Source organism: Pseudalkalibacillus sp. NRS-1564 (assembly GCF_050467905.1).
Lineage (GTDB): Bacteria > Bacillota > Bacilli > Bacillales > Guptibacillaceae > Guptibacillus > Guptibacillus hwajinpoensis_B.
On the sequence record NZ_JBITPM010000022.1, the window covers coordinates 1 to 56,862 of the forward strand.

Annotated in this window: 68 protein-coding genes, 1 pseudogene and 1 riboswitch (1 of these 70 only partly in view); of the genes and pseudogenes, 19 read left to right on the forward strand and 50 right to left on the reverse strand. The window is 40.5% G+C overall.

Annotation, left to right across the window (positions count from 1 at the left end):
* Both ACIFPW_RS11885 and ACIFPW_RS11890 read right to left on the reverse strand, forming a co-directional pair.
* Window positions 1–216: pseudogene (locus ACIFPW_RS11885) on the reverse strand (hypothetical protein); the annotation flags it as partial.
* Window positions 217–583: 367 nt separating this feature from the next.
* Complete coding sequence (locus ACIFPW_RS11890; RefSeq protein WP_430244417.1) at window positions 584–2,407, reverse strand: solute:sodium symporter family transporter; 1,824 nt, start codon at window positions 2,405–2,407, stop codon at window positions 584–586.
* A gap of 356 nt (window positions 2,408–2,763) precedes the next feature.
* Between ACIFPW_RS11890 and ACIFPW_RS11895 the strand changes: the two genes are divergently transcribed.
* Window positions 2,764–2,955, forward strand: coding sequence for a hypothetical protein (locus tag ACIFPW_RS11895; RefSeq protein WP_430244419.1), 192 nt, complete (start codon window positions 2,764–2,766; stop codon window positions 2,953–2,955).
* Between the two features lie 127 nt (window positions 2,956–3,082).
* On the opposite strand, the gene ACIFPW_RS11900 is transcribed toward ACIFPW_RS11895, so the two are convergent.
* Window positions 3,083–4,261: a hypothetical protein gene (locus tag ACIFPW_RS11900; RefSeq protein WP_430244422.1), complete on the reverse strand. Its 1,179-nt coding sequence runs from the start codon at window positions 4,259–4,261 to the stop codon at window positions 3,083–3,085.
* A gap of 178 nt (window positions 4,262–4,439) precedes the next feature.
* Here ACIFPW_RS11900 and ACIFPW_RS11905 point away from each other — a divergent pair, with 178 nt between their 5' ends.
* The 4 genes from ACIFPW_RS11905 to ACIFPW_RS11920 all read left to right on the forward strand — a co-directional run bounded on the left by ACIFPW_RS11905 (window position 4,440) and on the right by ACIFPW_RS11920 (window position 8,278).
* Window positions 4,440–4,742, forward strand: a complete 303-nt coding sequence (locus ACIFPW_RS11905) for a hypothetical protein (RefSeq protein ID WP_226616584.1) — start codon at window positions 4,440–4,442, stop codon at window positions 4,740–4,742.
* A 214-nt stretch (window positions 4,743–4,956) separates the two neighbouring features.
* Complete coding sequence (locus ACIFPW_RS11910) at window positions 4,957–5,496, forward strand: 2'-5' RNA ligase family protein (protein ID WP_430244425.1); 540 nt, start codon at window positions 4,957–4,959, stop codon at window positions 5,494–5,496.
* Between the two features lie 155 nt (window positions 5,497–5,651).
* Entirely contained in the window at window positions 5,652–7,187 is a 1,536-nt protein-coding gene (locus ACIFPW_RS11915) for a multicopper oxidase family protein (protein ID WP_430244427.1), read from the forward strand.
* Between the two features lie 98 nt (window positions 7,188–7,285).
* Complete coding sequence (locus ACIFPW_RS11920) at window positions 7,286–8,278, forward strand: Gfo/Idh/MocA family protein (RefSeq protein WP_430244428.1); 993 nt, start codon at window positions 7,286–7,288, stop codon at window positions 8,276–8,278.
* Between the two features lie 347 nt (window positions 8,279–8,625).
* Here the strand turns inward: ACIFPW_RS11920 and ACIFPW_RS11925 are convergent, their stop codons facing one another.
* From ACIFPW_RS11925 to ACIFPW_RS11945, 5 genes are all read right to left on the reverse strand, one after another.
* Window positions 8,626–8,895, reverse strand: a complete 270-nt coding sequence (locus ACIFPW_RS11925; RefSeq protein ID WP_430244665.1) for a hypothetical protein — start codon at window positions 8,893–8,895, stop codon at window positions 8,626–8,628.
* 34 nt (window positions 8,896–8,929) lie between these two features.
* Window positions 8,930–9,190 carry a hypothetical protein gene (locus ACIFPW_RS11930; protein ID WP_430244430.1) on the reverse strand — a complete coding sequence of 87 codons (261 nt, stop codon included), beginning with the start codon at window positions 9,188–9,190 and terminating at the stop codon, window positions 8,930–8,932.
* Window positions 9,191–9,224: 34 nt separating this feature from the next.
* Window positions 9,225–9,950, reverse strand: coding sequence for a tubby C-terminal domain-like protein (locus ACIFPW_RS11935; protein WP_430244433.1), 726 nt, complete (start codon window positions 9,948–9,950; stop codon window positions 9,225–9,227).
* A 129-nt stretch (window positions 9,951–10,079) separates the two neighbouring features.
* A complete protein-coding gene (locus ACIFPW_RS11940) occupies window positions 10,080–10,457 on the reverse strand; it encodes an iron chaperone (protein WP_430244435.1) in 378 nt (125 codons plus the stop codon).
* Between the two features lie 97 nt (window positions 10,458–10,554).
* A complete protein-coding gene (locus ACIFPW_RS11945; RefSeq protein ID WP_430244667.1) occupies window positions 10,555–10,698 on the reverse strand; it encodes a DUF3953 domain-containing protein in 144 nt (47 codons plus the stop codon).
* Between the two features lie 718 nt (window positions 10,699–11,416).
* On the opposite strand from ACIFPW_RS11945, the gene ACIFPW_RS11950 reads away from it, so the two are divergent.
* On the forward strand, window positions 11,417–11,980 hold the full coding sequence (locus ACIFPW_RS11950) for a hypothetical protein (RefSeq protein WP_430244437.1): 564 nt from the start codon (window positions 11,417–11,419) through the stop codon (window positions 11,978–11,980).
* 56 nt (window positions 11,981–12,036) lie between these two features.
* Here ACIFPW_RS11950 and ACIFPW_RS11955 read toward each other — a convergent pair whose 3' ends face one another.
* Window positions 12,037–13,644, reverse strand: coding sequence for a M4 family metallopeptidase (locus tag ACIFPW_RS11955; protein ID WP_430244439.1), 1,608 nt, complete (start codon window positions 13,642–13,644; stop codon window positions 12,037–12,039).
* A 529-nt stretch (window positions 13,645–14,173) separates the two neighbouring features.
* Here ACIFPW_RS11955 and ACIFPW_RS11960 point away from each other — a divergent pair.
* The gene (locus ACIFPW_RS11960) at window positions 14,174–14,749 is read left to right on the forward strand and encodes a metalloregulator ArsR/SmtB family transcription factor (protein WP_430244442.1); all 576 of its coding nucleotides are present in this window, start codon (window positions 14,174–14,176) and stop codon (window positions 14,747–14,749) included.
* A 92-nt stretch (window positions 14,750–14,841) separates the two neighbouring features.
* Here the strand turns inward: ACIFPW_RS11960 and ACIFPW_RS11965 are convergent, their stop codons facing one another.
* Entirely contained in the window at window positions 14,842–15,609 is a 768-nt protein-coding gene (locus ACIFPW_RS11965) for an SDR family NAD(P)-dependent oxidoreductase (protein WP_430244445.1), read from the reverse strand.
* A 221-nt stretch (window positions 15,610–15,830) separates the two neighbouring features.
* On the opposite strand from ACIFPW_RS11965, the gene ACIFPW_RS11970 reads away from it, so the two are divergent.
* From ACIFPW_RS11970 to ACIFPW_RS11985, 4 genes are all read left to right on the forward strand, one after another.
* On the forward strand, window positions 15,831–16,409 hold the full coding sequence (locus ACIFPW_RS11970) for a DNA-3-methyladenine glycosylase (protein WP_430244447.1): 579 nt from the start codon (window positions 15,831–15,833) through the stop codon (window positions 16,407–16,409).
* 114 nt (window positions 16,410–16,523) lie between these two features.
* Complete coding sequence (locus ACIFPW_RS11975) at window positions 16,524–17,273, forward strand: SDR family NAD(P)-dependent oxidoreductase (protein WP_430244449.1); 750 nt, start codon at window positions 16,524–16,526, stop codon at window positions 17,271–17,273.
* Between the two features lie 222 nt (window positions 17,274–17,495).
* A complete protein-coding gene (locus tag ACIFPW_RS11980) occupies window positions 17,496–18,422 on the forward strand; it encodes a DMT family transporter (protein ID WP_430244451.1) in 927 nt (308 codons plus the stop codon).
* The gene (locus ACIFPW_RS11985; protein WP_430244453.1) at window positions 18,415–18,987 is read left to right on the forward strand and encodes a TetR/AcrR family transcriptional regulator; all 573 of its coding nucleotides are present in this window, start codon (window positions 18,415–18,417) and stop codon (window positions 18,985–18,987) included. The genes ACIFPW_RS11980 and ACIFPW_RS11985 overlap by 8 nt, the downstream gene beginning before the upstream one ends.
* Window positions 18,988–19,044: 57 nt before the next feature.
* On the opposite strand, the gene ACIFPW_RS11990 is transcribed toward ACIFPW_RS11985, so the two are convergent.
* The 6 genes from ACIFPW_RS11990 to ACIFPW_RS12015 form a co-directional block, all read right to left on the reverse strand.
* Entirely contained in the window at window positions 19,045–19,917 is an 873-nt protein-coding gene (locus tag ACIFPW_RS11990; protein ID WP_430244456.1) for a DMT family transporter, read from the reverse strand.
* A 235-nt stretch (window positions 19,918–20,152) separates the two neighbouring features.
* Entirely contained in the window at window positions 20,153–21,064 is a 912-nt protein-coding gene (locus tag ACIFPW_RS11995) for a glycine betaine ABC transporter substrate-binding protein (protein WP_430244458.1), read from the reverse strand.
* Between the two features lie 17 nt (window positions 21,065–21,081).
* The gene (locus tag ACIFPW_RS12000) at window positions 21,082–21,819 is read right to left on the reverse strand and encodes an ABC transporter permease (RefSeq protein ID WP_430244460.1); all 738 of its coding nucleotides are present in this window, start codon (window positions 21,817–21,819) and stop codon (window positions 21,082–21,084) included.
* 4 nt (window positions 21,820–21,823) lie between these two features.
* Entirely contained in the window at window positions 21,824–22,816 is a 993-nt protein-coding gene (locus ACIFPW_RS12005; RefSeq protein WP_303529872.1) for an ABC transporter ATP-binding protein, read from the reverse strand.
* Between the two features lie 16 nt (window positions 22,817–22,832).
* The gene (locus ACIFPW_RS12010; protein ID WP_430244462.1) at window positions 22,833–23,486 is read right to left on the reverse strand and encodes an ABC transporter permease; all 654 of its coding nucleotides are present in this window, start codon (window positions 23,484–23,486) and stop codon (window positions 22,833–22,835) included.
* A gap of 510 nt (window positions 23,487–23,996) precedes the next feature.
* Window positions 23,997–24,590 (reverse strand): superoxide dismutase family protein, encoded by a 594-nt coding sequence (locus ACIFPW_RS12015; RefSeq protein WP_430244464.1) that lies wholly within the window; start codon window positions 24,588–24,590, stop codon window positions 23,997–23,999.
* A 276-nt stretch (window positions 24,591–24,866) separates the two neighbouring features.
* Here ACIFPW_RS12015 and ACIFPW_RS12020 point away from each other — a divergent pair, with 276 nt between their 5' ends.
* Window positions 24,867–25,397 (forward strand): YceI family protein, encoded by a 531-nt coding sequence (locus ACIFPW_RS12020; RefSeq protein WP_283152717.1) that lies wholly within the window; start codon window positions 24,867–24,869, stop codon window positions 25,395–25,397.
* Between the two features lie 61 nt (window positions 25,398–25,458).
* On the opposite strand, the gene ACIFPW_RS12025 is transcribed toward ACIFPW_RS12020, so the two are convergent.
* Window positions 25,459–25,875, reverse strand: a complete 417-nt coding sequence (locus ACIFPW_RS12025; protein WP_430244466.1) for a VOC family protein — start codon at window positions 25,873–25,875, stop codon at window positions 25,459–25,461.
* Window positions 25,876–26,088: 213 nt separating this feature from the next.
* On the opposite strand from ACIFPW_RS12025, the gene ACIFPW_RS12030 reads away from it, so the two are divergent.
* Window positions 26,089–26,652 (forward strand): CBO0543 family protein, encoded by a 564-nt coding sequence (locus tag ACIFPW_RS12030; RefSeq protein WP_430244469.1) that lies wholly within the window; start codon window positions 26,089–26,091, stop codon window positions 26,650–26,652.
* Between the two features lie 122 nt (window positions 26,653–26,774).
* Here the strand turns inward: ACIFPW_RS12030 and ACIFPW_RS12035 are convergent, their stop codons facing one another.
* Window positions 26,775–28,211 (reverse strand): FAD-dependent oxidoreductase, encoded by a 1,437-nt coding sequence (locus ACIFPW_RS12035; protein WP_430244471.1) that lies wholly within the window; start codon window positions 28,209–28,211, stop codon window positions 26,775–26,777.
* A 135-nt stretch (window positions 28,212–28,346) separates the two neighbouring features.
* Window positions 28,347–28,430, forward strand: a riboswitch (cyclic di-GMP riboswitch).
* Between the two features lie 11 nt (window positions 28,431–28,441).
* On the opposite strand from ACIFPW_RS12035, the gene ACIFPW_RS12040 reads away from it, so the two are divergent.
* The 3 genes from ACIFPW_RS12040 to ACIFPW_RS12050 all read left to right on the forward strand — a co-directional run bounded on the left by ACIFPW_RS12040 (window position 28,442) and on the right by ACIFPW_RS12050 (window position 30,357).
* Window positions 28,442–29,083, forward strand: coding sequence for an HD-GYP domain-containing protein (locus ACIFPW_RS12040; RefSeq protein WP_430244473.1), 642 nt, complete (start codon window positions 28,442–28,444; stop codon window positions 29,081–29,083).
* A gap of 58 nt (window positions 29,084–29,141) precedes the next feature.
* Window positions 29,142–29,309 (forward strand): sporulation histidine kinase inhibitor Sda, encoded by a 168-nt coding sequence (gene sda, locus ACIFPW_RS12045; RefSeq protein WP_430244475.1) that lies wholly within the window; start codon window positions 29,142–29,144, stop codon window positions 29,307–29,309.
* A gap of 205 nt (window positions 29,310–29,514) precedes the next feature.
* Window positions 29,515–30,357, forward strand: coding sequence for an aldo/keto reductase (locus tag ACIFPW_RS12050; protein WP_194220660.1), 843 nt, complete (start codon window positions 29,515–29,517; stop codon window positions 30,355–30,357).
* Window positions 30,358–30,962: 605 nt separating this feature from the next.
* Here the strand turns inward: ACIFPW_RS12050 and ACIFPW_RS12055 are convergent.
* Together ACIFPW_RS12055 and ACIFPW_RS12060 are read right to left on the reverse strand one after the other, a co-directional pair.
* On the reverse strand, window positions 30,963–31,787 hold the full coding sequence (locus ACIFPW_RS12055; RefSeq protein ID WP_430244478.1) for an STAS domain-containing protein: 825 nt from the start codon (window positions 31,785–31,787) through the stop codon (window positions 30,963–30,965).
* A gap of 280 nt (window positions 31,788–32,067) precedes the next feature.
* Window positions 32,068–32,559: a DUF2798 domain-containing protein gene (locus ACIFPW_RS12060; RefSeq protein ID WP_430244480.1), complete on the reverse strand. Its 492-nt coding sequence runs from the start codon at window positions 32,557–32,559 to the stop codon at window positions 32,068–32,070.
* A gap of 223 nt (window positions 32,560–32,782) precedes the next feature.
* On the opposite strand from ACIFPW_RS12060, the gene ACIFPW_RS12065 reads away from it, so the two are divergent.
* Complete coding sequence (locus ACIFPW_RS12065) at window positions 32,783–33,856, forward strand: AbrB family transcriptional regulator (RefSeq protein WP_430244482.1); 1,074 nt, start codon at window positions 32,783–32,785, stop codon at window positions 33,854–33,856.
* 64 nt (window positions 33,857–33,920) lie between these two features.
* Here ACIFPW_RS12065 and ACIFPW_RS12070 read toward each other — a convergent pair whose 3' ends face one another.
* From ACIFPW_RS12070 to ACIFPW_RS12135, 14 genes are all read right to left on the reverse strand, one after another.
* A complete protein-coding gene (locus tag ACIFPW_RS12070; protein WP_430244484.1) occupies window positions 33,921–34,469 on the reverse strand; it encodes a 2'-5' RNA ligase family protein in 549 nt (182 codons plus the stop codon).
* A gap of 60 nt (window positions 34,470–34,529) precedes the next feature.
* Window positions 34,530–35,162: a VC0807 family protein gene (locus ACIFPW_RS12075; protein ID WP_430244486.1), complete on the reverse strand. Its 633-nt coding sequence runs from the start codon at window positions 35,160–35,162 to the stop codon at window positions 34,530–34,532.
* Window positions 35,163–35,275: 113 nt separating this feature from the next.
* Entirely contained in the window at window positions 35,276–35,830 is a 555-nt protein-coding gene (locus ACIFPW_RS12080) for a hypothetical protein (protein ID WP_430244489.1), read from the reverse strand.
* A 40-nt stretch (window positions 35,831–35,870) separates the two neighbouring features.
* On the reverse strand, window positions 35,871–36,395 hold the full coding sequence (locus tag ACIFPW_RS12085) for a GNAT family N-acetyltransferase (protein WP_430244492.1): 525 nt from the start codon (window positions 36,393–36,395) through the stop codon (window positions 35,871–35,873).
* A gap of 108 nt (window positions 36,396–36,503) precedes the next feature.
* Complete coding sequence (locus tag ACIFPW_RS12090) at window positions 36,504–36,932, reverse strand: HIT family protein (protein ID WP_430244494.1); 429 nt, start codon at window positions 36,930–36,932, stop codon at window positions 36,504–36,506.
* 65 nt (window positions 36,933–36,997) lie between these two features.
* The gene (locus tag ACIFPW_RS12095) at window positions 36,998–37,468 is read right to left on the reverse strand and encodes a hypothetical protein (protein WP_430244496.1); all 471 of its coding nucleotides are present in this window, start codon (window positions 37,466–37,468) and stop codon (window positions 36,998–37,000) included.
* Window positions 37,469–37,770: 302 nt separating this feature from the next.
* Window positions 37,771–37,974: a hypothetical protein gene (locus ACIFPW_RS12100; RefSeq protein ID WP_430244498.1), complete on the reverse strand. Its 204-nt coding sequence runs from the start codon at window positions 37,972–37,974 to the stop codon at window positions 37,771–37,773.
* Between the two features lie 79 nt (window positions 37,975–38,053).
* Window positions 38,054–38,242 carry a hypothetical protein gene (locus ACIFPW_RS12105; protein ID WP_430244500.1) on the reverse strand — a complete coding sequence of 63 codons (189 nt, stop codon included), beginning with the start codon at window positions 38,240–38,242 and terminating at the stop codon, window positions 38,054–38,056.
* A 391-nt stretch (window positions 38,243–38,633) separates the two neighbouring features.
* Window positions 38,634–39,044 (reverse strand): hypothetical protein, encoded by a 411-nt coding sequence (locus ACIFPW_RS12110; RefSeq protein WP_430244502.1) that lies wholly within the window; start codon window positions 39,042–39,044, stop codon window positions 38,634–38,636.
* A gap of 48 nt (window positions 39,045–39,092) precedes the next feature.
* On the reverse strand, window positions 39,093–39,485 hold the full coding sequence (locus ACIFPW_RS12115; protein WP_430244669.1) for a DUF4181 domain-containing protein: 393 nt from the start codon (window positions 39,483–39,485) through the stop codon (window positions 39,093–39,095).
* A 41-nt stretch (window positions 39,486–39,526) separates the two neighbouring features.
* On the reverse strand, window positions 39,527–40,096 hold the full coding sequence (locus ACIFPW_RS12120) for a GNAT family N-acetyltransferase (RefSeq protein WP_430244505.1): 570 nt from the start codon (window positions 40,094–40,096) through the stop codon (window positions 39,527–39,529).
* A 554-nt stretch (window positions 40,097–40,650) separates the two neighbouring features.
* Window positions 40,651–41,385, reverse strand: coding sequence for a YqcI/YcgG family protein (locus ACIFPW_RS12125; RefSeq protein WP_430244507.1), 735 nt, complete (start codon window positions 41,383–41,385; stop codon window positions 40,651–40,653).
* A 60-nt stretch (window positions 41,386–41,445) separates the two neighbouring features.
* Window positions 41,446–42,297: a dimethylarginine dimethylaminohydrolase family protein gene (locus ACIFPW_RS12130; protein WP_430244510.1), complete on the reverse strand. Its 852-nt coding sequence runs from the start codon at window positions 42,295–42,297 to the stop codon at window positions 41,446–41,448.
* A 191-nt stretch (window positions 42,298–42,488) separates the two neighbouring features.
* Window positions 42,489–45,680, reverse strand: a complete 3,192-nt coding sequence (locus ACIFPW_RS12135; protein ID WP_430244513.1) for an SNF2 helicase associated domain-containing protein — start codon at window positions 45,678–45,680, stop codon at window positions 42,489–42,491.
* Between the two features lie 423 nt (window positions 45,681–46,103).
* Between ACIFPW_RS12135 and ACIFPW_RS12140 the strand changes: the two genes are divergently transcribed.
* Window positions 46,104–46,484 carry a carbonic anhydrase gene (locus ACIFPW_RS12140; RefSeq protein ID WP_430244515.1) on the forward strand — a complete coding sequence of 127 codons (381 nt, stop codon included), beginning with the start codon at window positions 46,104–46,106 and terminating at the stop codon, window positions 46,482–46,484.
* Between the two features lie 101 nt (window positions 46,485–46,585).
* On the opposite strand, the gene ACIFPW_RS12145 is transcribed toward ACIFPW_RS12140, so the two are convergent.
* On the reverse strand, window positions 46,586–46,933 hold the full coding sequence (locus tag ACIFPW_RS12145; RefSeq protein WP_430244516.1) for a hypothetical protein: 348 nt from the start codon (window positions 46,931–46,933) through the stop codon (window positions 46,586–46,588).
* Between the two features lie 171 nt (window positions 46,934–47,104).
* Here ACIFPW_RS12145 and ACIFPW_RS12150 point away from each other — a divergent pair, with 171 nt between their 5' ends.
* Window positions 47,105–48,280 carry a hypothetical protein gene (locus tag ACIFPW_RS12150; RefSeq protein ID WP_430244519.1) on the forward strand — a complete coding sequence of 392 codons (1,176 nt, stop codon included), beginning with the start codon at window positions 47,105–47,107 and terminating at the stop codon, window positions 48,278–48,280.
* A gap of 51 nt (window positions 48,281–48,331) precedes the next feature.
* Here ACIFPW_RS12150 and ACIFPW_RS12155 read toward each other — a convergent pair whose 3' ends face one another.
* The 15 genes from ACIFPW_RS12155 to ACIFPW_RS12225 form a co-directional block, all read right to left on the reverse strand.
* Complete coding sequence (locus ACIFPW_RS12155) at window positions 48,332–49,540, reverse strand: Bcr/CflA family efflux MFS transporter (RefSeq protein ID WP_430244522.1); 1,209 nt, start codon at window positions 49,538–49,540, stop codon at window positions 48,332–48,334.
* A 141-nt stretch (window positions 49,541–49,681) separates the two neighbouring features.
* Window positions 49,682–51,391, reverse strand: coding sequence for an ABC transporter ATP-binding protein (locus ACIFPW_RS12160; RefSeq protein WP_430244525.1), 1,710 nt, complete (start codon window positions 51,389–51,391; stop codon window positions 49,682–49,684).
* 298 nt (window positions 51,392–51,689) lie between these two features.
* Window positions 51,690–52,547, reverse strand: a complete 858-nt coding sequence (locus tag ACIFPW_RS12165) for an SDR family oxidoreductase (RefSeq protein WP_430244528.1) — start codon at window positions 52,545–52,547, stop codon at window positions 51,690–51,692.
* 140 nt (window positions 52,548–52,687) lie between these two features.
* On the reverse strand, window positions 52,688–52,978 hold the full coding sequence (locus tag ACIFPW_RS12170) for a hypothetical protein (protein WP_430244530.1): 291 nt from the start codon (window positions 52,976–52,978) through the stop codon (window positions 52,688–52,690).
* A 21-nt stretch (window positions 52,979–52,999) separates the two neighbouring features.
* Window positions 53,000–53,173 (reverse strand): hypothetical protein, encoded by a 174-nt coding sequence (locus ACIFPW_RS12175; RefSeq protein WP_194220631.1) that lies wholly within the window; start codon window positions 53,171–53,173, stop codon window positions 53,000–53,002.
* A gap of 23 nt (window positions 53,174–53,196) precedes the next feature.
* Complete coding sequence (locus ACIFPW_RS12180; RefSeq protein ID WP_430244532.1) at window positions 53,197–53,412, reverse strand: hypothetical protein; 216 nt, start codon at window positions 53,410–53,412, stop codon at window positions 53,197–53,199.
* Window positions 53,413–53,451: 39 nt separating this feature from the next.
* Window positions 53,452–53,784 (reverse strand): hypothetical protein, encoded by a 333-nt coding sequence (locus tag ACIFPW_RS12185; protein ID WP_430244535.1) that lies wholly within the window; start codon window positions 53,782–53,784, stop codon window positions 53,452–53,454.
* Window positions 53,781–54,149, reverse strand: coding sequence for a hypothetical protein (locus tag ACIFPW_RS12190; protein ID WP_430244543.1), 369 nt, complete (start codon window positions 54,147–54,149; stop codon window positions 53,781–53,783). Before ACIFPW_RS12190 ends, ACIFPW_RS12185 begins: the two co-directional genes overlap by 4 nt.
* Window positions 54,150–54,169: 20 nt before the next feature.
* Entirely contained in the window at window positions 54,170–54,337 is a 168-nt protein-coding gene (locus ACIFPW_RS12195; protein WP_430244545.1) for a hypothetical protein, read from the reverse strand.
* Window positions 54,338–54,371: 34 nt separating this feature from the next.
* Entirely contained in the window at window positions 54,372–54,596 is a 225-nt protein-coding gene (locus tag ACIFPW_RS12200) for a hypothetical protein (protein WP_430244547.1), read from the reverse strand.
* A gap of 107 nt (window positions 54,597–54,703) precedes the next feature.
* Entirely contained in the window at window positions 54,704–55,219 is a 516-nt protein-coding gene (locus ACIFPW_RS12205) for a DinB family protein (protein ID WP_430244550.1), read from the reverse strand.
* A 239-nt stretch (window positions 55,220–55,458) separates the two neighbouring features.
* The gene (locus ACIFPW_RS12210; RefSeq protein ID WP_430244553.1) at window positions 55,459–55,713 is read right to left on the reverse strand and encodes a hypothetical protein; all 255 of its coding nucleotides are present in this window, start codon (window positions 55,711–55,713) and stop codon (window positions 55,459–55,461) included.
* Between the two features lie 18 nt (window positions 55,714–55,731).
* Entirely contained in the window at window positions 55,732–55,863 is a 132-nt protein-coding gene (locus ACIFPW_RS12215; RefSeq protein WP_430244555.1) for a hypothetical protein, read from the reverse strand.
* Between the two features lie 104 nt (window positions 55,864–55,967).
* Window positions 55,968–56,174, reverse strand: coding sequence for a hypothetical protein (locus tag ACIFPW_RS12220; RefSeq protein ID WP_194220621.1), 207 nt, complete (start codon window positions 56,172–56,174; stop codon window positions 55,968–55,970).
* A gap of 119 nt (window positions 56,175–56,293) precedes the next feature.
* Window positions 56,294–56,862 carry the 3' portion of a DUF3089 domain-containing protein gene (locus ACIFPW_RS12225; protein WP_430244557.1) on the reverse strand. It continues 358 nt past the right edge of the window, so the window shows 569 of its 927 coding nt (coding positions 359–927); its start codon lies beyond the right edge, outside the window; the stop codon is at window positions 56,294–56,296.

Consider the following 56,862-nt stretch of genomic DNA (forward strand, 5'->3'; position numbering starts at 1 on the left):
CTTTTCTATTGCAAAATACACCTGTTCCTCATTTGGACCAGTAAACATATTTTCCAACACTGTTTTAATATTTTCCTGAGCTTCTTTTGATTTGTCTACTTTCGGTTCACTCCCCTCTGAACTGTTACCCGTTTCTTCGGAGTTCGCGCAACCGACAGCTATTAGAAGGATTCCCAGCATTATAAAAGGTAGAAAGTACTTCTTCATTGTTTTCATTGTTTAACTCCCTCCCATTCTTCAAATTCATAACACATTAACCCAATCCATCTATATATATCCTTTATAACTAACCCGCTTATTCAAGAAACTTGCCCTAAGACTGAACCTTCCACACCATTCGCCCATCCTTATTTTACCATAAAATAGATCTATCAAATTTATAAGCCCTGTTACAACTCACAGGTCTTTTCATGCACCAGTTTTAAAGAAGCACTTCAAAGTAGCATTATTCACCAAACTTCAGAAGATGTTTAAGGAAAGGAAAACAGTCTCTAGTCATGTTCCCATATAAGCAAATTAAAAGGAGCCCGCTTCATCACCTAAGTTGAAGCGAGCCCCTTTTTAATTCAATGGACATCATTTATTAAAAATCTTTTTCAGAAAGATAGTTCATCTGAGGACTTTGCTTTTGGTCCCCTACTTCTTTTCCTGTTTCTTTCACAGCTTCCTTCGCACGTCGAACAGCATGACCGTATTTACGCTCCCAACTCTTCGTTGCAATAGCGAATGCAATAAGCGTTACAACTGAAAGAGCTCCAGTCGCTGGTAGGAATGAAGGCGAGATCACCCCATCTGCATAAGCTACACCAATTGGTGAGAAAAGGATGTACGTTTCGCAAATGCTTGCGATTAATAAAATACCAGCTGGCGCGCTGTATTTCCACGGTGTCATGTTGACCTTTGAAGCCTTCGGGAAAACATAAGCTTTTTTCTGTGGCTTAACGTAAGCAATCCCAAACATGATCGCCACTTCAGCGACAAATAGAATACCGTAAATATGAATAAAGTGAATGTCGAGCGGAAGACCAAAGAGCTGTTCTGTTCCCCACACCATCATGTAGTAAGCGACCACATGGAAAACAATCGCTACCTTCGCCGCTAATGCCGGCACCTTCTTCGAGATAATTCCGATCAATACAACAGCCACAATAGGGATGTTGAAAAAGCCTGTGAATTTTCGAATCAGGTCCCATAGTCCGTTCGGTGCGTACATCAACATCGGTGACACGAAAAACGTCACGAGTGCAATAATGGAGCCAAACCACTTACTAGATTTAATCAGCTGTTCGTCTGAGGCATCCTTTTTAAACGCAGGCTTATAAATATCAAGTGCAAACATCGTTGAAGCACTATTCAATAGGGAGTTGTACGAACTTAAGACGGCCCCAAGCAATACAGCTAAGAAAAAGCCAGATAAGTAAGGTGGCAGCACATTGGTTACGAGCGTAGGATACGCCAGGTCAACGGACTTAAGATTCCCACCGTAAAGGTGAAAAGCGATAACACCCGGAATCATCATGAAAATCGGAATGAGAAGCTTAAAGAATCCGGAAAAAATAACGCCTTTCTGGCCTTCCTTTAAGTTCTGTGCACCGAGCGTGCGCTGAATGACGTATTGATTTGTTGCCCAGTAAAACATGTTAGCGATAATCAGACCGGTGAAAATTGTACCGAATGGAACCGAATCATCCGCTCCGCCAATCGCATTCAGTTTTTCGGGATTTGTCGTTGTGATGGTTTTTACACCGTTTAGAAAGGCGCCATCTCCAAGTGCGACAAGTCCGAGAATCGGAACGAGCGCTCCGATAATGAGTAGACCGACTCCATTGATTGTATCGGAAACGGCAACGGCTTTTAACCCGCCGAAGATCGCATACACCGCACCGATGATGCCGATCCCCCAAATTACAACCCAGATCGACTGGGTGTATGTAATGCCTAAAATCGATGGTACATCAAACAATTTCAGAACGGCTAGAGCCCCAGAGTAGAGCATCGAAGGAATCGTGACGAGTACGTACCCAACCATAAATAAAACGACAGTATAGCGACGCACCCCTTCATCAAACCGTTTACTAAGAAATTCAGGAAGGGTTGTAATTGACATGTTCAAATATTTTGGTAGCAAATAAAGTCCCATAAGAACAACCGCTACCCCTGCCGTTACTTCCCAGGCCATGTTCGATAAATTCGTCCGAAACGCCTGACCATTTAATCCAACTAACTGCTCAGCAGAAAGGTTCGTTAGCAAAAGCGATCCAGCAATAAACCCACCGCTCAATCCTCTTCCTGCCAGAAAATAACCTTCTGACCCATTCGTTGTTCCTCTTGTTTTGCGATAAGCTATGTATCCAACAAGCACCATGAATGCTATACACGTAAGCAATGTAAACCATAGTGACTGCATCTTGACTCCTCCTCTACCCCAAGAAAAAAATTTTCTCGTATGATTGTAGTAGATGGAATATCCTTTTTATTATATTAGTAAACATTTATTTGAAATTCGGGGTAGAAAACAGGTGAAAGTTAGTAAAAAAGGAGTGGAATTCGGAAGATAATCTCTCATATAAAAAAGAGCATATAGTTCTTTCTAGTAAATCAGGAGGTTTTCTAACATAATTAATAGACAAAAGTGAATGTTGCGAAATTATCCCTCTCCCTATACACTTACTCAACAAAATACTATACCTTTACTCTCTATAACAGAAATAGAAAATTCCTAACAGAACGAATCTCTCTATCACAATGAAAAGAGGTGAGTGCATGTATTCTACTGGTATGAGCACATTTGAATTTGTGATCTACTTCGCATTTATCATGCTATGTTTTGGGATTAGGATCTATCGCGAACGTGTTAAAGAGCAAAAAATGGAAATCCATCAGTTGAAAGAGGAAAATGAAAAGCTGAAAGAAGCCGTGCGTTATTATCATGAACAGCGGAGGAGTATGGGTTGAAAACGGAATAAAGATAAGGAATTTAATCACAAGCAAACCATTATTCTAAAATATAAAAGACACATCCAAGCTGCATTCTGGATGTGTCTTTTGGATATTTATGATAAATCGCACTTTCATTGATTACTTATTCAAAGCCCACCCACGTAATCTCTCTCACTTTTTCATTAAATGAAAATTTCATTAAATGAGGTGCGTCACCATATGGATTTTCCACCTCTACTTCCCATGTGGACTCGTACTGTTGGATGTTGGTTTTTGGGGTTTCTTTTCGTACGCGTATGTATTCCTCTTCAGTAACGACCTTCTCTTCACCATTCTTCTTTAGAATGTACTTTCGATCTTTCTCATAGCCAATGTTATCCCCCGTATGACTCTCTAACCAATTTTCTACTTCGGTAGAGTTTTGTTGAGCGATATCCAGGATATTGGCTTCCGTGATTTGCGGCTTTTTCTCTAAGAGATCAAAAAGAAAGTACTCACGATAATCGCAATCCGCATCACAAACATCGACCACAAGCGCATCAGCTGGTAATTCACTACTTTCTACCTTTTCCTTACCGGCAGTACTAATTCTGTAGGATTCGTCATCCGTCTGAGGGTGATTTGTTCGTTGACCGCTCGCACTTAAATAGAAAGCATCCACATCCTTTTCTTTAAGCATAGGCTTCTTTATAAGGTCGATTTGTTTCAAGAAAAAATCCGCTTCCGTCAGCGTTTGACCCGCAAAATGTATTCCCTCACTTCCAACCTTCGTTCGTTCTACTATAAATTCCTCATCATTAGCTGCAAGTTCAATATTGTAGTGAACCTTCTCGGGAGAAGCGTTCTCTTCCACAACCATATTGAAATCGTTAATTGTTCCTTCATCACTGATTTCCATATCAAAATCGATTACTTTTGAAGAATCATTTTCATTTCCGAGCTTATTATGTATGTTCTTCCATTCTTCCGCTAAACTTCCACTATAGAAATTAGTATGAAGAAGAGCGACTTCCTGTGGTTGTTCATATAAAAAAGTTTGAACCCAAGGAACAATTGATGAGGTTACGAAGATAAATAAACCTACATAAACAGCACGCTTCTTAGCCTTCACATTTACTTTAGTTTTAGTGAAAAACAAGAAGTATACGAGGGCGCCGAGTGGAAGCCGCCAATCATTGAGTTGCAACGAAAATCCTCCAAGAAACGTATAGCCGATCAGCTTTAAGAACAAATAGTGTTCAGAATCAGCCGCTTTCCGAAAAATAATAATGAGAACTATTAGGATGAGAACGTAATATAACAACCAAATCAAGTTTTCCATGTTTCACCTCCTATCTAAACCGTATCATAGTGATGGTGCCTGTCACCACCCGTTTTCACTCGAACATTGTCGAAACGGTCCACTCCACCTAATCGTCACTCTAAGGCGGTTTGTGATCTCCTTTTAACTCCACTATAATGGAGGGTAAGCTACTTAACAGGCTAGAAAGGAGTACGACATGTTTACGACATATCGCTCTAAAATGACAACCTGGAGAACGGTTTTCTTCATCTTCATCAGCGCGCTTACAACGCTTGCCATGTTTTTGATTGATCCGGTATCTTCTAGCTCCGGCGAATCTGCCGCTCTATATATCATGATTTTTATTTTAGTTGGGTGTGCGCTCTCGATATTAATGGCATTCGTTGTATATCGAACAAGCGATGAGAAAAAAGGATGGGCTACGATCGGATTGCTGCTTACACTTTTCAACATCGCTGTAATCGCTTACTTTATCTATGTGGGTCTTCGGCTAGCATAAGCTGATTGAATATAAACCAAAAACGTCACTCATAAAAATCACTAAACAAAACAAGCGTCTTCCCTTTTACGGATGGGAAGACGCTTGTTTATGGACAGCTTCCATATGCTAACATCCCTTAAGCCTATTCTCTTTCTAACAAAAGAACATCCTAACCAAGCATGCTTCGTGATAAAATACAATAAAAGGAAATTCACTAAAAGGACTGAATCCAATGCCAAATCAATACTTTATTGGTATCACACCACCACCCGACTATCTTGCCAAAGTTGAACATTTCCAAAGAAAATGGATCAACTTCCTAGGAGTAGAACCACATATTACTCTGAAGGCGCAGGGCGGATTAACTCCCGACAAGAAGTGGATCGAAAAAGTGGAGAACGTGTGTAAAAAGATACAGCCTTTCATACTAACATTAGCGAAACCTAACTACTTCGGTGACAATATCCTCTATCTAAGTGTCATTTCCGATTCGTTATTTTCGCTCCATGAAGCCATTGTAAAGGCGATTTCTCCACCCGAAGAGCTCATCAAGCAATACTTTGAATTAGATGACTACGTTGGGCATCTAACTCTCGGCAAAGAACAGTACGGTATATCGAAATCTGATTTAAAGGATATGGAGCTTTTAGCAGAACAGGAACTCACGCCCTATCCAACGTTCACAGTAGAATCCATTCGTATTTATGAATTAAAGCCTAGCAGCAAGCGGTACGAACCTTATGTAGATCTTCCGCTAGGAGCAAATCTATAACTTATTTGAACCCCTCCGTTTCTTCGAGACGTAGGGGTTCTTCTATCTTCTTAATCTCACAAGATCCTGAGCTTCCATAATAGAAAAAGAAATGAAAGATCCTCTCTTCATAACATATGATGAACAAATGCATCGTTTCGGAAGGAGTGGCACAGATGCTCGAAAAATTCGTAGATCGCCTCCCTATCATGCCAATCATTCAACCCGTTAAAATAAATCACGGGATTCCCGTTTATGAAGTAGCTATGAAGGAAAGTTTTCAAAAGCTTCATCGCGATTTGCCTGCAACACGCGTTTGGGGATATAACGGGCAATACCCTGGACCTACGTTTCAAGTTCACCGAAATCACCCGATTCGTGTTCTTTGGAAAAACGAGCTACCTGAAAATCATTTTCTCCCAATTGACCACACCGTTCATGGGGCTGGCACAAACGTTCCTGACGTTCGTACTGTTGTGCATCTTCACGGTGGGGTAACACCTGATACGAGCGATGGTTATCCTGAGGCGTGGTTCACTCGAGGATTTCAACAGGGAGGACCCTATTTCACCGATCCCATTTATGAATATCCAAATCATCAAGCAGCTACGACCCTCTGGTATCACGACCATGCGATGGGGATTACCCGATTAAATATCTATGCGGGTCTCGCTGGAATGTATATCGTTCATGACGAAGAAGAGCGATCCCTCGGGCTACCAGAAGGTGAGTTTGATATCCCACTTCTTCTTCAAGATCGTTCTTTCCATCGTGATGGCTCTTTGTACTATCCTGCTGAGCCAGACCCTCCTGTCGAAGGCGTTACGCCATCGGTCCTTCCAGATTTCTTCGGTAAAGCCAATCTTGTTAACGGGATGGTATGGCCTTATCTGGAAGTCGAGCCGAGGAAATACAGATTTAGAATCCTAAATGGATCAAACGCAAGATTCTATCGATTCTCCCTATCCAAACAGCTCCCAATCGTTCAAATCGGCACAGATCAGGGGCTGCTAGGAAAGCCGGTGCCTGTCACCCGCGTTTTGATCGCTCCTGCTGAACGTGTCGACGTCGTTATTGATTTCAGTCGCTCGGCAGGTGAAACCCTTACCTTAATGAACGATGCCGCCTCCCCATATCCTCAAGGGAAATCTCCGAATCCAAAAACAACGGGAGTAATCATGCAGTTCCGTGTGAAGAAGAAGCTCTCTCGTCCCGATCAAAGCGTAGTTCCTCAGACATTGTCTCGGTACCAGCTCATAAACGAACAACAATCAAACAACCAACGAAACCTTCTCCTTAACATGAGACCTGATCAATACAAACGATCGATTCACCTATTAAACAATCAGCTATGGTCTGATCCAATCAGTGAAAAACCACAGTTAGGTGATGTAGAAATATGGAGTTTAGTCAATGTCACACACGCAACTCACCCGATTCATCTTCACCTCGTTCGCTTCCAAATTCTTGATCGGCAGCCTTTTGATCAGAATCTGTATGAAAAGCAAGGAAAAATCGTACCAACCGGCCCACGCATGAAGCCAGATCCCAATGAACAGGGATGGAAAGATACCGTGCGAGCAAACCCAAAAGAAATTACTCGGATCATCATGAAGTTCGTACCTTATGCAGGTTTGTTTGTATGGCACTGTCATATTCTCGAGCATGAAGATTATGAAATGATGCGACCTTATGTAGTGGTCAAAAAATAAGAGAGGGGTCAGGTACGTACCTGACCCCCTCTTTGGATTTCTTCACCTCAAAATGGTATTCTTATTCCGATAATAGCTTACATAAAAGGAGCCTACATATGACGAACCCATCTATTTGCGTGATTGGCGCAGGCTTTCATGCAACGACGAACATTTATCCCGCTCTTGTCGAAACAGGTGCAACGATTACGGCTGTCGCTACACGAAACTTAGAACGCTCAGAGCAAACACTCCTTCGTTTTGGAAGCAAAGGAACGCCGTATGATAATCACAAGAAAATGCTAGAACAAGAATCATGTGACGGCGTCATCGTTGTCGCACAGCCAACAGACCAGGCAGCCCTTGTTATGGACTGTATTCAAGCAGGAAAGAATGTATATGTCGAAAAGCCGCTCGGCATGACAACGGAAGAGTCAGAACTAGCGGCAGATGCTGCGGAGAAAGCTGGCGTAAAGCTCATGGTTGGCTTTATGAAGCGCTATGCGCCGATTTATGAGCAGCTTCACTCGCATATTACAAGTGAAGAACTAGGATCAGTTCGTTCATTCGAAGCACGATTCGCCGTTGATACAACACCCTTTTGCCAGAATGATGAAGAATTCCTAAAGTTTGCTGCCATTCACATCGTTGATTTAGTTCGCTACCTATTTGGAGAAACAGCAGCTGTAAGTGGATTTAAAAATAGCTCAAGTTCACACGTCAATCAAAGCATTAGTCTTCAATTCGAAAGCGGAACAGTCGGCACCCTTTCGTTCACCGGAATGACAGCCTGGTCTAGAGAAAGCGAGAAACTGACGGTTACGTTTGATCACGGGTTCGCCTCAGCCGATGAGATTCACACCCTAACCGTGCACAAATCTCAACCCTTTAACGAACTCCCGTGGAAAGCACCGGCTGAATCCGATTCCGTCTACAGCCCTTCCGCCTCAACGATGTCAGGCTCTATGAGAGATCTCTATCTCCGCGGCTTTGTCGGTGAAATGCAACACTTCGTCTCATGCTGTACAACAAATGAGACGCCCCGCTCAGATGGAAAAGATAACATTCGTACGATGGCGTTGATCGATCGGATTTTGAAGACGTTAGATTAACAAATCCATACTAATTCGTTCACATTTTCTAATCACAAAAAACTCCGTAGATTGCTACGGAGTTTTTCAATTACACTATAAACGATTTCTACCTTTCTACTCGCCGCTTCTTTCTCTCCATCAAAACGACGATCAAGGCACTAGCCGTGACAACCAGCATAAAAATATTAAGCCAGGTTAATTGGATGTCCCAAAAGTAACCGACCCCAGAAATAATAACATTCAATAGCATGATTACAATAAAAGCATTTTCACTTTTAGTAGATTTCCTGTTTTCAAAAAACAAGCCCATGATCATTCACCAACAATCTTATAAAATAGGGTGCATTCATTATTCAACTACTATTTCAAAGCCCGTCCACATACTCCTTCGCTTCCAACAGCGATAACCCAAATACTTCTCGCGCTTTTTTCACGGCTTCTACCGTTTTTCCTTCTTTCATGAGCTCTCGCAATTCATCGTTAATCGGATGTTCAGGCAAATCCAGATGCTGGGCCATTCGATTTAACTGATCGTGCATACTTTTCATTCGCACGCTAAGACTATTCATCTGAGCACTTACTCGAAAAACGAGATAAAAAACAGCTGCTAACAAGCCTACAAGTGCAATCTCCATCACGTCAACATTCCCCCTTCCTCATTTCAAACAGCTATAAATACAACCATACTGATAGCACACCGAAAACAACGATAAATAAACCGTGTCCCAGCCAGCGATATTTCTTATGAATACCAACCCGGCTTTCTAAATGTCTAAAGTACATGGCACAGCACAAAAGTCCTAAGAAACCGATCCAGAAGCCTTGTTGATCATTGTAAACGATGGCTAGTTTGATTATTCCTAATCCTACAAACGCCATGCCAACAGATCCTATCGCAGTATAAAAAAACAATCCTAACTGATTGTTCACAAGCTTCACCACCAAAGCACTTTTTAAAACTAGCTCACTGACTAAAATGATAGTTAAATAGCACAAATCCCATAAATAAAACGTCAGCTTCTGCCTTATATGTATCTACCATGTCTAACTCGTAAATCGAATTTCCTACTTCCGCTCTTTTCCCTTCAGCAATCTTATGGTTATCTCTACGTATCACTGTTTTAGACCCAATTCCAAATGACTGATAATGATAGGTGTGATCATAATAGTTAAGATAGAGACTTTCCTTTAACTTGGCGACATTTTTGACTGAGTAGTCCATTTGAATGCTGCCTACTTCATCGTTATTGGAGAAAATCAGCCATTCATTTGTTCCGCGAATGCTATTTTCATTTTTACCTTTTAAAACGATGTGATGACCATCTTCTGACGAAAACGCTAGATTAAGAAACCATCTTCCTGGGCTGTCCATAATATCTGCGACAACTCGCTTCCACGGCTTGTGATAAAATCGCTTGTATTCTCCAACAAGTTCCTGTCCGTCAAACACTCGCTTCGGCGCTGCTGAGACTCGATCTCCTAGGCGTGTCACCATACGTTCTTCATCCGCTTCTGGCTGAAAAGCAAGATCCTTCTTATGCTGCCACTTCATCACAAAAAGAATCAATATAGCCGCCACCGGAAAAACCATTAGCAACAAGAGCTGATCCATCTCGAATTTCCCTAGAAACAAATAGCGTAGAGCTAACCCTATAAACCCTACAACAAATAGTAAAAGTAGTTTACCCAAAATGAACTCCTTTCTCGCCAAACACAATCCAATGATTAACAAAATATCCATTTTTGTTACACTACTATTTACGAATCGATTTAATAAAAGTTTCACACCTTATCACAGGCTAGCCCTTATCCCCACCCTCTAACAAGAAAGATCCTCACCAGCTCGCCATTGATTAATCGCTTCTTTCACAAATTCCTCCACGCCGCTTCCCTGTAAATCAATTGATTTTTTAATCCGGATACATCCTTTCCCACAATCCAAACCATTCAATAATTCACTTGCTCGATCAATTTTCTTAATATCTCCTACATAAAGGCTTACATAGGACTTTTGAGCATTAAGATTAAACAACACGCTCGATTTCCCCTTATAGCTAAGCATTTTATATTGAATGCCTTCTTTAAGCTCTGGAGCATTTTCGAGTATATACTGTCGTACTGTAAGGAGCTTTTCCTTCCTCCAATCATCCTTTAGCTTTTCGAAATATTCCTCTGGTGTTTTCGCTTCATATTGCATGTTTTAGTCTCCTTCTTATTATTAAAATAAGCCACCGTACTAGCAAGAAAGACCAAATTGCTCTCGCGCCTCCACTTTCGGAAAGCGCTTAAAACCATTAACCTATTAGATAACTCTTGATAGATACATAAAAATTAAAGAGTGCGGCAACGAAAAAGAAATAACCTAAGTAGGGTGTAGCCTCTTTTTTACAATATTCTATCCCCATAACCAACATAAGACTGCCTAGAAACAGCATCATATAAGGTATTGCCGCATAATCCTCCGTTATACTCGCATATACAATTATAGAAAACGTTCCGACCGCTAAACCGATCCTAGTTCTTTTTAATATCTCATCCACCTCCTCTTCATACGTACTTCTATCATTTATAAACTAGCTTTTCCCCCTTACGTCTGCTTATTAAAACTCCTAACCCCATGAAGCCAAACCCTACAAGATTCATGAGGAAATTACCGATGTTGCCGAAGTCGTTTACTCTTAATCCTATCAAAAAACTACCTAACAAGATTAGTGGTATCACGATAAAATACCTCAAATGGGCCCCTCCCGTTTGCCATATTAATCATAAAAACCCTCAACCTAAATAATACCATCTTTCGCCAATTATTAGTTTTCATTCGAGACAATTAATGAAAGCACTATCGCACAAATATTTTCGATTAGATCTGGAACCCTCTCTTATTTTCCTTTAAGCTTGATAAAGAAATAACTGAAAGGTTGATTGTTTGAAGAAGTTACTATTCATGTTTTTATTGTGTTTATTCGTCTTCTTTCCTATAGAAGACACGCTTGCTGATTTTGTGAAAGAAGAATTATCCACTCAAAAACGAAAGCTCCGGCGGAAAACAACCGGCAATCCAATGCTAGAGAATATAGAGAGAAAACAAACACCCTTCTATTATCCACTCAAACTAGTAAAACCACATGGAATAGCGTTGAGACCTCACATAAGCTTTTGACCACACATGTACAGGCACTAGAAAACGGGAAATACCGCGTAAATGTTGTGATGGAATGGAAGAAAGTGCCCAAGAAGCGATTACATGATGTGATTAGCTTCGCTTTGCCTGAGCTTGGAGATGATTACAACATAGAGGCAAACTCGTTAACCGGAAAGCAGCTTGTCGTTGCGGAGAACATTGAAACCGGGGAGACCAGAACGATCGCTTACGAGTATACGAATACCCCGTCGGAAGAGGCAGATTTCTTTTATGTTTCTCCAGCGGAACGAGTCGTTCTAAGTCAAAACTTAAAAAATGACTGGGGCGACTACAAGGTTCGTAGCATCATCCAAACGCTTACTGGTGTGATCCAAGAGAGCGAGGAACTAAATACACATGCTCTTCACGTTAATGGGGGTTATAGTCATCAAATTCACCCTGATGAGAATTGGAGCGTACGCTTTTTCCCGTATGAATTCAGGATTGATATCAATCAGTTGGTGAACGGGGATCCTTATCAAACACCCGATTCATTTGATCGTTACCTACAAGCTGAAACGCAGCTCATTATGAAATAACTTTCACTTGCACGCAAAAAAAGAGCTCGCCATGAGCCCTTTTTTTGCGTAAATCTTTATTCAGTAACGCCTACCTGATCCCAGGCTGACGCGACACTATTGTACGTAGTAGATCCGGTGCCGTATAAATCACCTGCTGATTGTAGGAAAGCCGATCTTGCGTCACTAAAGTCACTCGTTGGAGTGAGGTATGTTGTAAGAGCACGGTAATAAATTTGCTCTGCTTTGCTATCCCCAATGCTTTCGATCGTGTAATATGCCGCTTTGTTTGGAATACCACTGTTCGTATGAACGCCACCATTATCTTGAGACGTTTGAACGTAGTCATCCATATGAGACGGCTGGTTGTATGCTTCTGGATTCGATAGACTTCTTAGCGCATCTCCAGGTGTACCAGGCGTATAGACGTCTTCCCCCATAAGATAATCTTCAGGCTCGATGAAATATCCGAACACATCTGACATTGATTCGTTCAGTGCTCCTGATTGGTTACGATACTGTAGTCCCGCTGTGCGTTCTGTTACTGCGTGCGTTATTTCATGACCAACAACATCTAGCGCTGCTGATAATGGAGCAAAAGTGGTCCCATCGCCGTCACCATAAACCATTTGCGTTCCGTCCCGGAAAGCGTTGTTATAGTTTGAGCCATAGTGAACTGTAGAACGAATTGTTGCACCGTTATCATCAAAGCTATCGCGATTATGTGTCGACTCATAATAGTCATAAACAACACCTGCATTGTAGTGCGCATCAACAGCTGCCGCTTGATCTGAAGAAACAAACTGATTGTCATCATCTGTTACGATCGCGCCAGGAAGGCTTGATCCATTATTCGCACTATACGTCTCTATGAGGCCACCTTTTGTCACGTCACGAAGAAGATAGCTACCATTTTGTGATACTGTATTTAGCGTTTTCTGATCACCCAATACGCCCGTTCCTGTTCCTGTCTCGGCGCCGTCAGCTAGTGCATTATACGCTTCTACAACGGAACCATCGCGAGCATCCACATAGATTTGCCAGTTAGCAGGATAAGGATCAATAAAGTTCAGCTGCACTTTATAAGCAAGAACATAGCGATCGCCGTCCTTATAAACGACTTTTTCTCCCTTATCCGTCATGTTTTTATTATCACGAAGACTTGTTTCAGGTTGTACATCAACATGGTTCCATGCCGTGTTAACCGCTTCTTCCTCAGATACCTTCGCATTCTTACTTCCTTCAAATTTCTTTACAGCGTCTGGATGCAAATTGCCGTTCACGGCTGCAACTTCCCCATCCTTATCTGTATGTACGATGAATGTCGCTCCATCAAGTGGTACTCCATTTACCGTTTGAACATATGTGTAATGAGTCATGCCTAGCTTATCTTTCGATTGATCGATCAGCTTAAGATCATTCTCATTCACCTGGAATAAGGCTTCATTTTCCTGTAGATATTGCTGAACATCTCCTTCACTCGCAACCTTTTGTTCTGATAGTTTACCAGATAAGAAAGATGGCACTTTCCGTTCCTTTTCCCAGCTTTCCTTTACAATCTCCATCTTTTCAAGTGCCTGCTTCTGATCCACGTTCAAATCCTTTGGTGAAGCAGCTGATGCAGTTGGTAGTGCGCCCCCAAATGCAAGTCCTGTCGCAAGTGCGACGGCGATTCCCTTTTTCAAAAAATCTCCTCCCCTTCTCGGAATGTTTTGAATTTTGAATACACTAGTAGCCTATCATAGAATTTCTGGAGGTTGTATTGGGAAATCCGTAAGACGATACGCCCCTATACTCACTATGTTGCCATAACATTTCCCAATAACTTTCTAGAGCTTTACGTGATAAGCTTGATCTAGAACATTTAATGACTGGAAAAATATTCTTTTTATAGAAATCACATGAAAATATAACCATCTATCGTCTGATCACTTGATATAATTGAGTGTAAATGGCAGTCATTTCGTACTACAAGATTGGTATCCAATCTTCTAAGAGGTATTTCCCTTTTTAATTCGCAACAAATAATACACAATACATTTCAATAATAATTATTTCAGTATTATTTCAGAGAAGACAATATAGAGGTTTCTATGTAACGAATTGGAAATCAGTTCAGGCAATATGTGAACGGTCCATTGGTTGACGAACAACTCTAGTTAGATTAGTATCTAATTAGATACTAATCTAACTTATAGGAAGGTGGGTCGTATATTGCAGTTAAACCGATTAGTTAATTTCCATAAAACACTCGGGGATCCAACTCGGATTCGCATTCTTTCGTTGCTCGCTAAAGGTCCTCTCCACGGCCAAGCCATCGCTGGCAAACTTGGATTAAAAGCACCTACGATCACTCATCATATGACGAAATTAAGAGACACCGGCATTGTTTATCCACGTAAGGATAAAAACACCATCTATTACTACATAGATGAGAAGAAATTCCGCTCTTATTCAGAAGCCCTGCCCACTATGCTTTACCAGCCTGACTACGATAAGGAGGACAATTCTGTGAAAACGCAAGCTGTTATTAATAATTTCTTAGCACCAGATGGTACGCTCAAGCACCTCCCTTCTCAACGAAAGAAAAAAATCATTATTCTTAAGCACTTAATCAACGGATTAGAACGAGGGAAAAAGTACCCTGAGAAAGAAATAAATGAGTATATCAAAAAGTTCCATCCCGACTTCGCAACCATTCGTCGAGAATTTATTATCAATCATTTTATGTACCGAGAAAATAACATTTACGAACTAAATCCAGAAGAAATGTGGGCGACGATCGATTAATCGCACGACAGCTAATTGAACTCTGTTAGAGTACAATGGACGAATTCATAAAAAAACGGATTCCCTCATAAGTGAGGAAATCCGTTTTCTTTTTACAATCCGTAATTTGTGACGCCACCATCAACGAAAATATTTTGTCCGGTAATGTAGCTTGATCCTTTAGAAGCGAAGTAAAGAACGGATGTTTTCAGTTCATCCAACTCTCCAATTCGTTTCATTGGCGTTCTCTTATTAATCATTTCTTTAAACTCTGGGTCTTCTAAGGAATCTTTAATGAAATCCGTCTTAAACATCCATGGGCTGATCGCATTCACGGTAATGTTGTTTTCAGCTAATTCGTTAGCGAGCTGCTTCGTTAAGTGAATAACGCCTGCTTTACTTGTCCCATAGACAGAGCTGAAGAAGAGACTTACATCTCCTGCAACAGAAGCGGTATTAATGATGCGACCATATTCCTGTTTCTTCATATATGGCACAACTGCCTGACTCATAAAGAAGACAGACTTCACATTAGTATCCATCACTTTATCCCAGCCATCTTCGTCGAGATTTTCGATCGTGCCAGGTGCATTCGTTCCTGCATTGTTAACGAGAATATCAATTTGTCCATACTCTTCATTGATTGCTGCGGTTACTTTCTCAATGTCCTGCTTACTTGTCACATCGCATGAATAGGCTTTAACTTCTGCACCAGTTTGATCAGCGATTTCCGCAGCTGCATTTTCAACCTTTTCTAGTGAACGTCCAAGCAGAACGACTTTTGATCCGCTTTCTGCAAGCGTTTCTGCCATAAGGCGACCGATTCCGCTACCGCCACCAGTTACGATCGAAACTTTCCCGGTGTTTTTAAATAAATCCATGATCTTCACTTCCTTTTATAATCTAGCATTTAATTCATAAGTATGTTAAATGTTTCTCAATTTGTATGTTAACCAAAAGCTTCTATGCTTCTTCATGAATCAATTCGAACCATACCCCGCTCCTCGTTTAGTCAACGTAGGCTTGTGGAAAACTAATGTGTAGAGCTTACAAGAAAGAATGAACTTCTTTCAACTATAACGACTTACGAAAGGAAACGAACATGGCTATTTTACCTAGAGAATTCTACCAAAAACCGACATTAGAAATAGCGAAGGCTCTCCTCGGCTGCGAGTTAGTGAAGGAAACGGATGAAGGCGTTGCCTCCGGATATATTGTGGAAACAGAAGCATATTTGGGTGCACAGGATCAAGCAGCTCATAGCTTCAACAACAAACGAACGAAACGCACAGAAGTGATGTTCGGGCCTGCAGGGAATGCTTATACGTACGTGATGCACACGCACTGTTTATTCAATGTGGTCAGTGCTGACACCGATGTCCCTGAAGCGATTCTCGTTCGTGCCGTTGAACCTGTTAAAGGATTAGACTTAATGGAGCAGCGAAGACCTGGACGAAAACAAAAGGAATGGACGGATGGTCCCGGAAAATTAACTAAAGCGTTAGGGATTGATCCAAGCGATTATGGGCACGCCTTAGTGCGCCCTCCCCTATATATTCAACATGGCTATACACCAGATCACATCTCTGAAGGAAAACGAATCGGAATTGATAACTCAGGAGAAGCTCGTGACTATCCGTGGAGATTCTGGGTGACTGGAAATCCGTATGTATCGAGGTAGCTCGCAATATGCTTCCCTCAAGTCGCTTTCTTTTATTTTCAAAATCTAAAGGTCTATACTAGTACTATAGCAACAAGATATCATCTTCAATCAACTAATCAGGAGGTTTTATGCATGAGTAAAGTCGCAGTTATTACAGGTGCAGGAAGTGGATTAGGACAAGCAGCTGCTGTTCGTTTAGCAGATGAAGGGATTAATATCGTTGCAGTAGACATTAACGAAGAAGGCGGTAATGAAACGGTCGACCTGGCGAAAAAAGCAGGTGTTGATGCGCTTTTCATAAAAGCTGATGTATCCAAAGCAGATGAAGTAAAGAATTACGTCGACAAAACTGTTGAAGCCTTTGGCTCAATTGATTATTTCTTTAATAACGCCGGCATCTCCGGTAGCGGTGAATATTACTTAAATACGAAAGTAGAAGAAATTGAAAAAATCGTAGGCATTAACTTGATGGGCGCCTTATATGGTGTTCGTTACGTAGCTGATGTTATGATCAAAAATGGTGGAGGTTCTATTGTGAACACAGCTTCAAGTGCCGGTGTGATTGGTCAAGATTCTGTAGTCACGTACTCTGCCACAAAGCACGGTATTATTGGACTAACGAAAAGTATCGTAGCTGAATATGCGAAGGACGGATTACGCGCAAACGCAATCGCTCCGGGACCAACGGCAACTCCAATGGTGAAGGACTTCTATGAAGCGAATCCTAAAATGAAAGAAAATGCGGAATCCGGCATTCCTCAGAAGCGTCTCGGTACGCCTGAAGAAGTAGCTGAGCTCGTAACGTTCCTCTTAACTTCAAAAGCGCAATACATCAATGGTGAAGTCATTCGCATCGATGGTGGGTTTACGAATACGAAGTAAGGGTTAAGAAAGCTTCATTTTTAAATTAAGTACAATTTATTAACAACTATGTCATGCCCCACTTCTTAAGAGGTGGGGCACCTTTTATGTCATTTTCCTCCGCTCCACTAATCTAGGAGCGATAATAAGGTTAAGGAAAGCTCACTCTTGACAGTATACCGACCGGTGTGTTTATATTATTGATACTACACCGATCAGTTTACTTTAAAAGGAGCGAAACGTATGTTTTCGAAATCACAAATTAGCGTCATAGCTGCAGTTGGATTTGTCATTATGTGGAGTTCAGGTTTTATTGGCGCAAGATTAGGAACGGCTGAGGCTAGTTCAATGACGGTATTAATGTGGAGGTTTATTGTTGCTTCCCTTATTTTAGCGAGCTGGTGGCTATGGAAGCACCGTAAAAAATTATCGATAAAAAGTGTCATTACTCAAGCACTCATCGGTCTCTTTGCTCAAGGTGTTTATTTGTATGGCGTCTTTTTATCTGTGGAAAACGGCGTGTCTGCTGGTACTTCAAATCTAATCACAACCCTTCAACCAATAGCTGCAGCCGCTTTAGCTGGTCCTCTATTAAAAGAATCGACTTCTCTGAAGCAGTGGAGCGGGTTACTGTTGGGGATCGCTGGGGTTTTGTTTGTTGTATATGGTGATTTAGGAACTTCTTCTCAAGTTCCCTTATGGGCTTATGGACTATCCTTTTTAGCAATGATGAGTCTCGTCTTTGCAACTTTATTTGAAAAAACAAGAAAAAACACTGTTTCAATTATCGACGCTCTACCGATCCAAACTCTTATTAGCGCTCTTCTTTTCTCGATTATTGCATTCTCCACGGGAAAAGCTTCCCCTCCAATCACGGTAGAATTCTGGGGAGCTGTTGCCTGGGTGGCTGTTCTGTCTACGATTGGGGGATATGGGTTTTACTGGTGGAATCTTAAGTTAGGAAGCATTACTCGAGTGAGCAGCCTGTTATACCTCACTCCACCAGTCACGATGATCTGGTCCTTTCTTATGTTTGGTGACAGAATTGGTTTGCTAACGATTATGGGAATGCTATTATGTTTACTAGGTGTATGGGTCATCAAGAAAGATGTTCCAGAAGCGGGATATCAGAGAGAATTAAATAATAAAGGGTGTGGAATAAATGGATGAGAAGATCAAAATGACACCTGCTGCCTCACGAATTCTAGATACAGCCTCCGTTTTGTTTTATTGGAAAGGAATTCATTCCATCGGGGTCGAAACCATTGCCACCGAAGCTGGCGTGACTAAAAAGACACTATACGATCGCTTTGGATCAAAAGACCAATTGATCGTAGAATATTTAAAAAAACGAGATCAACAGTGGAAAAAACACTTATTCACATATTTAGACCGTGTAGCTGATCATCAACCTTTGGAAAAGATCTTAATCATCTTCGACGCTTTGGAGAGTTGGTTAGAAACAAATAATCAGAGAGGCTGCGCTTTTGTAAATGCATTAGCTGAGTTGCCAGAAGAGTCACATCCCGGTAGAGAAGTGATTATTGAAGAGAAAAGATGGTTAATGGAGCTGTTTACAACGTATCTTAAGGAATTAGAATTTCAGAATGCAGAAGAATTAGGCGAAATACTGCTGATTCTTCATGAAGGGGTGACGGTTTCTTATTCGATGAGCCTTTCGTCGAAAGTAGCTTCAGCCAAGGAAACAGCTAAATTACTCATTCATAAAATATAAAACATATCACTTAGGAGGCAATTGCCTCCTAAGTGATATGTTAAAAAGTTCTGCTTCTTATCCCTTTTGTTTTCGACTCAATAGTGTAATCGTAATAAGAATGATCACAAGCCCTATACTTTGCGTTAAAGTCAAAACCTCTCCCAAAATAACTAATCCAAATAGGGAAGCCGTAACCGGTTCGACCATCGCGATGATCGCTGCAACGGATGCTGACGTTTTCTTCAAACCTTCTATATATAAGTAGAAAGAAATACCTGCGCCGATGATACCGAGAGTGATGAACCAAATCAGATCCTCTGAAAACAAGGCGTCGAGCGCTTCCTTATGGTCAATAAATAGTAACATAACAATGGTAAATGTCGCAAAAGCCATACTAAGGACAAAAGGCGGGCGGCCTTCTTTAGAAGCGTTCTTAAAACCAAAAATAAACAGAGCGTATGAAAGACCTGATAATAGTCCACTTGTAATTCCAAGAATATTTAAACTGCCAAGTCCCGTTTCATAAACGTTTGTTAATAAACTGATTCCCCCCATCACAATAACCATTGCAATGACCTTAAATGGGGTGACGGTCTCTATTCGAAAAAGAAATGAACTAAACAGCACGAACAGTGGTGCCGTGTACATCAAAGTTGACGCTACCGCTACACCAGATTCCGAAATACTAAGAAAGTAAAAACTGAAATTCCCAGCGACCGCTAATCCTGCTAGTACTGACCACATCATCGTCTTCGTTGAATACTTTATTTTATTTCCTTTTCGATGAAGAAGTAGCCATACAAAAATACAAACAAACCCTATCGATCCTCTATAGAATGAGATCACCAGCGGATCCCAACCTTTATCCATTAATATCCCGGCTAATCCCCCGGAAATCCCCCACAAAACGGCTGCCATGATAACATACCCTATATTATATAAATGCATTTTATACCCTCCTAAAATGAAGCCTTTATGACCTGTTTGGAGGAAATTCCCACTCTCTTAAACACTAAAACCAAAATCATGCAAACCCGTTCATATTCCATACTTTTTACTACAACGCCATAATATTTTAATAATTATACGATAACTTAGGAATTCGCCAATAATTGAGCGTATTCTCCATCATACATATAAAAGCTCATCCTGATTCTTTCTTCAGGATGAGCTTTTATTACTATTATTCATCTAGTAAACCATTCTCTACTAACCAATCATGGGCAACAACAGAGACGCTGTTTCCTTCAATATCGACTTTATAATTCAACTCACGCATAATATCACTGTTTAGTTTTTCACCTAAACGCGCTGTGATTTCTTCCACTTCTGGATACTTTTCGAATACATCCTCATTGATACTAACCGCCGCTCTATATGGCGGGAAGAAGGTTTTATCGTCCTTCAGGGTAACAAGGTCATACTCGACAATAGTAGCATCTGTTTCAAATGCGACCGAGACATCGACCTGCCCATTGTCTAAAGACCTTTGTGTTAAACCAAGATCCATTAGTTTAATTTGACTGGAATCAAATTCAAACCCGTATGTTTTCTCTACGCCAGGCAATCCATCAGGTCGATTCGCAAACTCTGCGTCTGAGGCCATCGTTAGCTCTCCTGGGTTTTCATTCACATACTTCGCTAAATCACTAATCGATTCAATCCCCAATTCTTCTGCCTGCTCTTTCTTCATAGCGAGAGCATAGGTGTTGTTAACATTAGACATGTTCATCCAATGGATATCATTATTCTTGGCATCTAACTCTTTGACCTTCTCAAATGCTTCCACTGGATCAGCAATCGGCTCTTCGCCCATATATGTAATGAGTGCCGTTCCGGTATACTCCCACATCATATCAACCTGACTATTTTCGAGCGCTTTACGAACAACGGTACTCCCCAGGTTGTTCATTTGCTTCACGTCAAACCCTTCCTCCTTTAGAAGAAAAGCGGTCATTTCGGAAAGTAGGTATTGCTCTGTAAAGTTCTTGCCACCAACCGAAATCTGTTTCCCGCCAATCCCTACGCTTGAGCACGAGGCTAGCATGGAAAGGATGGAAATGATTCCGATAATACGAAATAGTTTTCTTTTCATACAAACACCTCCTGTCGTTACGTTTCTTGTGGTGGTCTAGATCCCTTTGGTACAATCTTTCGTTCAAGTAATCGAAGAAGATAGTCTACAAAAATAGCTAGTAAGGTTACTGGAATAGCACCAGAAATTAAATAACCGTTATCAAATAACTGGATGCCGGTAAAGATCCATACGCCTAGTCCGCCACCGCCGACAACATAAGCAAGTGCAGCCGTTCCGATATTTAATACGACGGCTGTACGAATACCTGCAAGAATCGAATACGATGCATTCGGTAATTCAATTCGAAAGAGTATTTGGATTGGCTTCATGCCCATTCCTCTTGCTGCATCGATTAAATTCTCATCGATGGAATCAATTCCCGCAACCGTATTCCGATACATCGGTAACAGCGAGTAGATAAATAGGGCAAATACTGCCGTGTTAAATCCGATACCTAGAATACTAATCATCAAAGCAAGAACAGCAAGACTTGGAATCGTTTGACCAAGGTTGACCGTATTTGAAACGACCCACTCGGCTCTTCGAAAGCTTTTACGCGTGACAAGAATACCAACAGGTAGCGCTACGATGACCGCTAGGAAAGAAGAAACAAGTACAAGCTGCATATGCTGCTTCAATAAGTGAAGAAACGTACTAGTTTGACTGAAAATATAGTCAAAATAGCTGTTGCTGATGGCCCAAATAAAGAACACGGCCACTATTCCGTAGACGAGAAAGCTTACAATACGGCTCATAACTTTTTTCTTATTCATCAAATCACCCCTTCTGCACCAGGGTAGGCTTTGCCTTAATTTCAAAATGAAGATACTTTTGAACGAGATCAATCGTAATGGCGCCAAGTTTGTTACCGTCATCATCAACTACAATGACTTGATCCGCTTCTTGATTTAGAAGCATTGATAACGTATTTCGTAAATCGTGGTGAACATTAATCGTAATGGTATCCTCAATCGTTTCATCTTCATTAACAAGACCAATGATTTCTTGAATATCTTGAATAGTATGAAGACTTAAGCTCTTGATTGCACGGTCTTTCCCGAAGAATTCACGAACAAATTCATTCTTAGGACGAACAAGCATTTCAGATGGCGTATCGTATTGCATTACTTCCCCACCGCGTAATAGAACGATTTTGTCTGCCATTTTAATCGCTTCGTCAATGTCATGACTAACGAAAAGAATTGTTTTCTTTACTTCACGCTGAATTTGAAGAAATTCATCTTGAATTTTCTCACGAATAATCGGATCAAGTGCGCCAAATGGCTCATCCATTAGCATAACGGGCGGGTCAGCTGCTAATGCGCGAATAACACCAATACGCTGCTGCTGTCCTCCAGAAAGCTCATGCGGATAACGTTTACCAAATTTCTCACCGCTTAATCCGATCATTTCCATCAATTTATTAAAACGATTGCGCTTCTCTTTCTTTTTCCAACCTAAAAGGTCGGGAACAATCATCACGTTTTCTTCAATCGTCATATTCGGAAATAGACCATTGCTTTGAATGACGTAGCCAATTTTTCTTCGAAGAGCAATTTGGTCTAAAGACATAGAATCTTCACCATCAATAGTGATCTTTCCATCTGAAATCGATTCCAAACGATTCACCATTCGAAGTAGGGTTGTTTTCCCACAGCCTGACGGGCCTAATAAAACCACAATTTGTCCTTTTTCAACGGTGAAGTCTACACCATTCACAGCTGTTACGCCGCCTTCAAATGTTTTGGTTGTTTGATCAAATGTAATCATTTCTTCACCTCACTCCTTAATTCGCAATGCTTTTTGGTGTATAGCGTTTTTGAATCCATAACAAGATACCATCTGCGATCATAGCAAGAATGGCAACGGCAATTGAGCCACTAATAATTAAGTAATTGTCCCCACGTGAAATGCCCTGAGTGATAAGAACACCGAGTCCTCCTGCACCAATATAAGCAGCGATGACACCGATTCCGATGTTAAGTACAACGGCTGTTCGAATACCTGCCATTATGATGGGGAACGCATTCGGAATTTCGACGCGAAGCAGTCGCTGACTCGTTTTCATCCCTAAACCCTTTGCTGCATCTCGCATTTCAGGGTTTACGTTACGAATGGCGGTATATGTATTACGTATAATGGGGAGCTGCGAATACAGAACCAGTGCTACAAAAGCTGGAACAAAACCAATTCCCTGATTGACGATCGAGAAGACCGGAATCATAATACCGAATAAAGCAATACTCGGAATCGTAAGCATGACAGAAGCAATTTGCAGAATCGTCTCAGTTAAATAATCATTTGTTGTTAAGTAAATGCCTAGAGGGACGCCAATGATAAGTGCAACAATGATCGCTAAGCCGACGAGTATCGTGTGCTCAATCGCTAAATCAAAAATACGAGGAGCGTTTACCTCGAGAAATTTCATCCACTTGTCCAATACGATAACCTCCTTTTTCATTCAATTTCATCATTGTATCAAATTAGGTACAAATTACCAACCTACGAACGAACTTTCACCCTCTTTGATCCACTGTCTCTTTCGCTCGTATTGACAAACATTTGTTTATACGAATGAGAAAGTTTCATTTCAGCTTTCCTTTGGAAGGCAAAACAAATGTTTTCGAGTTAACTCTATCTTAATACCCTAATATCAAAGTACTAACCCTGAATTTTCTGCGAATTTATAATTTTCATGTATGAAAATCTCTCATTCTAATAAAGGAGCACTCCCCCACCACGGAATCAGTGGCTTTTGCGATGCTTATCGCTGTATATTGGCTAAAATATAATTTTATTGGCCAAATTTCATTTTTATTGTCCAAACAACAAATAAGGGCGGCTCACAAACGCCCTTCCTCCTACTTGTCCTCTGTTTTCCATAGCTTGAAATACATAAAAAAGGATCCACGGCTCAAAACCCATGAAATCCTTTTTCACCTTTTCTCACTTATTCACCTATCACACCGCACGCAATACGATCTCCGGCATCTCCTGATGGCTGTGATTCCATATCATCTGCACCGGCATGAATGACAATGGCTGTTCCACCTTCTTTTAGCAACGAATTTTCTTCTCCTGCTTTTAAGGTTACTTTATCATTCATAATATCGGTTTGTAGTGTTCCATCTTCGGCCACTTCGATATTTTCCATATCTCCTGCGTGTGGTCCATTTTCGGATTCCGTACCGTGATCCATATCACCGGGATTATAATGACCGCCTGCCGATTTGAAATCTGGCGCTTCACATGATCCAGTTTCATGAATATGAAAACCGTGCTCTCCTTCTGGTAAATTACTTACGTCAAGACTGATCATCGTTGCACCATCATGTTCCATCAACTCAGCTGTACCAATCTCTTCCTCATCCTGGTTCTTCATGCTGACAGTGATCGTTTCCATTTGCTCCTGATCGCTTTCACCAGCATTTTCCGTTGTCGTTTCAGGTTCGTTATCTGTTGTTCCTTCTTCGTTACCTCCTCCACAGGCGGCTAACACAAGTAGTACACTCATCATTAGTAAAAGAATCGTCCATCTTTTCATCGAAACAGCTCCTTTTCTCCCTTTATACTTACCATCATGACACCACTTTCCATTCAGTAAACCCGACAAATCCAAATTCCTTCCAATTAACTACCGGATTATGACTAAAAAGAGGCTTTAGTATGAGGCAAGACGTTTTAAATGTGGATAAAAAGTTTCACGGAATATTGAAAGAATATTAACAACGTCTTAACTTAAAGTATCTTGACTTCGAGATAAATTTACGTTATCTTTAATCTATACTAAAAAGCAAAAATCCTGAGGAGGAATTTTTCAATGGCTACTTTAACACTAGATAAGGTTCACAGCAGTTTAGATTTTCAAATCAAGCATATGATGGTATCAAAAGCAAAAGGTGAGTTTACTGACTTTGACGTCGATTTCAACGGCGATCTTGATAACCTGACTTCCGCAAACATTAAAGTCACTATCTCTGTAAAATCAATCGATACAGGTAACGAAGACCGTGACGGACACCTTCGCTCTGGCGATTTCTTTGAAGCGGATCAATACCCAAATATGGTCTTCCAAAGTAAGTCGATTACTAAGAAATCTGACGAAGAGTACGATGTAACAGGAGATTTCACGATTAAAGGCGTAACGAAAGAAGAAACGTTCACAGTCGAATATAACGGCAAATCCAAAAGCCCACTTGATGGCAGCACAGTAGCTGGTTTTGACGTTTCAGGTAAAGTGAACCGTGAAGCTTACGGCATGACGTATAATGCAGCGATGGAAACAGGTGGGTTCTTGCTTGGAAAAGACGTGAAATTCGAAGGTAACTTTGAGTTTGTTGTAGCTGAATAAGCGAAAGCAAATGGAAACACCTCATCCCCTAACGGATGAGGTGTTTTGGTTTATGAAGCTATTATCCCTGTTCAATTGCACTTTCATCCATATGCATCACTTCCCACAAGTGGCCATCAATGTCCTGAAAACTCCAGGCATACATGAATCCATGATCGATGGGATCATTCGAAGCTTTACCTCCAGCTGCAAGCGCACGATTCACCATTTGATCCACCTCATCATTACTTTCTGCAGATAGTGCCAAAATGACTTCCGTTGATTCTCTGGCGTTCGTAAGGTTCTTCTTCGTAAATGTCTTGAAGAACTCCTCTACAAGTAACATAACAAAAGTATTTTCATTGATCACCATGCACGTCGCGTTCTCATCTGTAAACTGTGGGTTAAATTCAAAGCCAATTTCAGAGAAAAAAGCGATGGATCTATCGAGATCCTTGACCGGTAAATTCACAAACACGTGCTTCGCCGTTTGAGCCATTCGATCACTCTCCTTAGAAAAATGAAATACCTCCTCTATTCATTTCGCTATGAAACCTCAAACTCCTTATCCATTTCCCAAAAGTTTTTATGACGCATAAGAAAAATGAATCATCACGTTCACCGTGCACAGCTTTCCATAAAGAAAATTTCTACAAAACGTAATAACAACTATTCTTGCGTAGAATACTACCCCATAAAGGTGGTGTTCATAATGGATCGACAACAGCAGTTTGATCAAATTGTCTTGTTGCGAAGAGAGCTTGAAGAGAAAGCAAGTCATTATTGGCAAAGTTATTCTGACTATACAACCTGGCAATTTTGGCTTATTTTAGCGTTCATCTTCGTGCCGCTGATTATCCTTTATTTTCGAATCGATCGACGCAAAATTTTTCTGCTTGGATTTTTTGGCTATTCCGTTCACGTCATAGCTGCTTATGTGGATGCATTAGGTGTTCGTAAATCCTGGTGGGATTATCCTTACATTGCGATTCCCCAATTACCTGCAAGCATTAGTATTGATGGAGCTCTTGTCCCGGTCTATTTTATTTTGCTTTATCAGTGGTGCTTATCACATAAGAAAAACTACTGGTTATACGGCACGCTTTCAGCAGTAGGCTTTACGTTTATTTTTAAGCCGATTTTAATTTGGCTCGACCTCTTTGAACTATACACCAATTGGTTTGTTTTATTAGCAGCCTATTTATTCGTCACATATGTAGCGAAAGTGATAACGGATATTTTTATCAAAATGTCTAAACAAAGCAGGGAGACTTAAGGAAACAAGAAACTGAATCTTGCCCTTAAGTCTCCTTGTCTAAAGATAAAATGTTGAATTTTGATACGTACTGTTTCAATCTTTCCACATTCTGTTCACTATCCGCTAAAGCTACATAACCATCAGGCCGGATCAGGTACAGCGCATTTTCCTGCAATCCTTTTTTTCGTCATTGCTTTTTCAAAGCTAAACTCATATAGAGCATATCCAGATACCCTGGCAAAATCCTTAACGGCTTCATTTGCCTGGCCGTATACGTGAAGCTGCCAATCCATTAACTTAAGTGCATCATAATTATGGCATGAATTTGTTTGAATCCATGGCAGACGATCTCCACCATGAACTTTCCCCGCTGTACCATCACTAAGTTGACTGTTGCGATAATGAATGTTGATTTGAGAAAGCCTTCTAAAGGCTGCTTTTCGAGCAATTGAAAAGGAACGAAGCGCAAATGGAGCCACGTTCGGTATAACGATTTTGCGCAGTAATCTGCTCGTCATGTGATCGCCTATAATAGAAGTAAATGCTCGATCTGTTGTATCGATTAGCGTTCTCGCAAAGCCAATGCGCTCCTTTTCAAACGTATCAAGAATAGCTTCATCCGCTTTCTGAAGCAGCACTGCGGCTAGCTTCCACGCTAAGTTCACCGCGTCCCCAATCCCGGTGTTCATGCCCTGTCCGCCAGCCAGGCTATGAATGTGTCCAGCATCTCCGGCAATAAAGGAACGTCCTTTTCTAAAGTGACTGCTAACGCGATGATGGACTTTGTACGTTTGGAACCAGTTCACATGCTGAATCGTTAAGCCTGTTCTCTGCTCGATCAGCGACTGGAAATCCTTGAACGCAACTGAGCTTTGATCGGTTAAATGGCGAGGAACTATTCCAATAATCCGCTCCATTCCCGTGCTTCTAACTGGCATGAACAGGTAAAAGGTGTCAGAATCTAAATACACATTTAAACTACTTTCAGATAACTGGCCGGTGTTCGCTTTAACATCTGCCACAAAAAACAGTTCCTCATACGTTCCACCTGGAAAATCAAAAGCAAGTTCTCTTCGAACGGTACTGTGTGCTCCATCACACCCGCATATATATGAAAACTCACTCCGCTCTTCCTTATTATCTTTTTTAATAACGGCTTGAACATGGTCCCCTTCATCCATAAATGAAACCAACTCTGTCTTCCATTCTACCTCAACGCCTTCGTCGGCTAATTTGTTAATTAGCAGCTGCTCGTGATCATCTTGCGGATAGCTTAGGGCAAATGGGAAAGGACTTAATCCTTTTCCAAGATCGTGAAAATTGATGTTGGCTTTTGCTTTCATTCCTTCTCGAAATTGGATAGACTTCACTTTAATCCCCCGGTGGATGACTTCTTCTGCGAAGCCCATTTGGTTATAAAATTCTAGGGTTCTAGCGTGTACAATTAGCGCACGCGATGCTTCTCCGGGTCCCTCATTTTTCTCGATGATCCGAAATGAAACTCCATATTTCGCTAGGTGGAGTGCTAATACAAGACCCGTAGGACCTGCGCCAACAATTAGTACGTCAGAATTCATTTCCCAATCTCCTTTCATTGGCGTTCCAAATAAAAAAACTGAAAAATCAAAGAAAACAGTTAACAAATTCACCTTTTTATGGTATTTATTATATAAGTATATCCTTATGTCAAGATACCTCAGTAAGAGAACCACAAAAAAAGAGAATGCGATGAACTATCATTCTAGCCTGGGCACTTGAGTGATAGGGAGCAAGTAGTGCAACCGGCTCCTTAAAAAGGAGAATGAACATGGAAAAGTGTACATTGTACGGGCACGCTAATTTATTTTCATCACACACACTGCGAATGATGGAACTCCTAAGACGTCACGACCCTCATAGCTTTCTCCATTCAGTACAAACTACGAGCTACTTCATTGATTTCTGTTTGCATTACAATTTCCGATCACTGTTGAAACGGCGCTTTCTTGAGTCTGTTTTGCTACATGACATCGGTAAACTACTTGTCCCAACAGAAATTCTTCAAAAAAAGAGCCCACTAACCCTTTATGAGAAAGAGTATGTCGAGCGGCATCCAGAGTTTGGAATAGAGCTACTTAATGATTTTCCAGAGATTGATATTGAGCCGTCTCTTATACTAAATCATCATGAGAATAGCGATGGTACTGGCTATCCTTATCAATTACAATATGAGCAAATTCCTCGATCTGTTTCGATTCTTCGAGTCATCGATAGCTTCATTGCGATGACGTCTGATCGAGCTTATCGTCCAAAACGTTCTGACCAATCAGCCATTCATGAAATTAACGTTCATCGGAATAACTTCTATGAGCCATCCACTACCTCCTTGTTTATCTCTTATTTGGAAAAACGGCTAAAAGGGAAAAAGGTTCTGCTTCATTATTTTGATTATGCCAAACGTCAAAATTAAGCAGCGCTATTCAATAACCGTTTAAACAAAACCAAATACAATAGGGAGGGCGAATAGATTGCGACTCTTATCAACTAAGGATTTACTAATTGCATTTTGTGATGCGTATACTCTTCAATTAGATGAAGCTTTTATTGAAATGTTAACGAGCGAAATCATCCGAAGAGGCATCAATCCTCCCCAAACACGTACGGAGTGTTACGAACAAATCGCCAATTTCACTTGATGAGACAGCCTCTCATGACGCTATATAAAAAAGCTTATCTGGTCACAACTGGCCAATAAGCTTTTTTTGATAAATTTAATTGATTTCATCTCCCTTCACAAATAAATTTACTGTTAATACGCTTACATATGTTTGCATTTTTTAGGAAGTGGTAGATTTAAAGTGAGATAAAAAAGTTAATTATTATTGAAAGGAATGATCTTTGTTGAAGGAATCAATCCCAGAACTAACGTTGAATGATGGTCTTACACTACCCGCTATCGGTTTCGGTACTTACTTGCTAAATGGAAATGAAGGCGCAACTGCAATTAATAGTGCGATTGACGTTGGCTATCGCCTCATCGATACAGCTTACAATTACGAAAACGAAGGAACCGTAGGCGAAGCCATTCGTCGAAGTACAGTTCCTAGAAATGAACTGCGCGTCACTTCTAAATTACCAGGTCGCTATCAAGAATATAAGAAAGCTGTTACAGCCATTCAAGAGTCGTTATATAGAGCCAACCTGGATTATTATGATTTGTACCTCATTCACTGGCCGAACCCTAAACAAGGTCTTTATCCAGAAGCTTGGCAAGCTTTAATTGACGCTAAGAAATGGGGACTCATTCGCTCGATTGGCGTATGTAATTTCCTTCCGGAGCATCTAGAGCAATTGGAAAAGGAAACCGGCGTAAAGCCAAGCATCAATCAAATCGAACTACACCCCTTCTTCAACCAGGAAGATCAGAGAAGATTTCATCAACAAAACAACATCAAAACACAATCCTGGAGTCCGCTAGCTCGAGTGACGGACATTTTAGAAAATGAAACGATCAGTCAAATTGCAAATCAACATAACAAATCAGTCTCTCAGGTGATTTTACGCTGGCATTATCAATTAGGATCCATCCCGATTCCTAAATCTTCTTCTCCAGAACGTCAGCTTGAGAACCTCTCTATCTTTGACTTTTCTTTAAATGAAACAGAAATGGCGATGATGGCTGAATTAACGAAACCAAATGGACGATTGAATGATCAAGATCCAGCTACTTATGAAGAATTTTAAATTTCTCCCTCTAACGAGTTAACTAACCAACTAGAAAAGGATGCCCTGCGGCCATAACAGGTTCTGTTTAGAGCTGCAAGTATACAAATATATACTGTTCTAGAGTCTGATTTGATAGCTAAATCAGACTCTTTACTTTACCTTGGTGTTGCTCTTTTGGTTGTATCTTTCAACCATTTTTAGAATATCATTTAGACATCCATTGTACGCGCCAGAATTAGTAGTTTAAAACGACTTCAATTTCGGTAGATAATGAATGGATAATATGGAAATTGTATGGTGAAATGTAAAAAGAGAGAAACTTCTATTCTTCGATTAACTCGAAGGCTAGTTAAAGGGAGCTTGGATTTTAAGCCTTATGTATGTACAAGTAGGGAGTGAAGTGTTTACCTAACGGGAATAGAGCCTTAGATGTGCAACGTTCAGCCCCCATCACCGCTATAGTAAGAACATATAAAAAAGTTAACCAGAAAAGTCTGGCTAACTTTATATTACGAACGGTTGCTTTAAAAAACAGAATAACTAGATATATAATTGGCGGATCGTTCTTTTGGGTCCGTCTTTTAATTTATTACCCTAGTATCTATAGACACAGGATAGCATCATTAAGCAATAAAATATTTCCCTAATGCCTGCTGTAACGTACCTAACGTTTTGATTTCTTCACCTAATTTAATGCCAAGCTCCGTTACTTTCCTTACAACTTCCTTCCTTAATCCGGTTATGACAGTGTTACACCCCATTAGTGAGGCGCCATCAATGATTTGAATCAATCGGTAAACCTCTTCACGCCTTATTTCTGCAACTCCGGACAAGTCCATAATCAAAGTTTGGATACGCATTTCGCTTATTACGGATAATACCTTATCCTCAAGTATTTCGGTTCGTTGAGCGTCAATTGCTCCTATTAAAGGGAGAATGCTTACCGAGTGGTTTATTGGAATAATTGGTACTGAAAGATTTTCAACTAGTTCTCTCTGAGCCTTTATAAGCGAATCTTTATATTTCGTATAACTTATGAAAAAGGAATTCAAAAAGTAGTCTACTCGGTTGTTAATTTGTTTTTCCATTTCAAAGAAATTAAAATCCTTATCATTACTTTCCTCGGTATATTTTTGAAAAAACATCCACAGTGTTCGACGTATAGCTTGTACCCACTCTAATTTAAAAGAGATAGCAAGGGAATGTGTTGCCCAGGCAATTCCTTCTTGTTCCGCAAATGCATGAAGGTCCTGATCATTTTCTTCAATGATATAAACTACGAGTGTTTGAGCATTAGTAACAAGATCGATATTGCCTACTCTTAGTATTTCATAGATCTTATCTTTAACGTTGACAGCTTCTTTTAGTAGCGTATCTGTAAAGACTTGGATGTTTGCTTCGAAAAATTCGATGAATTGGAATGAATCTTCATACGTAATCGATTGCAATTGCCTCTCCTCCTATAGTTATAAACTAGTTGCTTTTATTATAAAACAAGCTATACTTTTATGCAGTAAATCCTCCTAGGTTTTTTAAGGTACTTAATTCATTATTAGACGCAAAAAACCACCTAACGGTGATTTTTTAAGAGTTATTTTCTGTTCTAAAATAGCTTATCAATGATGATTTTCACCTTAAAACATAACCCGTTCCTCCAGAAGCGCATCCTTTTTTCTTTACGAAGTTGTTCACTTCCCCAATAAACCAAATTCACCGCTACTTATTCCATTACTGCGCTCTAGCACTCATTGTTTTATTCGTTTTTACATACTTCACGAACAACCACCGAACGAGTGGGCCCATAATAAGGAGCTGTAACGGGAAGGCTACAATGACATTCTTCATAAATAACGAAACATACTCTCTTAGGAAGGAATACTCCATAGATCCGATATTAGCATATGACATTATTAATCCGTAAAAAGACATAAAGAATACCATACCGATAACCATACAAGTTGAAAGAATTAAAATGACCTTCCATTTATAAGATTTGTTAAAAGGCAAACGAAACGTAATTTTCTTCGCAATGGGAGCTACCACAATAAATTCAAATGACAAAGCGATAATATAGCCAAGCAATAGACTCATCAGCAATTCTATAAGAGCCATTTCTCCCAATAATCCATTCGTAGATAAGTTATAGAATGTCATCACACATACCATTCCAAAACACATCATTAACCCAAAATAAAAACCTTCTTTTTTCGTTTCTGGCAAAACAACTCATCCTTTCTTTCTAGCATAGTGACAAGTATAGTCATTTCAATTCGCGCTCGTAAGTGAACATTTTGTGAACATTTAAAGCGAACCGTATCGCATGAATATGCTAATGAAGATATGCTACACTGATGAAAATCACTGTTCTCGATTCAAGAGAAAGACTGTTACGATCTGGTCTTCTCGACATACAACGATATTGTTTTTTGAAGGTGCTGTTTGAATGAAAAAAGGACTACTACTCTTCATAGCTTTTACTGTTGGGTTTCTCTTTGATCTTATCAACATTCCAGCTGGATGGTTACTAGGTGCAATGCTTGTTGGAGCCTTCTATCGACTTATGATTGATGATATGGCATATCCGAATTTATTGTTTGACCTCTCGTTAGCCGTGATCGGTGTCAGCATCAGCTTAAGTATTAAAGCGAAAATGTTTCAGGAGGTCGCAAGTTACCTACTCCCTCTAGCCGTCTCAATGATCATCTTATTAATTGCAAGCTGGGTTTTAGGAAAAATTCTAAATAACTATTCAAATCTTGATTCAAAAACAGCGCTATTCTGCTGTTTACCAGCCGGTGCATCGGTCATGATGGCTCTGAGCCGCGAATACAAGGCGAACCTAGGTATGGTTGCTGCCTTTCAAACGGTTCGCATCATGATGCTCGTCTCAACTATCCCGCTCGTCGCTGGTTTTATGTCTTCCTTTCTATCAACAGATGAAGTACAGGGTGCTGCGATGAAAGCCACATCTCAAGTGAATATGCCGATAGGACTCGCCAGTCTTTTCTACCTTTTGTTAATTGGAATCACCCTTTTCCTCGCAAAGAAATGGCGCATTCCGATCGCCCCTTTTCTATACGCCATTATCATTGGATTTCTCTTTCACACGTTTATCCAACCGCTTCCAACCATGCCGAATCTCCTTGTAGGTTTGGGGATGGCGATGCTAGGCGTCATCATCGGAGTGCGATTTGATCGCAAAGCTTTAAAGGAAATCAAAGAAATTGGGTGGACAAGTGTTTGGATTCTTCTCTCATTCTTTTTCTTAACATTTGTCGTAACGTTTGTGTTCTATCTCATGACACCGCTCGATTTCATTACAAGTCTACTCGCGATCGTTCCAGCTGGCGCACCGCAAATGTCTTCTGTTGCAGCATCTCTTGACTTAGATGCCAGCATCGTCGCTGCCATGCAGGTCATTCGCTTGCTCGTGCTTGTGTTAATTATTCCAATGCTCGTTCCTTTTCTGGTTTCCAAAGAGCAAGGTAATGAAATAAGTGGACAAGAAAACACATAAGAAAAAGCAGGTTCACATCAATTTAGTGTGACCTGCTTTTTCTTATGATTTTCATAGAAGTTCATCATTTTAACCTTTTGGAGTAAATAATCGGCGCGTTCATTCCGTCCTCATCTTCTTCAACCAATTCGATCAGTGCCACTTCTTCGATTCTGCCATAGATCGTATCATTCCGTTCAATACAGTAGTGATAGACCTTCGCTAAATCTTCATGAGAAAGATCATTAGCTAACGTACAGTGAGGAATCCACTTTCCAGGTAAATATAAAGAGTTAGCTGTTTCATTGAATTCGCCAAGGTTTTGATAATGATCCGCATGAAACGTAAGCAATTCCTGCGTCACTGTAGGCGTTAGAAAGATCGCTCCATAATCTAGGAAAGATCCGATTGTATTAAACGTAATCTCAAAACCACCTTTTTCATTATAATAATCATCCACTTCGTCTATGAACTTCTTTTTATCTAAGCTTTCATAGCTTCCTAATGTAATATGCGGTCTACCATCCTTCACTTCCTCTGCGTAGAAAGAAATGGATTGCTCACTCAGGTCATTCCATATGTCTTTCACCTGCTGTTCCGTCTTCTCATCAAATAATGCTATAAACCAGTACACTGTTTAGCCGCCTTTCTCTTCTTACCCCTTTGTTACGAAGCCTTCTCTCATACAATTTTGCTATAACGTTTGTTCCAATTCTTTGTTGCTTTTGTATTGTAGTAATTTGGCAATATGGAAAAACCCGTAGACGGAGATAAGCGTAATCCCCCAACCGACTATTTGTTTCAGAAGAATACCTTTATCAAAAGAATCTACCCCATATTGCAAGATTAGCCAAACATTAATCGACGCTACGATGATATCCTTACACGCAAAACCAAAAGTGATGAGTTTAAATATCGTTAAGATTTTCTTCTGGTAAAACTCCTGTTTTAGAATGCGACGGCTCCTTCCTTGGAGCTCCATAATATCGACTGTAAACAATAAATAAATAGGTCGATTGATCAAAATACTAATGATCATAATCAATGCGATTACATAAGAATAGACCACGTGATTCCAAAGCATTTGAATGGCAGACCCTGAAAGAACGTCTACTAACGTACTCGTTGCTAACGTCACAATGAGAAAAATCCCAAAAAAGTTTATTTTCTTCAGTAAAACAAAGCGGATAATACTATAAATAAACCCTGGAATCGTTGAAATAAGCATAGCATAGTAATCACCAATGATGTCTCGAGACAGGTGCCAAATGCCAATCGGAAATACAACATAGCAAATGAGATCCCATATGAGAATATTTCGATTCACTAACTGTTCATCCTCCTCCGTACTAACGCTTGTGATTATAAAACAAGAGCTTCTCCTCGTCCCGGAAAAGCTCCTCCTTAGAAATTTCATCGTATTAGAAATCAAACGAGTGATCAGTTCAATTCATACGTTCCATCTTCATACACTTTGTACAACCCTACCGTTCCAGAACCACCCTTTTCCTTAAGGGATTTGGAAGTAAGTTGCACAGTATAATAAGGTCCCCCGTCATCTGTTTGAATCGGTCCCATCTCTCTAAAAACGATATCTGCAAAATCAATGTTTTGTGTTTCATCAGCTTCTAATTCACGCTTCAAATAATCGACAGCCGAAGTACCAGAAGTAATAGTGACCTCGCTCGATTCTGAAGTCTCCTCCTTAGAATCACCTTCTGTATGATCATTCGTATTCTCTTCTGTACCCTCGTCACTCGGATCATCAGATGTTGCTTCGCCTTCTTCCGTTCCTTCTTCATCAGTAGAAGCTTCATCGCTCGTTTCGGTGCTTGCTTCTTCATTCATCGAAGTGTCGGATTCTTCACTCGAACTATTAACCATTTCATTCGAGCCATTCGACTCGGCTTGCTCACCGGCTGAATTATTTCCACACGCAGCTAGCATCAAACAAGTAACCACGCTCAGTGTAACCATTTTTCTACTCCATTTCATTTCGCAAGCTCCTCTATTGCGGTGATTTCAAACTATGTATCTAGCTCGCGGTGGGATTGAAGAGTCTAAACATCGATTGTTCTTCACCAAATCGCTTCAATTGGGCTTCACACGTCATACCCACTTTTCGCAAAAGCTTACATGACGCCATATTTCGCGTTTGTGTCTCAGCGACGATTTCTTGTAGCTGCCATTCACTAAATCCATGCTTGATCACACGAGTAACGACCTCGCTCGCATAACCGTTCCGCCAGTACTGTGGTAGAAACTGATATCCGATCTCTGTACGAGCACCATCATGATAAGAATCAAGAAAAACAAAACCGATAAACGCATGACTGTCATTTAGAAAGATCGCCCAGTAGCGGCCTTTCTTTGCGTGAAGCATATGTGTGAAATGATGCTTAAACCCCTCTTCCTCCACTGTTCCACCTAAATATTTTCGCACATCCTCATTCTCATAAAGCTGTTTAACAGACTCATAATCTCTCTCCGAAAATAAGCGGAGATAACATCTTTCTGTTTTCAGGAATTTCCCTCCTATCCGTAGCAATGGTTTGAACAATATTTTTCATTAATATACAATTCCAATTATTTCAAAACAAACAATAAAATTCAATCATTTCACAGGAGTGCCATTTAAGTTCTTCTAATGAAAAACCAACTTTTCACTTTACGACATCATTTCCATTTGTTTCATTAACTTCTCTTTCGTGACTCCTAAGCTAGCTTTTTCCTTACCATTCTCGCTCTCTTCTTCATGATAGAAAGCTTGTCCTTCATATCTCGGGATCACATGCATATGGTAATGACTCAAATCGTTGAAAGTCCCGCCATTTTGGCAAACTGTGATTCCATCAGGCGCGTAAAGTGCTTTGATTGCTCGGGAAATTTTCATAGAAGCAACCATGATCGCATTGGCTGTTTTCATGTCTAACTCTTCCACATCTAAAAAGTGTTTCTTAGGTACAATTAACGTATGACCTTCGTTAAACGGCTCAATATCTAAAAAGCAACAAACATCATCATCTTCGTATACAACATGTACCGATTGGATTTTGTTTGCCAATTGACAGCCTAAGCATGCTGATTTCATAGACATTCTCTTCCCCTTTGCTTAATCGCATTTATTTGTTGCAATACCTTATTTCTTTTACTAGCCAACCTTTACTTCACCTGGTAATCATTACTCGTTTTTACACCAAACCGATAAGTTGATTCTCCTAAAGACTTACCGCCTTTCCCATTCCAGAAGAAATGAAGACGATAGACTGTTTCACCATTAGTCGAAGGGCTAATGGTAATATTATTTGAATCCAATTTAATATGTTCGCCCGTCGTTTCATTTATGAGATTGATCGTAGATGGCGCTGGCTCCATCTCGTCAAAACTGATGCCTATGGATTGCTTGCCGATATCGACAATTTCGGGGTTTTTCTGTGATTCATTATTAGCTTTTGTTACCATGACACAGTCATTCCAGCACACCGTTTTTGCGCTGTGCGCTATTTCAGTTTTCGCTTGTTTATCAAGATTCCACACTTCCACTTTTGGTTTAGGCGCTTCCTCACCGTTCAACTCCCCACTGCAAGCAGTTAGTAATGCAATCAGAAGGAAGAGTAATAAACGTTTCGTCATATGCCATCCCCCTTACGTCTTATGAAAATTCACACCCTGAGTTGTTTCTCGATTTTAACTCATTTGAGAGAAACCATTCCTTCACCTATCATTCAGCTAAGTCCAAACACTTCCTTTCAACCTTAAGCCATTTTCTTAGGGCTTTATTTATGAAATAAAGTGCAAATCCAGCAACCGTCATCATTATGATGACCTTCGGGAAAAACGCTTCCACTACATCACCCTCAAATCTTAAAGTAACAAAACATGAACATAGAATTCATAACTATCTTTCAACTTTTCCCTAGCCCTCTCTTATCGGTTTATTCCTGTTGGTTCTTTCTAGAAAGAAGTGATAAGAAAAACAGCGCTAGTCCTAGAGATATGGAGGCTACGATCATCGATTGATCCTCTTTCGCACTGCCTTCAATTAGCTTTATTGCTAACAAAATAACCCCAGCGATGATAAAGAAAACACATGCTGCAAAATTGACTTTCCCTAAGCGTGTTAACGTTATAAACATCATTCCATTCGCCCCTTTTGATAGAGTTGAAACATGGTTTGGATATGTATGATTGCACTAACAAATTAATGAAGGAATACTTTCATTCGCTCGTTCTTATTTTCCGTAGTTCACTCACAATCCCACCTATACAAACAAATACTCCTACAATGCCAACTACATTTACAAAGACGCCAGTAAAATCATCGAACTTAATACCTTCTTGAATATTTGACCAGAGGATTAAAACAAACACAGCAATTTCAAAGATAAAAAAGAAGATTCGCTTCAAGTTATCACCTCAATACAGTTAATACTGCTTCCCGATCGACTTCTCAATCAGCGCTACTCCATACGTTTGGCTCAATGAATTCTCTAAGATCATGAATGGAGCCAACTATTTTTTCACAATCCATTTGATTAAAGAAAAGACGACTAAAGCGCCAAGTACGGTGAATAGAAACGCCACTACCGCAATCGACAAACCTCCCATCCCCATTCAACTCTCACATCCTTTTAGCGATCCTGTTCTTAATTCGATTGTTATCATCTTCTCCCTCTCACAAAGAAGTTCCGTATTCCCTTACTAACTATACGAAGTTCACCTTAGAATCGTTTCGCTTTTCCGTAAACAAAAAGGCTGAGTATAATGCTCAACCTTTTTTCATGTCTCTATAATGGCGTTACTTGTTCCCTTTTAAAACGAACTCTTCCATTTGACCGTCCCACTCGATGACTGTATGGATTCCCTTGTCGAGCTGAAGCTCATCACAGGGGTAGGCACAGCCTAATGTATCTTCAATCTCGATCTTAGAGTTATTCATTTCTACTTCTCCGGTTTTCTGCCAATCAACATCGTAAGCTGTTTCACCACTAAAAGCATATGTAATATTTGTAGAAGGAATTTCACCATCGCCAATATATTCTAGCATTATTCCTCTAAACTCTTCTCCATTCTCTTCACGGAGATCGTATTGAACAGTCCAATTTTCGCTCGTTCCAGCTAGAATCCCATCAGGTAGATTTGATAATGAGGATGGATTAGAGCAAGAGGCCAAGAAAATTGTTAACAGAATGAGACATTTGCCTTTCACTTTGTTCACCACTTTTCATATTTAATTTTATTATGTAGTGAGAATAGGTTATGAATATTGATCTATACACAAAATCAAAAAAGATAGAACGCTCATCAAAGAGCCTAACCAATAATGGTAATACGATTTTCCAGAGCGATTTTTAAGAAGTTCCTCGATTCCTTGATTCATATTGTGTAGAAAAAACAACGCAAAAATAGGGCTGATTTTCATCATAACAGGATAGTTTTCGCTATTAGGTCCCACATTCCAATCAAAATTACAATAAATGAATAGAACAACTAATACTAGATCAATGACCTTGGCAACTTTATTGCGATCCTTAGACATCATCCACTTCGTTTGGTCTTTAATACCAAGGCGCCTTTTAAAATAATACTCACAAACCCATATGTATACAGCAAATAGAATGACAAGACTTACAATTGTAGGGACATTCAGCTGAAATCACCTCGCCTATTAAATTAATTATTGTAGTGAATTTATTTGAGACGTTTTGCTCTTTGATTGAATTCATCCGAAAGAATCGAATACATCTTTAAGTCATGAAACTTCCCCTTCGCAAACATCGCTTTTCTCATAATGCCTTCAAACGTCATGCCCGCCTTTTCCATCACTCTAGCCGATCCTTCGTTCGCGACAAAACATCTGGCCTGAATTCGCTCTAATTCTAATACATGAAATCCATAAGCTATGATTTGCTTAGCCGCTTCAGTCATATATCCTTTACCCCAACAATCTTCAGCAAGTACATAGCCTATTTCTGCTTTTCGATGTTTACTCTCAATGGTTACAAAATCGATCGTACCGACAAGCTGACCAGAAGATTTTAGCTCCATGCCCCATAGTGCTTTGGTTTCTTGACGATAACCCTCAAGGATCATCTCAACGAAGCCTTTCGTATCCTCTATAGATTGATGCGTTTCCCAGCTTACATGCTGTGATACATTGGGATTGGAGCCGTATTGATAAATAGTTTGAAGATCACCCTCGGTGATTTTTCGTAGAATCAAGCGTTCCGTTTCTAACTGTGGTATTTTTAAAGAATTCAATAATTAGCCCCCCATTCTATGACGATGTAACGTATTTTTTCAGGAACACATTCTTTTAAAGAACATTGATTAAATCCATATTTTCGTATTCAATCGAACACCTATTCATATCTTAATGCTGTGTTTCGATTCATTACTCTGCTTACATCCATAAATATAAAAATTTCATAAAAAGCAAAGTAAATAAGATTAGTATGATGCTTTTCATTTCCGCTATCGGTGAAGGTTCTTCCTGTTTCTTCCTTATTTTTCGTCTATACTCATTCTGAATTTTAAAGAAACTCTTCTTCTCTTTCTTTTGACCCTCCATCTGAGTACCTCCCAAATGAATCTGTTAAATAGTCAATCCATTTCCAGGAGCTTTTTATTCAGTTCTTACTATGGTAACCCTTACATTACTAACATCTCTTTTCTTAAAACCGCTGGATTTGTACCATTTTAACATATTATTCCACGTGGGATTCCAAAAGAATGATAGGTTATTAATAAAACGACACATGAGCCGGCTCATGTGTCGTTAAGGTTACTTATTTCATATTCAACTAGACTTCAACTTAACTATTTTTATGAAGGAAAGGGCATTTTCCGACGATAGGCTCTATGTCATCCCCGATAAACGACTGTTTCCATTCATTATGGTTAGGATCTCCGAAGTGGCTAATATCCGGATGCTTCGGAAGGTTATCCCATTTCTCTACACGCGCACGCACTTTGTCACGCGACATGATCCCGCCTTTTTCGGTTCCTTCCAATCCTTGAAAAATCGTTCTAGGCTGAAATCCTAAGATCAGGCTGTTGCCAAGGTTACGCGTTTTGCGTTGTTTATAGGCAGGTGCGTTTCCAAAAGTAAAGATCGGCTCTCCCGCGAAGTGAAAATCCCATAAAAAGTGCTCGGGATCCTTTGGTGCTTCACTTGGCCATGGAAAACGATCCTGGTTATGTAGATACTGTAGAATGTCCCAGAAGTAAGAACGATAGTAGTCAATCGACTTTTCATTCCTTTCCGGCTCTACAAAAATAAATAATCCATGTCTTATTTTCGTAGGTTCACGAAATAAGCTAAGAAAGCTTTCCACCGCGTCTGGTAAGTTGGTCCAATCATTGTGTTCAATATAGGAATAGCGCAACTCCCCTTTAAGTTGAGCTGTTCTACCGAAAAAACAAGGAAATGTTGGATCTGTAACTAACTCACTGAACGTTTTATATTCTGTTAAGAGCCATTCTGGAAGATCTTCTCGATTCTCAATATCTTCCTTTGTTAACAGGAAACGACTTTCTGTCTTTAGCATTGGTTTCTCTCCTTTTAATAAGAAATTACCGTTTAGACCATTCCACTACTGGGCATGGTCTTATCCTCGTAGAAGTGGAAGAGTACAGCACCTAAACGAACCGCCCGATTTAATGATTTCAGAGAAATCAACAGGTAGGACGGTAAAGCCTTCAGACTCCAATACGCGATTTAAACGTGTGTTTTGCGAGAGGCTAACGACTTTACCTTGACCGATCGAAAGAACATTTGGGCCCATATAAAACTGTTCTTCTTTTGACACGTAAATCAAATGAAAACGAGCATTTAACTTCTTTAAATCCTCACTAGTAAAAGCGTGCGGATAGACGAGCGCAACCTTTTCACTAATGATGTTGAACACACAATCTAGATGAAGAATATCATCCTTTAACGTTAGCGGTTCAATTTGATAATCAGGTAGGCGCTTTTGTAGTTCTTGAATGGCTAAGTTAGACGTTCGTCCACTTTTCCCAACGTAAACGGTCGAGCCATCAATAACGACATCGCCCCCTTCCACTGAATGAGGCAATCCTTCTTGATAAGTGATCGAACGATTCTTCAGCCATGATTTCAATGTATTCGTTTCTTGCTGGCGAACTTGTTCACTCATTGAAGCGACGAATAGCTCTTGACCAATGGTAAACCCGATGTCCCGAGTAAAGACTTGCTCGGGAAGATCCGGGTTTGCCTCAAGTTCATGAACATCAACATCGTGATCTTTAAGAACGTGAACAAATTCACTGTGCTGCTGTAATGCTTTAGGAACGTTAATGTTACTTCTTTCATAATGCTTTTGCGTTTCATTTATAATTTCAGTTATTTTCATAAAGGATGGTTTTACGACTAATACCTTTTTTAGACTCGTATATTCAGTGTTACACTTTATGCTTTGTTTGATCGCTACTTCGCTCATGTCCCTTACCTCCATCTTGCATTTACGTCTTTCTTCCCTATCACAACCAACCTAAAACCTGGATAATGAAAATACAATGAATGCTTTTTTGAATTTGAACGCGTTGCCAATTGGTAGATTTTTCATTCCTCATCTTATTAAAAAAATCCCCGCATCGTACGCGAGGATTTAGCATGTTACCTTTATTTTATTTATGCATCCATCAATATTTCTCGTATATCTTCTTCCGTTAAGTTTGTATTGGCCTTTTCGTCTGAATCAATGATCTCCCCGATGAGCTCGCGTTTTTTCTCCTGAAGGTCGTTCATCTTTTCTTCTATCGTGCCGCGGGCTACTAGCTTCATGACGTTGACAACTTTCTCCTGGCCAATACGGTGCGTACGATCTGCCGCTTGCTCTTCAACGGCTGGATTCCACCAAAGATCGTAAAGCACAACCGTATCCGCTCCAGTTAGGTTCAGTCCTGTGCCACCAGCTTTTAAAGAAATCAAAAAAACATCTCGTTCGCCGTTGTTAAACCGATTGCACTTCTCCACTCTTTCCATAGATGGCGTCTCCCCATCAAGATAGAAAAAGTTTTGTCCACGAGCGGCTAGCTCCCTCCCAATGATTTGAAGCATTTTCGTAAACTGAGAGAAAATTAATATTCTCCGACCAGAACGCCTTGATTCTTCGACAATTTGAAGCAGCTGCTCGAATTTAGCAGAGCTCCCCTTATATCCATCAACGAACAAGGCGGGGTGACAACAAATTTGGCGCAGTCTTGTTAAGCCAGCTAAAATTTTGATGCGATTCTTGCTAATCGTATCTCGATCAAGGTGTTTGAGCGTATCGGTTTTTAACTTCGCAAGGAAAGCGGCGTATAGCTTCTTTTGCTCTGGTAATAAATCTGTTAACTCTAGAGATTCGAGCTTATCCGGTAGCTCTGCTAAAACATCCTCTTTCATTCTTCGAAGTAAGAACGGTCGTACTCTTCTCGCGATCGTTTTTTTCGTTAAGTTACCGTAAGCTTTTATCCCCTTGAAAAGGTCAGGGAAAACAACGTGATAAATCGACCAGAGCTCTTCAATCGCATTTTCAACAGGCGTACCCGTGAGTCCAAAGCGATGATCGGCGTTGATTTTCTTTACCGCCCGGGCGGTTTGAGTTGAAGGGTTTTTGAAAGCCTGTGCTTCATCAAAAAAGACGGTGTGGAAGGATTTCGTTTCATACCATTTCACATCGCGATGAAGTAACGGATAAGACGTGATGATAACGTCCATTCCTTCGACCGTTTGCTGAAGCTTTTCGCGTGTCGATAGATCGCCGTCCATGATCAGCGTTTGAAGCTCTGGAGCAAATTTTTTCATTTCATTGTACCAGTTATACGTAAGGGATGATGGACAGACGATAAGAACAGGCTTTTTCTGTTCACGAATGGCTGTAAGCTCAGATACGATAAAGGTGATGCTCTGCAAGGTTTTCCCAAGTCCCATATCATCTGCGAGTACCCCGCCAAATCCATAGCTCGCAAGTGTTTTCATCCACTCATATCCTTGAATTTGATAATCACGTAAAACCCCTTCTAATTGGGGCGGTACTTCAAATTCTAATTTACTCGGATGCCGCATTGAATCGAGGAATTCGCGAAACGATTGGTCTGCTTGAAAAATGTTCTTCTGCTCGATCGAATCCATCAGATTTGCGCCTTTCGTAACGGGCAACGAAAAATACGGCTCCAGTTGTTCTTGAGGGGGAACGGTCGTTAAAAAGCTGTGAATGTCCTCCATTTCTTTCGTTTCGAGCGATAAGAGTGATCCACTTCTAAGACGATAATATTTCCGCTTTTCTTCTAATGCAGCTAGGATTTCTTTAATTTGATTGTCGGATATGCCATCCATTTCAAATTTAAATTCTAACCAGTTTGTTCGTTCTCGCTTCTTCACCTTCACGTTGATTTTAGGATAAGTTGGTTTTTGAACAAGACGATTTCGAACAGCAGTCGTCGCATATAACTGAAGCAGCGATTGAAGCTTTGGAACGGTATGATAGAGAAATTCATATTCAAGCTCTTCATTTTGCATCAAATAGCCACCGTCCGTTTTTGAAAATCCGCTTTCTTCCATCATCGCAAGAATTTCTTCTTCCTTCTCAACATCGCGAATGATGGTTGAACCCGGCACATCGCGATTCTCTAACGGCTGAATCACTACTTCTTCATACTGAAATTCAAGCCCTGCTAGCAGACGATTTCTAATGCGATCTAAGTAAAGCCTCGCCTTTAACGGTGTTTTCATAAATTTTTCACGGAAGGCTCTCGAAAGTTCTACATTTCCCATTCGTTTCAAATCAGGTACAACTTTTTCAAGAAAATGATCAATCTGTGTGTAAGGAATGGGAATAAAGTTTGTCCCGGGTGACGGGAGCATCTGCTTCAATTCAACGATTCGATGAAAATCTCTCTCTTCTAATTGAAAGACCGTTCCATGATAGATGATCGATTCATACGCATTCAAAATGGTCATGCGTTCGAGTCCTTTAATCGTGACTTGGCAACTGTCCGCATCCGACTCATCTACGATAAACCGGATCGGTGGTGAGCCGTCGATCACGTTGAGACGCTCAAAGAAACGACCGTTATGCTGGAGCTTAACGTCTGGCGCCTTTGTTAACAAAGGGATCAGGCTGATCCACGAAGATGGCGAGATGATCAACGTGTCTCTCGACGCGTGATCGGTGGATGTGTATGGCGCTGATTCTAGAAAGGCCTCCTCATCACTAGCGACTCGAATAAGGTGATGAAGGATCGCATCTGCTTCAATTGAAAAACAGTGAAGATTTGTTTCATATATAAAGTGCGTTGATATTTCACTAGGCTTCCCCTGTTTCACATGAGAAAGAAAGTCGCGAATGCCAGGCACTTTTGTTTGTTCAATCGCTACTTCTATCCCAAGCACATCCTGATCGTTTAGCGAAACAGGTTTACATGTAAATACCGCATCAAGCATCTTTCTTTTTTCAAAATAGCGTTGATGGCCACTCTTTTTAGAACCATCCTTCGTAAACAGCATCATAAAGTCTTCTGTAAGCTCTCTATTATGAGTCTTGTTTTCCTCTTGTTCTTGCTGAAGCTGTTGGATCGCAATGAGGACAGCCGCAATGTGCTGACAGTCTTTTTGGAAAGTTGCAAGGGAAGGGCAGCTGCATTCCGTTTGAAGCTGGCCATCTTGATCCTTGATTACCGATACGAAAAAATCTTCTGTTCCATGAACGGTGGCCTCACATTGATCAGATTGATCACTTTGAAAGGATACTTTATTTGAACGGTAATAAGCCTCCCCTTTTTTGAAAGACAGCTCCCCACACATTTCTTTGATTCGATTTTTGTTTAGTTGAATATCCATGTTATCCCGATCCTTCATAAATAAATAACGTGATGGTCGCTTCTATCTTATCCATTCGTTTTCTAGTTCCATTTTAGCATATGTCACAGGCACTTACGGTCCAATGCCTATACGATCATATTCTTGTTCTCATACACTATCGTACAACTAATTAAGGGGGAAACGATCGTGTATCGACCATATTATCACCACGGACATGGAAGCTACTATCCTGGTTACGGGTATCATCATGGCCATGGCAGTTACAATCCCGGCTACGGCTATCATCACGGACACGGAAGTTATTATCCTGGCTATGGTTACCATCACGGGCAAACAACTTACCATCCTGGTTATGGCTTTCACCACAGCCAGAGCACCTTCCACCGCCCTTAATAATACAATTTGGCAATGAAAGAATTGCGCATGAAAGACAGGTGTAACATGGAGAAACGATTCGGAACGGCATTGAACTGCATAGATGGACGAACACAAATCCCTGTCACACAGTGGCTAAAAGCACAATATTGTCTTGATTACGTTGATCTTATTACAGAGCCAGGTATGGATCGCGTATTGTCTCATGGTCCACGATGTGACATCGAGCGCATTAGAGAAAACTCGCTTATTTCACTCACTGCTCATGCTTCTCAGGTTATTGCGGTCGTTGGTCATTGCGACTGTGCTGCCAATCCCGTAAGCAAGCGCCAACACTTTGCAGATATCGCTGCTTCCACCCAAGTTGTTAAATCATGGGGATTTCCAGTTTGGGTCATTGGTCTCTGGGTGGATGAGTATGGCCGGGTAGAGGTTGTTTGTGAATAAAATAAAGGGCCGTCTCCAGCTGTAGGAGATGGCCCAACGTATGTAGAAGCAAATTGCCTTACTAAGAACACCAACATTTATTGTTTCTCGCTTCAAATACTTTAAAACCACGTTCCTAGAAAGATCATCACACTAAAGAAAAGAAAGAAGATGATACTTCGCATTTTGCTTCTTTTCCAAACTCTAATCGTCATTAAGATCGCACCAGGGACAATAAAGACGAGCCCCATTACTTTTGCAATGAAAAACTCAAAAACATTGCCAACTGATAATAGAAACGCTCCAATTATGAGAAAGCCACCAGTGCACAAAAACTCTAGTGTGCCAAAACTTTCGCGAACTTCTCTTTTTTCTTTCGCATTCATCTTCTTATACCTGATTATGACCGCAATCATAGGAAAGCCGTATATCAGGCTTAGTGTAACAATTGAATCGACGGTACTACTCACAAGCACACTCCTCATTCCATTTATTCCCTACTATCATTTCAAATATAAGGAACCATTTCAATGATAAATGGTAAACTTACGACATTCAGTTAAGAAACAGTTTTACTCTGATAAAATAGGGAATTCATTCTTCTAGATAGTTACATAAAATTGGAGTGGGAGGAAGAAAAAGTGAGTCAAGCTAAGATGTCGGTTGGATTAGTTACCCCACCTGGATATCCAGAAAAGCTAAGTAAACAATTAAGTAGCGAATTGCCTAAGCTCCTTCGCTATTACGTAGAAGATGAGTGTGAATGGCATGTAGATTCAACCGTTGATCCTCTCACAGGAGTCACTGAAAAACCTGAAGAAGTTCTAGAAGCAGGTTATAAGAGAAAGGAAGAAGAAGATTGGGACTACATCGTTTGTTTAACAGACTTACCATTCTTTCAAGATAGAAAACCGATTTTGGCAGAAGCTTCTACAAATAAAAAAGTAGCCATTATCAGTCTTCCAGGATTAGGATCAACCCCTATGGTAAAAAGAATCAGGCAATCTATTCTACAATTAGTCAACGAAATGTACTATGGTAGCCCAGAGGAAGATCGAGAAAAAGCGCAAAGACGATTACAAGCTAAAGAAAATGAAGAATACGAATACTTGAAGGAAAAAGGGTCGAAGAGGCTCTTTAAAAAAGGGGGATTCGAACGGTTTTCTCCTATTAAACGTGTAAGGCCTGGAGAAGAAACATCTATTGATGTGAGATATATCGTAAAGTCGCGGTTAAGTGGGGCCATTCGCATCTTAACTGGAATGGTAAGAGCAAACCGACCGTGGGCGATCTTCCCCGCTTTTAAAAAGGTAATTATTTTTGCTTTTGCGACTGGCTCCTATGCTCTCGTGTTTCCTACCCTCTGGCAGTTAAGTAACAGTTACGGTTTATGGAGAATGTTTATGCTTATGATTGTCTCCTCGTTCTTAATGGTTGGCTGGCTTGTCCTAGCTCATAATCTATGGGAAAAACCTAGGCAGGATCGAGCGAAATATCTTCGAAACCTCTATAATGTAGCAACGATCCTAACACTGCTTGTGACGGTTAGTTTCTATTATATTATTCTATTTTTTATGTTCGCCGTAGCGGTAATAGCTTTCATTCCGATGGGACTGCTGGAATCGCAATTATCAGGTTCTGTTGGATACGATAATTATTTCTACATTACGTGGACAGCTACGAGCATCTCGATTATTATCGGGGCACTTGGATCCGCCCTTGAAGATGAAGAAGTAGTTCTTTCCTCAACATACGGATACCGACAGCAGCAGCGATATAAGACTGCGAATGACTCGAAGGAAGAAGAGAATACTTAAGTAGAGAAAATGAAGATACTAATTCAAAAAATGACCCTCCGAATTGGAGGGTCATTTTGCTTCTACGTTATTCTTCTTTGTTAAGGTAAAAAAGATGATCGCACCAATTGAAGACGTTGTGAACAAAATCGCTCCCATTGGAACCGCAGTTGATTCATCAATTCCAACAAGCGGTGACACCATCGAACCGAATAACAGCGGCAGCATGCCTAATACCGCACTTGCACTTCCGGCGCGGTGGCCCTGCTTTTCCATCGCAAGCGTGAAAGTACTTGTAAGTACCATTCCCATAGCTGTCATGTAAATAAAGATCGGGATGACGAGCGTTGCAAGTGGCCCTTCAATAATCGTCATGAGAAGAAGAAACGATGTAGCCGTGACTGCTGTAATAACCGCCGTACGAAGAAGACTTCTTTCATGAAAATAAGCACTTAACCTGCCAATCATGAAGCTCCCAGAAATAATCGCAAGTCCGTTAATTCCAAACAGAATACTGAAGGCTTGAGGTGAAACGTTATAAATACCTTGATAAACGAATGGAGTGCCAGATACGTATGCAAAGCTACCACCGTGAACAAATCCAATCGTTAACGCATATCCGATAAAGGAGCGGTCCTTAAGCAGACTTCCCATCGTTCGCACTGATTGCTTCACCGTGCTTGGCAGCCGTTTCTCAGGCGGTAACGTTTCTGGTAGTCGGAAACCGATAACCGTCACGATAATGAGTCCAAGAATTCCAAGGAAATAGAAGATCGTGTTCCAAGTCGCAAACGGCAATAGTAAAATCGCCCCTCCCGCAATGGGCGCGATCATTGGCGCTGTCGCATTGATAACCATAAGAAGAGCGAAGAATTTTGTTAATTCTCTCCCGCTAAAAACATCACGAACGACAGCACGTGAGAGCACAACTCCCGCTGAAGCTGTAAAGCCCTGAAGGAAACGAGCAATCACAAGCGTAATAATGTTAGGTGCGACCGCACAAAGAATTGAAAATAAGGCAAATAAGAAAATAAATATCAATAATGGCTTACGCCTTCCTTGTCCATCACTATATGGGCCAATCACAATTTGTCCAACTGCTAGTCCAATGAGACAGGTGGTTAAACTAAGCTGTACGAGCGATGCGCTCGCATTTAAATCACTCGCTATTCCTGGAAAACTCGGAAGGTACATATCAATATTTAATGGACCCATAATGCCGAGCATCCCAAGCAGTAACGCAAGACCAAACCGTTCTTTTCCTGTTGGGTTATGAAGCATGAATGTTAACACCTTTCTTGCACAATGCATCAGTTAGTAGTCCAATAGATTTTAGCAAACGAGCATATTCATTACAATTGATAAGACCCCGATTTGGAAAAGAAAAACGATCCCTACGTATCATAGGAATCGTTTCATTCATCACCCAAACTGGGCTTTATGCAGACGGCTGTATATACCGCTTGATTCGATAAGCTCCGCATGGTTTCCTTGCTCTGCAATCCCATCCTTCGTCACAACCATAATCCGATCAGCATTCTTAATTGTTGCAAGACGATGGGCAATCACAAGCGTCGTGCGCCCTTCCGTTAGTTCTTCCAGTGACTTTTGAATCGCTACTTCCGTTTCTGTGTCGAGGGCAGACGTCGCTTCATCTAAAATAAGAATCGGTGGGTTTTTCAAGAACATACGCGCGATCGCAAGCCTCTGTTTCTGCCCACCAGAAAGCTTCACACCTCTTTCACCAATCACCGTATCCAACCCGTCTGGCTGACTATATATAAACTCATCTAGCTTTGCTTTCCGCGCTGCTTCTAGAATTTCTTCATCTCCAGCTAAAAGATTTCCATAAGCGATGTTCTCGCGAAACGTTCCCGAGAACAGGAACACATCCTGCTGCACGATTCCAATCTGACTTCGAAGAGAGGAAAGCTTCAATTCTCTCACATCGATCCCATTAATCGTTATCGCACCACTCTGAATTTCATAAAAGCGAGGCAGCAAACTACAAAGCGTTGTTTTGCCAGCTCCAGACGGGCCAACAAACGCAACCGTCTCCCCAGGCTGTATAGATAAGTTGATTTTATTTAATACAGGCGCATAGCCCTCATAGCCAAACGAGACATCTTGATAGCGAATCTCTCCGCTAAGCGCTATTTCAATCGCATCTTCCGAATCCTGAATGTCTGGATCAGTATCAATGATTTCGGTATAACGCTTAAATCCGGCAATCCCTTTCGGATAGCTTTCAATAACGGCATTAATTTTCTGAATCGGCCCGATGAGAATATTTGATAATAAAATAAACGCAACGAATTCACCATACGTGAGCTCCCCTGAGATAACGAAAAAGGTACCGAACAGCAGCGTAAATAGCGTAACGACTCTCATTAACAAATAGTTCGACATAACGTTCTGCGCCATGATTTTATACGATTGAAGCTTAGTTGAACGGTAACTCTCATTGTTTTGACGGAACTTCTCCTGTTCATGGTGTTCATTCGCGAATGCCTGAACGACGCGAATCCCTCCGATGCTATCTTCTACACGGGAATTAATTTCAGCGACATCTTGAAACATGCGCCTGAACGTTTTCGTCATCTTTTTATTAAAGTAAATGGCTAGAATAATAAGAAGTGGAATAACGATAAAGGAAAGAACGGCAAGCTTCCAGTTAATCATCAGCATTAATCCAAATGAACCAAGCAGCGTCATAAGCGCCACAAATACATCCTCTGGGCCGTGATGTGCTACCTCGCCAATTTCTTCGAGATCTTTTGTAAGTCTTGAGATGCTGTGACCCGTTTTACTATTATCATAGTAACCAAATGATAGCTTTTGCATATGCGTAAACAGCTTCTGACGCATATCTGTTTCAATGTTAATCCCGAGCTTATGTCCCCAGTAGGTGACGATAAAATGCAGGCCTGTATTTATTAAGTAAATGAGGAGCAATCCTGCACACGCGAGAAGAATGATGCCCCAATTCCCCTCAGGAAGTAACCGATCGATTACCTGGTTCACCGCAAGTGGAAAAGCAAGCTCCAACACTCCGACGATGATGGCGGATACGAAATCAAGAATAAATAGCCATTTGTATGGCCGGTAATAAGAAAAGAAGCGTTTGAGCAAAGAAAAACCTCCCTATAACTTGATCGAATCAATGAAACTTTTCACAATTGAGATCCATTATCAATTATAGAGTTTTAACAGACTGAATACAATCTTTTATTCGCTTAAAAAAGCCGCATCCTCATGAATGCTGATCCATGAGTGTGCGGCTTTTCTTGGTTAAGGCGGTTTGGCCAATAAATTGTGATTTTAGCCAATATATCTCGAATTTGGCCAATATAATCTCAGTTTGGCCAATATATTTCATTTTTGGCCAATAAACGGAGCTTCCGGCCTAACGCCGGGCCGTCTACACGCATTAGGAAGACATATAGTCCCCACCGTTTACGTGAATGCACTGGCCTGTCATGTAAGAACCGTCATCAGATGCTAGTAAAACGTATGGACCGAACAGTTCAGACGGCTGACCTGGGCGTCCCATCGGATTATCCGTTCCGAATTCTGCAACGGAATCTTCGTCAAATGTAGATGGAATGAGCGGTGTCCAGATCGGCCCTGGTGCCACCATATTCACACGGATGCCTTTGTCTACAAGGCTCGCCGCCATACTGCGCGTGAACGCCACGATCGCACCTTTTGTTGACGTATAGTCAATTAACACCTTATTTCCTGTATAAGGATTAATGGAAGTCGTGTTAATAATCGAGCTTCCTTTTTGCAAGTGTGGCACTGCGTACTTCGTCATGTTAAAAACAGAATAGACATTTGTTTTAAACGTTTGATCCCACTGCTCATAGGAAATGTGTTCAATGCTTTCCGTTGGATACTGAATCGCCGCGTTATTGACGAGAATATCAAGCTTACCAAAGTGGTCGAGCGTCTTATCGATTAAATCCTTGCATTCTTTTTCTTCCGAGACATCCCCCGGAATCAACAGACATTTGACGCCTTCCTTCTCAACAAACTTCTTCGTCTCATTGGCATCGCTCTGTTCCTTCTCAAGATAGTTAATCGCAACGTTCGCGCCTTCTTTCGCATAAGCAATCGCAACCGCGCGACCGATTCCACTGTCACCGCCAGTAATGAGCGCTACTTTTTGATCCAATTTGTGACTGCCTATGTAATCATGGGGTTGATCCGGCATTGGCGTCATTTCAGATTCAATACCAGGCTGTTCAGGCTGCGTTTGTTTTGGTTGTCCATTTTGATTGTTCACGTGATCTCTCTCCTTCTCTCTTCATTAAGTGAGTTTTTATGCTGTTTTAATGAAATACCACGGAAGGAAAAAGTGTAAACTTTTGTAAGCGAATCCAAATCAAAAAGAGTAAAAATGGATTAGACAATAGTTGCTATAGTCTAAATACCGAAGAAATAAGTTATCCATGTGGCAGCGACGGCGATACCAGCAATAATAGACAAACCGATATTAAACATCGCAAGATTTTTTCGCCCATCCGCTATGTTTTTTAATCCAGTAAGAAGCAATCGAATAAACCAAAACGTTAGTAAAAAACCCCAGCCTATATAATCATTAAATGGATCTGAATCAAACAAAAATTGAATAGCTCCAATAAAAAGAGCGGCATAAATGAGTCCCATTAATATCTTGCGCAGTTTCTTCCCCTGATGATTTACCTTCATTTCCATCTCCCTTCGCTCCAAGTTCACTTATTTCATTTTCTTGATCAAATTCTTCCCCACTACTCGAGCGAGGAGTCCAGCGATTAAAGCGATGACGATACTGATAACCGTGTTATCCGTCCACTCTTGCCCAAGGGCAAATCCAATCGCTAACGCAATGCCTATGACAAGTCCCAACATCACTCCTTGCACTTGACTCATGTTCTCACCTCCAGCTGAACGCTCTATTCTTCTGAATCACCGAAGCTCTCCTCGCTACTATACCGTCGACTCGGATGGTCGAGAATCGCTCTATATTTCCACAGCCGAACTTGCCTTAGGATAAGCCCAACAAAAATACCAGCCATCGCGATGATTAATCCCGCTTTATAGCTGGTTAGAAGGGAGAATAACAATAAAAAGCAGGAAGGAATCGCAATGATGATCTGAACTCTTTTCATCGATCTCCTCCTATTGATCTTTTTCATACTGATTGCTTATTAATCAAACTGCTGAATGTAATCAAACGGAAAGTTTAATGAAAAATAGCCGAATGTTAAGGTTACAACTATGAAGAAAACAAGATTCATGACACGGATTTGCTGTGACTTACCATAACGTTTATGAATAACCAACAGGATCGCAGCGTTCGGTAGCATTAATAAAAGATAAAGTTTTACCAGCAGGCTACTCTCCACACCTTTACTATAAACCACCCCATCATTCATCAGAAACATGCCGTTAAAGAATAGGATCGGACATAGAATGAGACACATCACGCTATATAACACCAACAACAATGAAAATACTTTTAATTGAGCTATTCGGCTCACTGAAATTCTCTCTCCCTTTTTAACTTCTTCCACAGAACGACTAACTGAAGAAGTGAGATGATGACGATAGCCCAAACACCGAGATTACTAAATGAAATGCCTAAAGTCGATTCACCCCCGGCTAATTTCAAAACAGCTAGTAGAAACAGCAAATAGACGATCATAAACAGCTGAGACTGAAATAACTCTTTTACTGTATATTCTCTCAAGCGTTTGAAAAGAAATGATGCAACAACGGCCCCAAACAAAAGCAGGAGTAGAATGGATGAAGGAAAGGTTTCTTGTAAACTCATATCTGGAAAATAATCATAGATCAATAACATTGTAATAGAAAAAAGGAACAAACCCTCTATCGCTTTTGCCAAAACCATACTCCTCTCCCTTTCTATCTATCAGACTGAGATTTGTCTTTCTCAAGCAGCCGATCAACCTTATGTTCTAATCGATCAAGCTTTGAGTTTCTCTTTCTGAAACTCACAACGATGAAGACAATCCCACCCAGAACGCCAAACATGAAAAGAAATGCTACAAGTTGAAAGAGAATATCTCCCATCGGAAAACCCCACCTCTCTAGTAGTATGAAATAGCTACTTACGCATACTTTTTTTATTCATCGCAATACGAACACTAGCCACTACACTTATGATGGCAATAAACTTGAGTAACATATTCCCCACTTCGCCAAAACTCTCAAAGGATAATCCAAGTAAAATCATTCCGAATAAGCCTAAAAAGCCGGCCAACATGAATTTCATAACATCCCCCTCGATCCCCACCTTAATTTTACCATTTTTCCAATGATTCTGTTTCACTCATTTTCTCATTATTAAGGTGATTTACATTGAGAAAAATAAAAAAACGACGACTCATAGGGCTGTAGCCCTTTACGAGTCGTCGCTTCTATTATCCTTATGAGAAATCATCCTTGCTCAGGATAGTCCAAATAACGGTTGATGTCAGATGGCGTTAAGAGATCGGTGTCCGTCGGTTCGTAACCGAGAGCTCGAGCAAGTGTTACGATCTGCCCTTTGTGATGAAACTCATGCGTGATTGTATGCGTCATTAACCATAGCGGAGACAGCTCTTCTTCCTCTTCTTGCCATGATACCTTGCGACTTATTTTCTCATCAAATCGCTCGTCGTATTCTTCTAGAAAACGATAGACGAGCTGATCAACAAGCTCAAACACGGTTCTCATTTCATTTACATCCGTTACATCGCTCACTTCTACGATTGGCTCTTGCATTTCCAAAGCAAAGCGACCTAACCAGCTTTCATAGCACTCTGCGATATGAACGTGTAAATTACGAATCGAACCCCATCCGTATCCATCTACTTCTTTTAAATAATCCTCCTGATTGATTTGCTCACAGAAATGAAAGAGAACTTTACGCGTGTGTTTAACTAAATCATATTGCTCTTTTAGTACGTTCATTGCATTTCCTCCTGTTATCTTAAAGTGACTTCTGTCCGTCACTCGACCGTCTCAAACTATTGCTTCTATCTTCTACTCTTTATTCCTTTTCAACGGTGAACTAAACCTATACTTTTATAGTGAATTTGCTCTCAAATCATAGAAATTCACATGACATTTGAACTAATTACGGAGTTACATGTTGGGCAATATCTCATCTTTTTTCATTATAAAAATAGAAATAAAGCTTCCTCTCAAAATCAAGAGAGAAAGCTTACTAGTAAAAAGGCTATCCCGATCAAAATATACTTTAGTGGAAACTGTGATCCTTTTCCTTTTGATGATGATGTCCTTATGTCACCTATCACAACGATTAGAAACACAATCGCAATCACATACAGAAATACTTCACTAATTGAAAAAAGAGAATAAATTAGTCCAATTGAAAGCATCATTGCGATAATTCCGATCATGCTTAATGGAATCATAATAGGTTTAAAGGCTATGCTTTTCATTTATTTCGCCCTTTCGTTCTAGAACTTCAAATCCCCCTGCAAATCTAGCCCGATCTTTAATTCTTCTAGAATATTTTTAGACGATGAAATCATTAAGAGAAAAATGAGTGCGATGGTGATCGTAGTGGAAATGATCCAGCTTTTTTTCATTACGTAACAAACACCTTTTTGTGAGAGTAGAGAATTCATTCCATGCCTGTCCCTGGCTTGTCTAGCTGCTCATGGAAATTTCACTATGAGTCTCGTAAAATCATTTAAGCATTATTTTGCTTTCGCTTTCGATATGAGCGATACAACGAGTTACCGATAAACATAGCAAATCCATAGCAAACTGCTACGATCGTGAAAGCAATGAGATTGTCATTCAAAATTAAGAGCATACCTACAAGTATAAAAAGCATGAGACCCAGTGTATTTATCATCCAATAAGGTTCCGATAATAGATGTTTTCTAGACTCCATTTCCCCCACTCCTTTTTCGATGATCAATGACTTTCTATACTACTTGTACGATTTCATTTTCATTTGGTTTCATTTTCCATATAAACAATAATTGTATAAGTCATTTTTGAGCAACCTCCTTACTGCCTCGTTACAAAACAAATCGCCTCTTCTAACACATTGGGAAATTCATTCGGCCATTCATGCCCGATGCCTTCATTTACAATTAGTTTGCAAGGGATCTGATAAGCTTCAAAAAGTTGAGCAGCTTCCAATGCATTTTCATAGAAAGGATCTTGATCTCCTGTAATGATGCAGCCTCTTGCATGAGGGTTCAGCTGATTTTGCAAGATTTCTTTTAGTGAATGGAGATCGAAAGCTGGTGCAACAGCAATAAATAAATTAAATTCTTCCATATCATTACTTAAGCTCATTTGAGTTGTGATACTTCCTCCTTGAGATGCACCGGCTAGTATTCGTTTTTTATCTGACACATCAACCCGTTTAGTAAATTCATAATACGTCTTTTTTACATCATTATAAGCAACCGCTTCATCATCCCATGAATAACATTGGTAGCTGAAAAGTTGAGAAGATTGAGGAAATCCCATCAAGTACTTGATGACGAGTTTCTCATCAGACCACTGCTCCGCAAAGTCTTTTGCATTAGAGCCTTTCCAGTGCAAAGGGAAAATGACCGTATCCGCTT

Bases quoted from the DNA above. Each gene is read 5' to 3' on its own strand.
- ACIFPW_RS11920 (WP_430244428.1), top strand. From the start codon at position 7,286: ATGACGAACCCATCTATTTGCGTGATTGGCGCAGGCTTTCATGCAACG.
- ACIFPW_RS11990 (WP_430244456.1), bottom strand. From the start codon at position 19,917: ATGCATTTATATAATATAGGGTATGTTATCATGGCAGCCGTTTTGTGG.
- ACIFPW_RS11945 (WP_430244667.1), bottom strand. From the start codon at position 10,698: ATGATGCTGTTTCTAGGCAGTCTTATGTTGGTTATGGGGATAGAATAT.
- ACIFPW_RS12130 (WP_430244510.1), bottom strand. From the start codon at position 42,297: ATGAGCGAAGTAGCGATCAAACAAAGCATAAAGTGTAACACTGAATAT.
- ACIFPW_RS12170 (WP_430244530.1), bottom strand. From the start codon at position 52,978: ATGGAAATGAAGGTAAATCATCAGGGGAAGAAACTGCGCAAGATATTA.
- ACIFPW_RS11890 (WP_430244417.1), bottom strand. From the start codon at position 2,407: ATGCAGTCACTATGGTTTACATTGCTTACGTGTATAGCATTCATGGTG.
- ACIFPW_RS12035 (WP_430244471.1), bottom strand. From the start codon at position 28,211: ATGAATTCTGACGTACTAATTGTTGGCGCAGGTCCTACGGGTCTTGTA.
- ACIFPW_RS12005 (WP_303529872.1), bottom strand. From the start codon at position 22,816: ATGATTACATTTGATCAAACAACCAAAACATTTGAAGGCGGCGTAACA.
- ACIFPW_RS12065 (WP_430244482.1), top strand. From the start codon at position 32,783: ATGAAAAAAGGACTACTACTCTTCATAGCTTTTACTGTTGGGTTTCTC.
- ACIFPW_RS12015 (WP_430244464.1), bottom strand. From the start codon at position 24,590: ATGAAAAGATGGACGATTCTTTTACTAATGATGAGTGTACTACTTGTG.
- ACIFPW_RS12020 (WP_283152717.1), top strand. From the start codon at position 24,867: ATGGCTACTTTAACACTAGATAAGGTTCACAGCAGTTTAGATTTTCAA.
- ACIFPW_RS12215 (WP_430244555.1), bottom strand. From the start codon at position 55,863: ATGAAAAAAAGCTGGATCATTTCCACTACGATCACCATCGCACTCATT.
- ACIFPW_RS12080 (WP_430244489.1), bottom strand. From the start codon at position 35,830: ATGAAATGGAGTAGAAAAATGGTTACACTGAGCGTGGTTACTTGTTTG.
- ACIFPW_RS11925 (WP_430244665.1), bottom strand. From the start codon at position 8,895: ATGGAGATTGCACTTGTAGGCTTGTTAGCAGCTGTTTTTTATCTCGTT.
- ACIFPW_RS11915 (WP_430244427.1), top strand. From the start codon at position 5,652: ATGCTCGAAAAATTCGTAGATCGCCTCCCTATCATGCCAATCATTCAA.
- ACIFPW_RS11970 (WP_430244447.1), top strand. From the start codon at position 15,831: ATGGCTATTTTACCTAGAGAATTCTACCAAAAACCGACATTAGAAATA.
- ACIFPW_RS12135 (WP_430244513.1), bottom strand. From the start codon at position 45,680: ATGGATATTCAACTAAACAAAAATCGAATCAAAGAAATGTGTGGGGAG.
- ACIFPW_RS12195 (WP_430244545.1), bottom strand. From the start codon at position 54,337: ATGGGAGATATTCTCTTTCAACTTGTAGCATTTCTTTTCATGTTTGGC.
- ACIFPW_RS12090 (WP_430244494.1), bottom strand. From the start codon at position 36,932: ATGTCTATGAAATCAGCATGCTTAGGCTGTCAATTGGCAAACAAAATC.
- ACIFPW_RS11975 (WP_430244449.1), top strand. From the start codon at position 16,524: ATGAGTAAAGTCGCAGTTATTACAGGTGCAGGAAGTGGATTAGGACAA.
- ACIFPW_RS12025 (WP_430244466.1), bottom strand. From the start codon at position 25,875: ATGGCTCAAACGGCGAAGCACGTGTTTGTGAATTTACCGGTCAAGGAT.
- ACIFPW_RS11980 (WP_430244451.1), top strand. From the start codon at position 17,496: ATGTTTTCGAAATCACAAATTAGCGTCATAGCTGCAGTTGGATTTGTC.
- ACIFPW_RS12040 (WP_430244473.1), top strand. From the start codon at position 28,442: ATGGAAAAGTGTACATTGTACGGGCACGCTAATTTATTTTCATCACAC.
- ACIFPW_RS11985 (WP_430244453.1), top strand. From the start codon at position 18,415: ATGGATGAGAAGATCAAAATGACACCTGCTGCCTCACGAATTCTAGAT.
- ACIFPW_RS11940 (WP_430244435.1), bottom strand. From the start codon at position 10,457: ATGCAATATGAAGCGAAAACACCAGAGGAATATTTCGAAAAGCTAAAG.
- ACIFPW_RS12030 (WP_430244469.1), top strand. From the start codon at position 26,089: ATGGATCGACAACAGCAGTTTGATCAAATTGTCTTGTTGCGAAGAGAG.
- ACIFPW_RS12210 (WP_430244553.1), bottom strand. From the start codon at position 55,713: ATGAAAAGCATAGCCTTTAAACCTATTATGATTCCATTAAGCATGATC.
- ACIFPW_RS12125 (WP_430244507.1), bottom strand. From the start codon at position 41,385: ATGCTAAAGACAGAAAGTCGTTTCCTGTTAACAAAGGAAGATATTGAG.
- ACIFPW_RS12095 (WP_430244496.1), bottom strand. From the start codon at position 37,468: ATGACGAAACGTTTATTACTCTTCCTTCTGATTGCATTACTAACTGCT.
- ACIFPW_RS11995 (WP_430244458.1), bottom strand. From the start codon at position 21,064: ATGAAAAGAAAACTATTTCGTATTATCGGAATCATTTCCATCCTTTCC.
- ACIFPW_RS11895 (WP_430244419.1), top strand. From the start codon at position 2,764: ATGTATTCTACTGGTATGAGCACATTTGAATTTGTGATCTACTTCGCA.
- ACIFPW_RS12100 (WP_430244498.1), bottom strand. From the start codon at position 37,974: ATGATGTTTATAACGTTAACACGCTTAGGGAAAGTCAATTTTGCAGCA.
- ACIFPW_RS12140 (WP_430244515.1), top strand. From the start codon at position 46,104: ATGGAGAAACGATTCGGAACGGCATTGAACTGCATAGATGGACGAACA.
- ACIFPW_RS12220 (WP_194220621.1), bottom strand. From the start codon at position 56,174: ATGGAGTCTAGAAAACATCTATTATCGGAACCTTATTGGATGATAAAT.
- ACIFPW_RS11965 (WP_430244445.1), bottom strand. From the start codon at position 15,609: ATGGATTTATTTAAAAACACCGGGAAAGTTTCGATCGTAACTGGTGGC.
- ACIFPW_RS11905 (WP_226616584.1), top strand. From the start codon at position 4,440: ATGTTTACGACATATCGCTCTAAAATGACAACCTGGAGAACGGTTTTC.
- ACIFPW_RS12175 (WP_194220631.1), bottom strand. From the start codon at position 53,173: ATGAGTCAAGTGCAAGGAGTGATGTTGGGACTTGTCATAGGCATTGCG.
- ACIFPW_RS11910 (WP_430244425.1), top strand. From the start codon at position 4,957: ATGCCAAATCAATACTTTATTGGTATCACACCACCACCCGACTATCTT.
- ACIFPW_RS12155 (WP_430244522.1), bottom strand. From the start codon at position 49,540: ATGCTTCATAACCCAACAGGAAAAGAACGGTTTGGTCTTGCGTTACTG.
- ACIFPW_RS12205 (WP_430244550.1), bottom strand. From the start codon at position 55,219: ATGAACGTACTAAAAGAGCAATATGATTTAGTTAAACACACGCGTAAA.
- ACIFPW_RS12180 (WP_430244532.1), bottom strand. From the start codon at position 53,412: ATGAAAAGAGTTCAGATCATCATTGCGATTCCTTCCTGCTTTTTATTG.
- ACIFPW_RS12000 (WP_430244460.1), bottom strand. From the start codon at position 21,819: ATGAATAAGAAAAAAGTTATGAGCCGTATTGTAAGCTTTCTCGTCTAC.
- ACIFPW_RS11900 (WP_430244422.1), bottom strand. From the start codon at position 4,261: ATGGAAAACTTGATTTGGTTGTTATATTACGTTCTCATCCTAATAGTT.